Source organism: Loigolactobacillus jiayinensis, assembly GCF_003946445.1.
Taxonomy (GTDB): Bacteria; Bacillota; Bacilli; order Lactobacillales; family Lactobacillaceae; genus Loigolactobacillus; species Loigolactobacillus jiayinensis.
This window is the reverse complement of record NZ_RHOF01000030.1, coordinates 1-50,075: the sequence shown is the minus strand read 5'-3', so window position 1 is coordinate 50,075 and position 50,075 is coordinate 1. Positions and strand designations below refer to the sequence as shown.

Below are 50,075 nucleotides of genomic sequence, written 5' to 3'. Positions count from 1 at the left end.
TTAAAGAAAAAGACGAGAGGCTTTTCTATTTACACATAAAATTTGACACTCTCTTTTTTGGCTTATACCGCAATTTTGTGTAAGCAGCGGCCACGTTTAGATGCCGCAAACTAAACTTTAATTATTAAAGGAGGATCATCATGAAAGTTATTGTTGTTGGGTGTACACACGCTGGTACTGTAGCGGTTACGCAGATTTTACAGGAACACCCAGAAACTGAAGTGACTGTTTACGAGCGCCACGATAATGTGTCCTTTTTATCATGTGGCATCTCACTTTATCTTGGCGGTGAAGTGAAACGGCTAGAGGATATGTTCTATTCTAGCCCAGAGCAACTGCATGAATTAGGCGCAACGGTGCTGATGCAACATGATGTACTCAAAATCGATGCACAAGCTAAAACCGTTACTAGTACTGACTTAGTGACAACTGAGCTTACGACTGAACACTATGATAAGTTGATTATGGCAACAGGCTCTTACGTCGTGGTGCCACCGTTATTTGGCATTGATAATTCTAAAGTGTTGCTGTGTAAAGATTATGCGCAGGCCCAAGAAATCTATAAAACGGCGCAAAATCATCGGCACATCGCTATTGTCGGTGGCGGCTACGTTGGCGTTGAATTAGCTGAAAGCTATGCTGATACGAATCACGAAGTCACGCTGATCCAAAGCCGTGATCAATTATTGAATAATTATGTCGATAAAAATTTAGCCGATAAAATTAGTACCCTGCTAACTGAACATGGGGTCCATGTTTTCTTGAATGAGCGGGTGCAAGCTTTTAACGGTGACGAACAAGTCGTTGTTGAAACTGATCAAGGAACGCACGAAGCTGATTTGGCGATCGTTTGCACTGGTTTCGTTGCCAATACAGAATTATTGCGCGGCCAAGTTGAAATGGATCGCCGCGGCGCTATTATCATCGATGATTATATGCAAACGTCTGATCCAGATATTTATGCGGCAGGGGATGCTTGTGTTGTCCATTATAATCCAACTAATAAGGCGGCGTATATTCCACTGGCGTCCAATGCGGTGCGCCAAGGTATTTTAGCAGCAACCAATCTTTTCGGCCATAAACAAAAGTACATGGGGACACAGGCAACGTCAGCGATGGCACTTTTTGGCCATACCTTGGCATCAACAGGAATGACGTTACATGCCGCACATACAGCTGGATTTAACGCCGCTTCCGTTACCTTTCACGAAAATTATCGTCCTGAATATATGCCTTCCACAGCGATGTTAACCATTAACTTAGTTTATAATCGCGACAATCGGCGTATTTTAGGCGCACAGTTATTCAGTAAACACGAGGTTGCCCAGTCAGCTAATACGATCTCAGTTTGTATCCAAAATAAGAATACGATCGATGACCTCGCTTACGTTGACATGTTATTCCAACCCAATTATGATCAACCGTTCAATTATTTGAACTTAGTTGCACAAATGGCGGTGGCACAAGAACGGCGCGCTTAAGGACTTAGTAGCGGATTTTGGCGTTAAATAAGGGATGAGATGAATGACACAACAATTGTGGCTTGTTCGACCACTATTTACAGGGATATTTTTTACATTAGGGATCGTTATGTTTTTTCAGCTGATCGTGCGTTCAGCACTACGCTGTTTAAATCAACAACGGCAAAAAATTGATTGGATCGACTTCTCAGTGGGGTGGCTACGCTTTATTAGTGTGCTGTATTTTTCAGCTTTAGCTATTTTCTTCGAGTATAGCGGCGCGCATGTACACCATTATGTCGCATTTATTAATTTTCGCTTGTTACTTTTAGTTTTTGTTGTCGTATTTCTCGGGTTGCGTTCTAGCCTTATTATTATGCTGTGCGATGATCTGTCACACTTATTCTTTTACCATTTCACGATCGTTACGCTATATCACAGTATTTTCGTGTTCATTGTTTTATTGATCGTCTACTTAGGTGTTAGCTTGATTCAGCGAAATAATTCAGCAGCGGCGTGGATCATCCCGGCAACGACTGGCGTTGCAATTATTGTTTGGGTGACGATCCACCTAGTCGATATTCAAGGTATTGGTTTAGTGACCCGCTATGAAATGATGTACAACATCATCAGCTTTTTGATCATGGAAACGTTACTCTTTTATGGATTGACCTCATTGTTTCAGGAGAATCAGCAACTGCTGACGATTACACGGCAGGCCAGCATCGATGACTTAACTAAGGTGAAAAACTACAACGTATTTAATAAGGAATATGCACAAGTATTTGCGGATGCGCGGCAGAAAAATTTAACCCTAACAATGCTGGAAATGGACATTGATCGTTTTAAAAATATAAACGATCAGTACGGCCATTTAGCCGGCAATGAAGTTTTACGGCAAGTGGGGGCCACTCTGAAAAGAGTGACTAAGCAAGTTGCACAGGCTGAATGCTACCGAACTGGTGGTGAAGAATTTAACGTTTTACTACCTGATTTAGCGGTGACAACAGCCGCGCAATTTGCCAATAGGTTGCAGGCCGAATTAGCGCAACTTGACGTGATCTATAATCATGAGCACATCCAAGTAACGGTTTCAGTAGGTATCGCGACGCTACGGGCGCACGATCAAAGCGCTGATCATTTATTCGAGCGCGCTGACCGCATGCTTTATTTGTCGAAAGGCCGTGGCCGCAACCTTGTGACCACAGACGAAACAGCTTAAAATCAAGCGCGCTGAAAAAGCAAGCGGGTGGCATAAGACGTTCTGCTTAGCCAATTCTTACTAACCAGTGTTGGTCAGAACGGGCGACAGCAGCTTAGGGCACACGTTTTAATATTCGGCAATAAAAATGAGACTGTGACATAGTGAAATTAGTCACAGCCTCATCTTTTTAATCATTTTCGTTAAGAAATCCCTGCTGTTTTAAAACGGTCAATAGCTCACGCCGCGGGTGCGAGGAAAGCAAAGCACCGCGGATAACTTGAGTAAAGTCAGCTTGACGGGCGTTGCTACTGCGCGCTTGATAATATTGTTGTAACGTTTGCTGATAAGCAGTCAACGCTTCCGAATAGGCGGTGGGTTCTTGATAGCCATTAGTGAAGTGAACAGCCGCTTCTGGCAAGCGCGGTTTAATTTCATTTTGATCATTCGGGTAACCGACCAATAGGCCAAATAGTGGCATGGTTAAGTGTGGTAAGTGTAACAGTTCAATTACTTTGGCGGCATCGTTTAACACACTGCCCAGCACAACTGCACCTAAACCGAGGCTTTCGGCAGCCGTGATCAGATTTTGCGTGGCTAAGGTCGCATCTTCAACACTGGCTAAGAAGCGATCAGCGCCACTTAGTAGATCAGGTGCTAAGCCTTGTTGCTGCGCTAAGGTGGCGTTGCGATGTTGGTCTGCAACTACGATCAATAGGTGGCCACTTTGCTGTACAAACGGCATCGTTGTGATTGCTGCGATTTGTTGCCGCAACATGGGTTCAGTAACGCTGATAAAGCTATACGCCTGTAAGAAAATACTAGAAGAGGCGTGCTGAGCAGCTGTGATCAATTGGGTCATTAAAGCAGCGTCAACTGGTTTAGTACTGAAATTACGGTGCGACCGATGCTGATTGAGTAAGTCGATTGTTGTCATGTGCGACGACCTTTCCTTTTAATTCGATATTATTTCTAGATCATGTTTTATAATTACGATTAAGCAAGTTTTCAGTGCGACTAACGGCCAACTTGCTTGCTAATTCACGCCGTAAGGGTTAATTTGTGGTTGGTGAACAACCAACAGAAATGAGGAAAAAGCCATGTATCATTTTACCCGCCAAGACCTGTCAGCGCAGCAACAGTATAAATTTATCAGTGGGAGTATCATTCCGCGGCCAATCGCTTGGGTCACGACCCTAGCTGGCGACGTCGTTAATCTAGCGCCATTCAGCTTCTTTTCCAGTATTCCTGGTAGTGAGCCATTAATGACATTGGCAATTGGCCGTAAAGCGCCGCAACAGCCAAAGGACACGGCGGCTAACTTGCTAGCCAATGGTGAGGCGGTAGTCCATATTGTTTCGGCCGATTTAGTCGAGCAAATGAACGCCACCGCGGCCACGCTACCACCAACTGAAAGCGAGGTCCGTGCTGCCGATTTGAAGTTAGTCAATAGTCAGTCAGTGGCTGTTCCTGGCTTAGCTGCAGCCAAGATTCGTTTTGAAACCACTGTTTATCAACATTTGCTGGTGCCAGATCACAGCGGAACGCCGATGGCTGACCTGTTCGTATTGCGGGTCAGCGATTTTTACTTTGCTAGTGACGTATTCGATGCGACACATGGCTATATTTTACCCGCTGCTTTACAGCCAGTAGCGCGCTTAGCCGGCGCTGAATATGCTGAATTAGGGGCGACTTACCAATTAGCGCGACCACAATAGTGGGACGCTTTTTTATTTACGAGCGCGCTCGGCAATTAACTGGCGGCGACGCTTGATCCGCTTGACCCAAAAGCCGCCATTGAAGGTTGTGGGTTCCAGCGACAGCATAAATGCGCGCTCATTGAAGGCCAATACCATAGCGTAAATCGTTTTTTCATCTTTGCGTGGGACTAAGACTTCAAGCACCATCCGCGCACCATCACGGCCAGTACCATCAAATTCAGTAACGCCATAGCCGGCATCGCGCAATAAACTAACGAGCGTTTTCTTGTCACGGTTTTCCTCATCGCGGGGAATAATGATCTGCACGATCACGTAACCGATGGCTAGCCAACGATCGATCAGCATGCCTAACGCGATCCCGGTGCCAAAGCCTAGCGCATAAGCTACCAAATAAAGGGGATTGGCTAAGCTATTCAACACATAATTTAACCCTAGGGTGTATAGCGTGATTTCAACCATACCAAAGAACGGTGCCACCCAGATCAAGCCTTTATTTTGAAAAATCAATCTTAATGTATTGATCGTCAAGTAGAGTACATTGATACCAAACACTAAGCCAATAAAACCAAAATCAACGTGCATATTTACACCCCCGTACAAAAATAATTCAAGTGCTAAGTTAGTTAGTCACCTGATTACAGTTCATTCTAAACTGCTACTATTGTAAAAGGCAAGTTTCCTATAGCCCGCGCAATCTTATGATTCAGTTGGGACTGGTTTAGATTCAACGTGCAAGGTCTGTTGGGTAATAATTTGATATAAAATCGTACGGATAGCCGCTTTTTGCGTACGTTCATACGCTGTGTCATTTGCGCTAAATAGCGGTGTGGCAGTTGCTTGATCCAAACTAGCCAATTCAGCGTTGATCCGTGTAACGAATTGATCATAAGCTTGTTGTGCCGTTGTATCGGCGGTAATGGCTTGCTGGATACCAGAATGAATGGCCTCCAACGGAAATGCAGCCTTGAATAAGCTGACGATCATAATTTCGGCTAAATGAGTGCGCGTATAATGTTTTTTTTCAGGGCGATGAATAATTTTACGTTTAACGTAGCTATTAACCATACTTTTAGTCAGCGGTTCAATGCCCAGTGGCCGTAAGTAACGATCCGTTTCGGTGATCACTTGATCCATATATAAGTCAAATTCGGGTAAGGCTTGCCAAGTTGGTAAGCGTACCGTTGCGAGCTGTTGCAACCAATGATTAAAATCAGTTTCTGCCATTAAAATTTCCCCTTACACTAAAATAAGTTACTCTTATTATGCCACATAAAAAAAGTAATTGCATTATCTAGACTTTGTATCTAGATGTGGTAAACTATAACTAGAGATGTATAAGGAGGCTATTTTATGGCAACGAATATGAAGCACGAAATATTAGTATTAGAAATCTGGAATGCAATCACCCATGGTATCGGGTTTATCGGCAGTGTTGTTATGTTTGTTTTACTGGTTCGCCGAGGTTTAACGGCGCCGGAACCAGCGCTATTAGCCTTAACGATTTATGGTATCACACTGATGTTACTTTACTTAGCGTCAACCTTATATCATTGCTTGTCGTTAACACGGGCCAAACGGCTATTTCAAATCTTTGATCACTGCAATATTTACTTACTGATTGCCGGCACATACACACCATATTGTTTACTAGCGATTCGCGGCGGCTTTGGGTTAGGCATGTGCTTAGCTATTTGGGGCCTAGCCGTAGCGGGCATCGCGTTGCATATTTTCAGTGGCGCACGCCAACAAAAGCTAGAAACCACGATTTATGTTGTAATGGGCTGGCTGTGTCTACTGGCAATGCGGCCGTTATACCTGCATCTAGGCACAACTGGCTTCATTTTACTAGTCGCTGGTGGGGTGACCTTTACACTTGGTGCAGTCATTTACAGTTTTCCCAAAGTACCATACCTTCATCTAATTTGGCATTTTCTGGTTATGCTAGGCACGACGCTGATGTTCTGCTCGATTTATTGGTTTATTTAAGCCAATGTAAGCGCGATTACTTGCTATTTCCCCGACAATATATTTAGATATAGGTGTGATTAATAAAAACATGTAGATTAATTTGCGTATATTAAGATTAAGCACCTAAATCTTTAGTATTGTGGAGGGATCTGAAATGACTCAGAAAAATGTAAATCGCCTACGTCAGGCGACAACGGTGGCTTTAACCGGCATTCTTTTTAGCTCGACACTTATGGCAACGGTACCACCGCTAGTTCAGGCCGCGACGACAACTAGCACCGAGCAAGCAACAACTAAAAACCCAGCGCAATTAGCGGCGCAACAAGACGTGCTGGCTGATAAGGCTAGCGGCACCAGCAGTGATCCTGCCGGTGATGCCACTTACCAAGCCGATTACACGGCGGAATTTAATTTGGGCCAGCAAGAATTAAAACAAGGCCAAGCCGCGGCGGATGCTGATGTTACTGGTCAAAAGCTGGAAAACACCAGTAACCCAGCCAGCAGCAGCGCTTATTTTGCCCATGGTTATGCGGCTGAATTTACTGCAGCCACAACGGCATTCAAAACAGGGATGACAGCAGGGCAGGCAGCTGGCTATGCACAAAAGCCAGCCCAAAGTGATGCCACATTGGGCGCAGTCTATCAAGCCGGCTACACGGCAGGCTACGCGCAAGGTAAAGCCAAACAAGCCGCTGAAGCCAGTACCGCAGCCAGTCAAGCGGCAGCCGCTAGCCAGGCCGCCAGTGACGCTGCGAGTCAGACTGCTAAACCTGCGACTAGCCAGGCAACAAAGCCTAATACGAGCCAAGCAGCGACTAGCAAACCCGCTAATAATCAAAGTCAGGCAGCTACGCCAACTGCAAGTCAAGCAACACCAGCTAAGTCAGCAGCGACTGCAGTTGCGCCAACTAATAGCGGTGCAACTAGTGCGGCTAGTAGCACGACAACACCAATTTTGGCAACGCCGACAGCGCCAAACGAGAATAATGGGTTCGGTAATAACCTTGCTAGTGCCGATAATAGTTGGTTGTATACAACCGGCACGCCGGTTGCTTCGCATACGGAGTTCATTAAGCTATTCGCGCAAGATGCCCAAAAAATTGCCCAAAAACAAGGCTTATATGCTTCAGTCATGATTGCGCAAGCAGCGTTGGAGAGTAATTGGGGGACCAGCACTTTGTCACTAGCACCAAACTATAATTTATTTGGTGTCAAAGGTAGCTATCAAGGCCAAAGTGCGCTGATGGCCACACAGGAAGATAACGGGTTTGGTCAACTCTATACAATTAAATCGAATTTTAAGCGCTATTATGGTTATAAAGATTCATTGACGGATTACGCCACCTTACTTCATGATGGGCCTGGCTTAGCGTCTAATTATTACGCTGGTGCTTGGAAGCAAAACGCCAAAGATTATCAAGCAGCTACCAAGGCACTTACTGGTCGGTACGCCACTGATACGAGTTACAATTTGAAGTTAAATCAGATTATTGCTACTTATCATTTGACGACTTATGATCAAGCACCAACTACTAGTGATACTACAGCAGCTAAACAAGTGAATTTCACGGCTACGCTCAAGCAACGGCCACAATTAAAGCATATATTACGTGGTTATTTTCAGAGTGAGCAAACGGCCCATTACTTGATCAGCAAGACGCAATTATTGAAGACACCAATTATTTGGCAACTTTAATAAGAGTGGGTTTTAAGCCGCTTGAGTAACGGTCAGCGCGACGGGGTAAATACTGAGCATTTTAAAATACCAAAAAAGCGCACCGACAAAAGTCAGTCCGCTTCGTGAACCGGTTATAAAACAGTTTACGGGGGACGTAATCTGAGCTTACCGGTATCACATTAATGGTACCATTAATGGTCTCTAAATCAAGCTGTAACTGTATATTTATACTGAATATTTTTGCAAAAAGGATTCCTGCCTCAGTGAATCCTTTTTGGCGTTCCGTGAAAATCAGGTGTTACGTTTCACATGAAACATAGCTGGTTGCACCACGTTTTTAACGATTAGGTACAAAAAGTAAGGCTAATTATGGTATATTAAAGGCAACTTAGTAACGCTAGAGCTTATGGCGTGGTTTTTCACCATAAGAATGAATACTCAAACGTAACCTTATGAATTATTAGAAAGCAGACTTTGGCATGACCGAATTTTATATTGTGCGCCATGGACAGACACAAGCGAATACACAAGATATTAAGCAAGGCACGATCAATACGCCAGCAACTTATTTAAATGATACTGGTAAGGCGCAAGCGCAAAAACTGCATGATCATTTTGATTTAAAATTTGCTGATCGAATGATTGCTAGTCCATTAGAACGGACCAAACAAACCGCTGCCATTTTAAATGTTGGCTATGACCTACCTTTAAGCTACGATCAGCGCTTGTTAGAAATTTCTTATGGCCGCTGGGATGGTCAAACTAACGCCAGTTTACGCAAAACCTATCCTGAATTATTTAATCCAATCACCGGTGAAGTGTACCCAGACTACGCCATTCCGGCCAAAGGGGAAGAATTTACCGCAGTTGAAGCGCGCGTGCGTGAATTCACCGAGGACATGACGCAACGTTACCCAGAAGAAAAAATCGTTATCGTTTCTCATGGCTTTACTGTGCGCAGCTTTGCAATTAACGCGGTACAACCAAAAGATCCAATGAGTATGCCGGAACCAGAAAATACCAGTGTAACCAAGATAATTTGTGCACCAGATACACTGCAACAATATTTGATTTACTACAATCGACGTTACTAGGACTAATTTGTGCTATAGTCGACTTAAAGGGATGATTATATGGCAGAAGATCGGGTAGCAGATTTAGAAAAGATTAAGGCGCGCTTAGTTAAGTTAGCGGCAGATATGCGAAAGTTAGGCGCTAAAACTAGTGGTATGAGTCAGCACTGGACGCAAAATCAAGCGATTCGTGAAGTTAATGCAATCGTCAGTGAGACGAAAAAGGTAACGGCAGTAGACCAGCCACTAACTGCAGCTGAGCGGCGTGGACTGGAATATATTGAAGTTGAATTTGTCGATCTTGACGATGCGCTGGTTAATTTACCTGATTCTGCGGATAAGTTAAAGCAAGTTATGTTACAGCAACAAGCGCTTAAAGCAGTTCGGCAGCGATTAACACTAAAATAGCGTTAGGCAATTTGCCTAGCGCTATTTTAATAACTGAGCTGTTTGCGGCGACAATGCGCGGCGTTTTAACTTACCGTTACCAGTACGGGGATAGTCGGTGACCAAATAGAAGTCACGGGGCACCTTGTAATGCGCCAAATGTTGCCGGCCGTAAGCACGTAATTCAGTAACACTTATCGCTGAGTTTAGTTGAAGATAGGCTAGTGGCACATGGCCCCAAGTCTTATCGGTAGCACTGGCGACCACAATACTTTTAACGGCAGGATGTTGCTGATAAACAGCTTCGATTTCTCCGGGGAAAATATTCTCGCCACCGGAATTGATCATATCACCACTGCGGCCTTGGACAAACAGGAAGCCTTCATCATCGAGATAGCCGATATCGTCTGTATCGAACCAGCCAGCATGGAGCTGCTTGGCCCAGATTTCTGGCTGATCAAGGTAGCCGGCAGCCAAGGTTGGTGTTTTAACTAAAATATGCTGGGCAGCATCGATTTTAATTTGAACCGGAAATAACGGCTGGCCAGCGGAACCTAATTTACGTGCTGCGTTGGCAAAATCTAAAGCAACGATCTGCGAGGCCGTTTCGGTCATACCATACGACTGGATCACAGGGATTTGGCGTTGCTGACACTCAGCCAAGGTTGCGCGATCGATCGGCCCACCGCCCAGTAGCATGCAACGAAAAGCCGCCTGATAATGTTGTGTTTGTGGCAGCGTCTGTAGTAATTTCTGTAACATATAGGGCACTACTGAAATCGTTGTAATCGGCTGTGTACACAACAGATGGTTGATTTCTTCAGCGTCAAAATGATCAACCAGCACAACTGTCATACCGTAGATCAGGCCACGCAACATGATCGATAAGCCGCTAATATGAAATAACGGCACGCAACAAAGCCAAGCATCCTCTGTCGTTAAGCCTAAATTTAGGACAGACCCAATGGCGGAGTAGAAATGATTGCCATATGTTTGCAAGACACCTTTAGCGTGACCAGAAGTCCCAGAGGTGAACATGATGCTGGCAACGGTTGTCGCGGTGAACTCAGTCGGTGGTGTGACTACTAGCGGCTTTTGTTGGGCTAATTGACTGAAACTAACAACTTTGATTGGCAGCGGCCGTACCAATTTATCAGCGGTTAAACAGAGTGTGACGGCGGCATCAGCTAGTTGCTGGGTCAATTCGTCGACGCTCAACCGCTGATTCAATAGCACTGGCGCGACATCTAGCTGTTGGACAGCCAAAATCGTGACGTAGCCAGTCAGTGAATTATCGGTCAGCACAGCAATGCGGCCGCTAGGTGCTAATTGCTGAATGCGGCCAGCTTGCTGTAAAACTTGTTGCTGTAACTCAGCAAAGGTCAGACTTTGTTCGCCAGCACGCACGGCAATTTTTTCCGGTGATAGGCGTGCGCGTTTGCTTAACCAATTCTCCATTGTTTATGGAAACTTCGGGAACTGATCAAAATCAGGTTTACGTTTTTCGTTGAAAGCGTCCCGGCCTTCCTTGCCTTCATCGGTGGTGTAAAAGAGCATCGTTGCGTCGCCAGCTAATTGCTGCAGCCCAGCTAAACCATCGGTGTCAGCGTTCATTGCTGCCTTAATGAAACGTAGGGCAGTTGGTGATTTAGTCAAAATTTCATTACACCAATCCAGCGTTACCGATTCAACTTCGGCTAATGGTGCAACTTTGTTGATCCAATTCATTTGATAAGCTTCCTCGGCGCTGTAGAAATGATTGAGGAACCAAACTTCCTTGGCGCGCTTATGGCCGATAACACGGGCTAAATAGCCGGAACCATAGCCAGCGTCAAAGCTGCCAACTTTCGGACCAGTTTGGCCAAATTGAGCGTTGTCAGCGGCGATGGTTAGATCACAGATCAATTGTAAAATATTACCGCCGCCAACGGACCAACCCTTGACCATGGCAATGACTGGCTTAGGGATGATGCGAATCAAATGTTGCAGATCTAGCACGTTGAGGCGGGCAATTTTGTCGGGGCCAACGTAGCCACCATTACCGCGAATTCCTTGATCGCCACCGGAGGAGAAGGCTTTGTCGCCGGCGCCAGTTAAGATGATCACACCGATACTGGCATCATCACGACAGATCGTAAAAGCCTCGATCATTTCTTGAATTGTCACTGGGGTAAAGGCATTGAGTTTTGCCGGCCGATTCATCGTAATTTTTGCGATTTTGTCCGCACGTTCGAAGATAATTTCTGAGTAATCTTTGACGCTTTGCCAAGTTACACTAGTCATCATTACAACTTCTTTCTATATGGAGGTAAATTATGAATTTACTTGAATTGTTGGGCATTAAAACACTGCGCGCCACCACCACTGAAGCCGTTATTGAAGTACCAGTTACGGCAAAATTAAAGCAACCATTTGGCATTGTCCATGGCGGCATTAACACGATTTTAGCGGAAACTGCCGCTAGTCTAGGCGCTAATGCGGGCTTGGATACGACCCAGCAAGTGGCGGTGGGCGTCAACGTGGAAACGCACCACCTTTATACTGTAGCACAAGGAACGTTGCGCGCCAATGCTAAACCATTGCATGCGGGCAAACGATTGCAGACCTGGCAAGTTGAGGTTCACGAGCAAGCTAGTCAACGGCTGACCAGTGTTAGTACCGTAACGTTGATGATCACGAAGCGCGCTAACTAAAAAACGTGCGTCAGTGAAGGCGCACGTTTTTTAAATTATTCTAAAAAGCCAGGTTGTGCGTAAACAGGGTTAGGGTAGGTGTAGAAACCTTCGCCAGAACTGACCCCTAATTTACCTTTATCAATAAAATTCGTTTTGAGCAGGCTCGCCAATTCATCATATTTATGATTACCGGTAGTCGCAGCGTAGTTTTGAATAATATTGTAGGCGGTGACGATACCGACAACGTCGAGGATGCCAAATGGACCTTGCGGTGCGCCGGTAGCCAGCATCCAAGTTTTATCAATAATTTCTGGGTCGCCGATACCATCAAGGTACAACATTTCTGCTGCATCGAGGAACGGCACTAAAATTGAATTAAGAATGTAGCCAGGTTGTTCCTTTTGCACGGGAATCGGAATCATGCCAATTGCTTTGGCGAAAGCGATAATTTGAGCGAATACTTGTGGGTCAGTTGTTTTGTGACCCATAATTTCAGCGGTATTATTTTTCCAAATTTCGTTGGCAAAATGGAGTGCTAAAAAGCGTTCTGGTCGACCAGTTTCAGCCGCAAACTGACTAGGAACTAGGGTTGACGAGTTAGTAGCGAAAATCGTTTTTTTCGGAGCCAGTGGGGCAAGTTGCTGATAAAATGATTGCTTGATCGTCACGACTTCAGGAATCGCCTCAATCACTAAATCAGCGTCACTGACAGCTTTTTTCAAATCAGAAGTATAAGTGATCCGCGCTAAAGTCGAATCCACCGCATGTTCTGATTGTTGAATCGCGGCAGTAACGGTATTGTTCAGCCCGGGTAATAGGTTGGTGTTGTAATTCAAATTAGCAGTTGACTGTGTGAACTGGGCTTTTGCATTATGAATCTCAGCTTGATAAGTCGTTTCCAGCCCAGCCATTTTAACTTTAGCCTGACCTAAAACGGCATCATTAATATCATAAACGGTTACATTAAAACGTTTAAAAGCGACCTGAAAAGCAATTTGTGCACCCAAAACGCCACTGCCGGCGACGACTACATTTTTAATTTCCATGATCTACACCCTTTCTAAGTTGAGTTGCTATACCAAATATCGCTAGTTTATAACTATATTAGTATAAAATCAACAATAAAAAGCGCTTACTTATCTAATATAAACATATACCAATTGTGATGATTGTGGCAAATTAACGTTGGATAAGTGATCGATCAGGTTAACTGGCTATCTTTAATTGTGGCGAAATACACATAATCGGCCGAAAAAGGTCTGCAAAGGCTAAAAAAATATTTAAATGCTACGCGTAAAAAAGCACAAAAAAAGACTTCAAGTCTCCTCAGTCTTGAAGTCTAACGGTTCGTGGAAAATGCCTGACCTAATTTACTTTGGTCGTACAGAAATTTTTGAATATCTAGACACCTTCATATTAAGTTTTACGCGTGCGGCTACTTCTAGCTAACCTGTTCATATAATATATCATCTGTATGGTCGTACCTATCAGTGGATAGGATTCATGACCCGAAAACTAGGTTTTAGCGAAGTGCCAGAAGCGTTGGAGCTGTGGTTATGCCTGCTATGCGACATACACCTCCATAAAGAATTTGTTACCTATTTGTTGATTCGACGTTTCACAACATAGATCTTGTTTAGAAACCTTGGAACAATCAAGTGTTGCCAACGACCGCCATCGCTTGTCTTGGTGGTCTGCCGAAGACTTTGGTGATACTTAAATTGTTACCAACGACTGCTATCTCGTGTCTTAGCAGTCTGCCGAAGACTTTTGGTAATACTTGGATATTGTTGCCAACGACCGCCATTTCGTGTCTTGGTGGTCTGCCGAAGACTCTTGGTAATACTTTTAAAATCATGTGTTACCACCGACTGCTATTTCACGTCTTAGCAGTCTGCCGAAGACTGAGGAGCCTTATACTGCTTGGTCAGGTCTTATTCCTTTCCACACTCATAATATAGCATCATCTGTAAGCGATTGCAAGTGATAACTTCCTTTTTTTGAACGATTTTTTTGCGTTGTTTAAGCGGCAAAAAAAGCCGCGCGTTTATTGCCGTTAGCGTCGCTGCTAGTCGGCCTTTTATGGGTTGGCGATGACGTTTTGCGTGGCAGATTAATTTAAGTGGGCAGCTAAATTAGTTTACTGAATAATTGAATTCATAAAAAAACGCACAGCCCGAATAAATCGAGTTGTGCGACTTTAACATACTATTGAATGGCTTCCTTATTAACACGTAATTTTTTCTGGCAGTCAGGGCATAAGCCGTAAACTTCCATATGATTACCGGAAATCAAGTAGCCGGTTAATTCAGCGGTTTTTGCTTCTAACTGGCGTTCAACCTGATTGAAATTAGGATAACTAACGTCAGTAATGCGGCCGCAATTGGTACAAATTGCGTGGTAGTGGGGCGTGCCGAAATAATCATAGTGCGTGCTGCCATCACCATTTTGCAATTCAACGACGATACCGAGATCGACAAAAGTATTTAATGTGTTATAAATTGTTGCTGCACCAAGGTTTGGTAATTTTTTGCTAAGCGCCACCCGGATCATTTCGACTGATGGATGGTTATGGTGGCTGGCAAGGTATGAGAGGATAATATGGCGTTGTGGTGTGACCCGCAAACCATGATCCTTCAATACCTGCAGTGTTTGATCCGTAACATCAGTAGCCACAAGCGGTCATCCTTCCTAAATATAATTGCGTACTTCATTATTTTTCACAACTTTAATTTTTCACACCCTTAGTAAACCACTTTTTTAGAATGATTCCAAGCTAAAACACTATCCCAACTGAAAAAAGTTTTCAATTAGCGTTATACCAGTCTTTTTGAGAAAAAGGTAAAAATCACTTTACTTTTAAAAGAATTAAAATTATAATTTAATTGATAATAAATAAGAATGATTCTAAATTAAAAAAGACTAAGCGGAAGAAGGCTGCAGTATGGAACGGGCTAAGAAACAACGCTCATTAGCAGAAAAAATCAACGTCATGCGGGCCAGTGTCATGGGTGCTAACGATGGTATTTTGTCCATCGCTGGTATCGTAATCGGTGTTGCCGGAGCGACGAGCAACAGCAACGCAATTTTTCTGGCTGGTATCGCTGGTATGTTGGCTGGGACAGTGTCAATGGCGATGGGTGAGTATGTATCGGTCAATACACAACGTGATTCAGAACGTCGTGCTATCGAAAAAGAATCAGCAGCATTGGATGATCATTATCAAGATGAATTTGATTTTATCCAACATAAGTACATGCAAACTGGGATCCCCGCTGAACTAGCTAAAAAGGCGACCCACGAAATGTTACAAAAAGATGGCTTGTATACAGCTGTTCGTGAGCGCTATGGCTTCAACCCGCGGGAACAAACCAGTGCTTACGCCGCTGCGTTTGCTTCAATGATTGCTTTTCCAACTGGTTCAATTTTGCCACTGGTATCGATCACGTTCTTCCCGCCGGCCATCAAAATCGTCGCCACCGTGGCGGCAGTGATCGTAGCGTTGACCGTCACTGGCTACACTGCAGCAGCATTAGGCAATGCCAACCGCGGCCGCGCCGTTTTGCGGAATATAGTTTCTGGATTGTTGACGATGGTCGTTACTTATGTGATCGGTAGTTTGTTTGCGCATTAAGGAGGCGCTGAATAATGATGAAAGCTATTAAACCAACAGCGGCGCCAAAACGTAAAATGACCATGGCCGAACGCTCCAATACTTTGCGTGCTGGTGTGCTCGGTGCTAATGACGGTATTTTGACGGTGGTTGGTGTGCTGTTTAGTGTCGCTGCCGCTACCACCAATGAGTTTACAATTTTTATCGCTGGTTTAGCTGATTTACTGGCCTGTGCTTTTTCCATGGCTTCTGGCGAATATGCCTCAGTCAGTTCGCAAAAAGATACGGAAAAGGCGGTGGTCGCCAAGGAAGCTGAGCTATTAAAGACAAATTTTGCCAGCGAATTGGCTGCAGTGACCGCGCATTATCAGGCTCGTGGCGTTACAGCGGCGACTGCCAGTGAGATTGCCGCGGCATTAATGGATAAAGATCCGTTGGGAACCGTGATCCGTATTAAATACGATCTAGAATTAGGCCATTATATGAGTCCTTGGCAGGCGGCGTTTTCGTCACTTGTTGCCGCAGCTTCCGGCGGGCTGTTCCCGTTAGTGGCAATGACACTAGCACCAAGTGCGTGGGCCTGGCCAAGCACGATCGCCGCTGTTACCTTATCGGTAGCGCTGACCGGATTTCTCAGTGCTAAATTAGGCGATGGTCTTGTCAAAACGGCAATTGTGCGTAACATATTAGTTGGGATCATTACAATGTTTATTCATTATTACATCGGTCAGTGGATGTAAAAATCTGACAACGAGCGGCTGCGTCCACGCGCAACTGCTTTTTATATGGTGAAATTATACTTGGAGGCTTTTTTCGTGCAAACAAAGCAAACGCAACGTTTCTGGTTTATCGCAATTTTACTGGCGGGCACCTTTACGATGTCGATCAGCCAATCGTCACTTTCAACGGCGTATCCCACGCTGATGCAGTATTTCAACTTACCGGCGGCAACGATCCAGTGGCTGACCACCGGCTTTATGCTGGTGATGTGCGTCATGATGCCGGTTAGCCCTTGGTTATTAAAGAACATCCCCTTTAAGCACTTATTCTTAGGCGTATTGGTGATTTTTGATCTCGGCACTTTGATTATCCTGTTAGCTCCTAACTTTGGTTTGATGCTGACTGGACGTGTATTAGAAGCCATGGCCGTTGGGGTGCTCTTTCCGGCCTATCAGGCGGTTATGCTGACGATCACGCCAGAAACTAAGCGCGGCAGCACCATGGGCTTGGCTGGCTTAGTTATGGGTTCTGCGTTGGCAGTAGGACCAATTATTTCTGGGATCGTTTTGCGCTTCACCACTTGGCAAGGGCTGTTCATCGTTTTTTTGGTTATTATTACCTTGGTGCTAATTGCCAGCTTATTTACGATTAAGAGTGTGATGACCTTAGCGCCATCTAGCGTTGATTTCATTTCAATTGTCTGTTCTGTCGGCATTATTGGCGTGTTATACGTCGTCAACCAAATTGGTCAAAGCGGCAACTGGGCCTTTAATTGGGTGTTACTACTCGTCAGTCTTGCAGCACTGTACATTTTTGTCCGGCGCCAATTTAAACTGAGTCAACCGTTATTGGAGCTACGGGTGCTGAAAACATTTAATTACGATTTAGCGGTTCTATTAACGGCGATTTCCTATATTGCCTTGATCGTTGTTACCATTATTTTTCCCTTGTATTATCAAAAAGTCCTAGGCGTTTCGCCATTTATTTCCGGTATGGCGCTAGTTCCTGGGGCAGTGGTGCTCAGTATTTTGAACCCACTGACCGGTAAATTAGCAGATCGTTTTGGCTTTAAGAAAGTGATGCTGGCGGGGATGCTGCTGATTTGTTTAGGCTGGTTGATTTTGACGCTATTTGCGGCGCACATGAATTTAGTCTTGATGATGATACTAGCAGCGCTGATCGAAGGCGGCAATGCATTTGTTATGATGCCGGCTGTGACCCTAGGTGCCAACGCGTTGCCCGATAGCCTGATTGCTCACGGGACCGCAGTGATCACCACCGTGCGCCAAGTCTTAGGTTCCACCGGGGTGGCTGTGGCGACGTTGATTTTAGCTAACGCCACCCAAGCACTGCAACGGCGCGGCGTAACGCTGAATCAAGCGCAGTTAGGTGGGTATCGTGCTGTGTTTTTGACTTTCTTGATCGTTGAATTATGTGGCTTGGTTTTGGCGTTTATGTTAAAGGATACGAAAAAAGCATAAAAAAGTCCGCTAGTAGTCGTTTTTGTTTACGGCCGCTAGCGGATTTTTGAATGACCTGAACCTGATTCGGAGTCAGATTGCATTTTATTCACCACACTTATTTAATTTACGCGTTCAACGCGGTAATCTGTTGTAATTGAGTAGAAGTCATGCCCATTTGATTTAACGTTAATAATGTTTGCTTTAAATTTTGAAATTCGGTTTCAGTGTACAGTCGATCGTCAATGGCAATATCAAATTTTCCAGCAACGGTGAAGAGTTCACGATTCAGACGTTTCTGAACTTCCGTCTTATTCATTTTAACACCTCCAAACATAAGCTTAGTCACATCATACCACAGAATGTGAGAAAATATTAGTTTGTCTTACCTTAAATTATGATTTTATACCTGATAGGAAGTGGGTTTTAGATAAAATTTTATTAAATAGATATTTATTTATCATTTAATTACAACTATTCTAATCTAAGCGGGGATATAGCTCATTTTTATAATTATTTATCTAAATAATTTTTTATTATATATCGTTTAAGTGCTGTTTTAATAGCTTTTACATGAATTTTTTATAAATGAGATAATGATGTGAAAAAATTCTATATTCTGTAAAGTTATGCTATAATGCGGATAACAGAATATAGGAGGTGGATAGAATGGCAGTTAATGATTATATACCGGTAATCGCGTTACTTTTAGTGGTTGGATTAGTCGTGTTCTTGCAATATCAATTAGGGGTGCGACGTAGTTCAGTCAGAATGGCTTGTGTTTTACCGATTGCTTACAGCATTCTATTCACTACCTTGACGATTATCGTAGCTGGTTGGCAGGCAGAGGCGCTTCTCTTTATCGGTTCACAATGGGCAGTTGGTTACTGGCTCTATTTTATCTATGAATTTGGTCAGCACAGCACACAACCAGCAACTCCAGAAGCTGAACATAAATACACATTACAAACAGAAAAGAATAGCAAATAAGGCCAATCGTTAATGATTGGCCTTATTTTTGTGGAATTAAAAACAAGCTTCATTTTAAAAAGTGAAAATATTATCAAATTAGTCTAGAAAGCGCTATTATTAAGATGTATATTTGTTATCATGTAGTAAAATTATCAATTATGAAATAGAGGGTGTTAAATTTATGGTAGAACAACAACTAATTCATGAGTACATTCAACAGTTTGTTCCAATGATTGATTTCCTGGCAGAAATACTTGGTGAAAACAGTGAAGTACTATTAAACGATCTTACTGATCTAGATCATTCCGTCGTTGCGATTCGAAATGCAGATATTTCACACCGTAAAGTTGGCGATCCGGCAACTGATTTAGCGCTACGCACGGTACAAGCAGGTAAAATTGAACAGCGTGATTTCTTGGCTAATTATGAAGGTGTTATTCATAACCATCATAAGCTCTGCTCTTCCACTTATTTCATTCGTTATGAGGGCGAAATTGTAGCAATGATCTGTATCAATACTGATAATGGTCAACTAGATGAGTTACAAAAGGCGGTTACTAAAGTGATTGATGGCTATAACCATCTCAAACCTAATGCACCTAAAAAGGCTGTAGTTAATGACGTAATTGAACCAGAACATTTAACGAGTTCAATCCATGATTTAGCGACTTCAGAAGCTGAAAAAGTTTGTAAGGAACGTGGTGTTTCAGTTGATTACTTAAAGCGGGATGATAAATTAGAAATTATTCGACGACTTCAAAAACAAGGTTATTTTTTACTGAAAGATGCTGTGAGTAGCATCGCTAAGGTAATTAAGGTATCAGAACCCAGTATTTACCGGTATCTACAAATGGTAAAAGATGAAGCCGTTTAAATCAGCTAATCTTAGTTCTAAAATGGCGGTCTTATCTGTTTATTAAGATAAGATCGTCATTTTACTATAGGTCAGTAGAAACCTGTAAATCATTCACCGACTTTAACAGTGTTGCCAAAAATACGCATTTTCATTTGAATACCAGTTGGTGTTGCTGCTAAACCACCTAAACCAGTTTCACGTAATGCTTTTGGTAACCCTTTACCAACTTTATCCATTGCTTCAATGACTTCGTCAGCTGGAATTTTATTGGTTAAGCCAGCGAGTGCCATATCAGCAGATATTAGCGCGTTACCAGCACCAATTGCGTTACGCTTAACACAGGGTAATTCAACTAATCCAGCGACTGGATCACAGACTAAGCCAAGTAAGTTACTAATGGCCATGGCTAAAGCTTCAGAACTCTGCTCAGCGGTTCCACCAGCAGCTTCTACAGCTGCTGCGGCACCCATGGCAGAGGCACTGCCAACTTCAGCTTGGCAACCACCAGTAGCACCAGCAATACCAGCGTTATTGGCAATAACCATACCATAGGCACCAGCTGTGAAGAGGAAGCGGACCATTTGTTCATGATCGAGGTTTAGACGATCCTTGATAACGAACAATACACCAGGCAAGGTTCCAGTAGAGCCAGCAGTTGGTGTTGCACAGACAACGCCCATCGAAGCATTAACTTCATTTGTTGAAATTGCGTTTTGAACAGCTTCCATCATGATATCGCCAGATAACGTATGACCTTGTTCACGGTATTTTTTAAGTAAAACGGCTTCGCCACCAGTTAAACCAGTGGTTGAAAATACGCCATCACCCTCAACACCACGTTTAACTGCTGCTTCCATAACATCTAAATTACGTTCCATTGCTGACCAGACTTCTTCACGACTGGAGCTAGTCTTAGACATTTCTTGCTGAATCATAAGTTCAGAAACTGGTGTGTCAGTAGTTGTTGATGCTGCTACAAGTTCTTTAATACTCATATACATGAGATGACCTCCCTATAGGTAAACAAGTTGTGAATGTTTCTTAGCTAAATCGTCTAAATCATGATTCTTCAAGCGATTCTCTAGATCATATTCATAGAGTGTGCGATCGGCTGTGTGGTAGGTTGCTTCGTCGTTGACGCTAGTAACCGTGGCTAACTTAGCACTGACAGAGCGATGGTCATCATCATGACCTTGCATCAATAAAATAGGTAATGGACCTTTTGGCTTAATGTCAAAACCATCCATTTTGATTTCACGAATTTCAATGGTACCACCACCAATAGAACATCCAGAAACAATCACTTTACGTTGTTCGTTACTCAATTCAATAATTGCAGTGTTGGGATGACCGATTGGACTGTCTTCGCTTTCTTCAATAAAGGTAACCTTGATGCCTTGCTTTTCTGCAATTGGGATAGCGTTGGGAACTCGGCTATCATCGGGTTCAAAGCCGAGAATACCACTGATAATCGCATAATCAGTGCCGTGACCCTTGTGCGTTTCGGCAAAAGATTCATAGTAATGGATAATGACATTAGTTGGTTTATCGTGGAAGATCCGATTTGCTGCTCGACCAATTGCCACTGCTCCAGCTGTATGTGAACTTGAAGGACCAATCATAACTGGACCGATGATATCAAAAACACTTTTGTAATTAACTGCCATTTTAATCCGCTCCATTTCTATAAATTAAGCATTTGCGTGTGCCGGAACTTCTTCAATATTGTCATCAGCCCGAATTTCAGAGACTGTATGAATTTTGAAGTTTTTGAAGACATAAGCGCCGACGTAAGCCCAAATTGTACTATTAACTAAAATCAAACCAACTGCAATCAGAGTCTTAACAATAGAATTCATACCTAGCGCAACAATTAAACCTGCCCAAGGTGTTGCCATCCCAGTGACGTTGATCACTAAGCCAAAGGAGGTGACGATGATACCATTAATGGCGCCAGCAACTGCGTTAGTGGCAAATATCGGTACTGGATTAGCAGCAATGATATCAATCTGCGTTAGTGGTTCAATAGCAACAGCTAAAGTGGTAGAATCATTACCAAATTTCATTTTTCTGAATAAACTGAAGTTAAGGAATGAATTACCAGTACAACCAAGCGCGCCGATTGCCATTGGAACACCAACTAAACCAATCAAACTGGTCAAAACCATTGAAGAAAGTGGCGTCATACCGACCAAAGGAATAATCGCACCTAGTACTGCACCCATTACATATGGATTACCCTGGGTAGCGGTAGTGATTGTGTCACCAATTAGGTGAAGAATCATCAGAACAACTGGAGAAATCATTGTCGCAATTAAATTAACGAGAATCGGACCAGCCAGAACAACAACAATTAAATCAAGGCCATCAGTTACACGTTTTTGTATTTCTTTAATTAAGAAGGAGATAACGTAGGCGGCAATGAAGGCTGGTAATAATTTAACCTTGAGTAGGGAGACACCCAATAAAATTGCAAATACTGGACTGATGCCAAAAGATAAAGGTACTAGCGCTCCAGCAGCCAAACCACCAAGCGAGCCCATAGTGTCACCGATTTGTTTGATAAATTCAATGTGAAAAACACCACCAATTGCATAACTTAGAAATGCTTGTGGTAAAAAAGTCGCGCAGGCAGCGCCAGACAAAGCGCCAACAGCTTTCTTACCATTAGGGGCTTTAAAAGTAAATAAGGTCATAATTGCGATAACGGCTAGTAGCACCAGCACGCCTAGAATGATTTCCATGAGAAGTCCTCCAATTTATAAATGAGTGAGTAAAATTAGAATGATGACTGAAATCAGTAGGGCCGGCCAATGTGAAATCAGTCACGAAAAGACTTTTGGTAGCCCTTTCATGCTTACGAGAAAAGATTATCACACAGATAGAAATGATTCATGATAATAGAATGATATTATTATGAAAAAAAACAGTTAAAATTAAAAAAAGATGATAGCCATTTCCTGAATATTCAGAAAACAGCTATCATCTCATATATATATTGCTAAAAGTAGGGATTCAAAAAAGTATCATCAGTGATTAAAAAATATCTAAATAATAAATTTTACTCATGATAAATTTATTTTATTATCTTTTGACCATGTAGATAAGGCTGCAAAGCTTCAGGCACTTTTACACTTCCATCGGCTTGTTGATAATTTTCCAAAATCGCAGCAACTGTACGACCAACGGCTAAGCCAGAACCATTTAATGTGTGAACATATTCTACGCTACCGTCTTCTTTGCGATAACGAATCATTGCACGCCGAGCTTGGAAATCAAGACAATTAGAGCATGAACTGATTTCACGATAGATTTTTTGCTCGGGCATCCAAACTTCAACGTCATAAGTTTTAGCAGAAGAGAAGCCAGTATCACCAGTTGAGAGGGTGATCACGTGGTAAGCTAAGCCAAGTTTTTCTAGAACCTCAGCGGCGTTTTGGGTTAAGGTTTCTAGCTCAGCATAAGAATCTTCTGGTTTACTGAATTTGACCATTTCAACTTTATGAAATTGATGCATACGAATTAATCCACGGGTATCACGACCGGCACTACCAGCTTCAGAACGAAAACATGGTGTAAGGGCAGTGAAGTGAATTGGCAGATCTGCTTCATTTAAGATTTCGTTAGCATAGTAGTTGGTTAAGGGAACTTCAGCAGTTGGAATCAAGGTCATACCTGTAGATTCGACTGTATAAACGTCTTCCTTAAACTTAGGAAATTGACCAGTACCAAACATTGTTTTGCCGGTGACTAGATAAGGTGGGATGATTTCTTGGTAACCCTGTTCACGGGTATGTAGATCAAGCATGAAGTTATAGACAGCTCGTTCTAGTTGCGCACCAGCATTTTTGTAGTAAACAAAACGTGCACCAGAAACCTTAGCAGCCCGGTCAAAATCTAAAATATCTAAATTTTCGCCGATTTCCCAATGGGCTTTAGGTTCGAAATCGAATTCGGGAAGTTTTCCCCATTTACGAACTTCAACGTCACTGGCTTCATCGGGGCCAATTGGAATATCATCAGCAGGTAAATTAGGCAAACGTACTGCAATGTAGTGTAAGCGCTCAGCGACTTCTTTTTGACTTTCTTCAATGCTACGAATGTCGTCGTTAAACTGTTTAACTTTCGCAATTAGTGCCTGACCAGCATCAGATTTTGGATCGGCAGCTTTGATTTCTTCTGTGACTTTATTTTTTTCTTTTTTTATATTTTCTGCTTTAGTAATGGCATCACGATTTTGTTGATCAAGTGTGATATATTCATCGATTTCGCTAGGGTCGACGCCGCGAGTTTCTAATTTAGCTTTAACTTCAGCGGGATGAGTGCGAACTAATTTTGGATTTAACATAATAAAGACCTCTTTCTAAAAAATAAATTTATAAAAAAATCCCATAATCCTCAAAAAGAAGATTATGGGACGTTGATCACGTGGTACCACCCGTATTTATGCTGTTAAACAGCAATACTCTGAGTTTATCGTCTCACCGTGACCTTTTCAAAGGTCAAGCTAAGCAATGGATTCGCTATCAATAATGTATTAGCTTGCACCAACTGCTAATTCTCTGAATTATTAGTGATAGTTACTAGTTGCTATGATTGCGTTTTCTTTTGTTTACAGTCCTACTATAACAACCTTATATTCGTCTGTCAATAAAAAATTATCTAAATAATAGTTAAATCTTAGCTAGATAATTATTTTATCAAAAAAAATCACCGGTTAGGCGATTTTTGTAATCCTATTGCAAAACATCAATATGGTTGCCAGAAACGGCGCCGCCACGATCATGAACGACAGCTTCACCATAAGGCGTTTGGATATGTGTACCGAAGGCGATGTTGCTACCTGCAGCAGCAATCAAATAACCATCAGCGTCACGGCCAGTTGCAGTGCTGGTGCCGTCAGCAGTAGTGCTAGCGTCGCCCCAGCCTTGCTCTGGTGTTGCGTTGTAGTAAGTAAAGGTATAGTTACTATCAGCGCTGGTCGTTGAGCTACTAGTTGTACTGCTGCTAGTCGTTGTTGCTTGTGTTGTTGCAGCAGCAGTTGATGCTGTTGCTTGATTAGCAGCTTGATTCGAAGCAATCGCCGCGGATTGTGCCGCTTGGCTAGCTGCTTGTGTTGAGGCAATTAAAGCTGCCTGGCTAGCAGCAGTTGCGGATTCAGCCGCTGCTTGGTTGGCCGAGGCCGTGGCAGCGGATTGCGCTGCGGCACTAACTGCTGCTGCGGACTGTGCGGCTGCTTCGTTAGCTGCCTGTGTTGCTGCTTGACTAGCTGCGTTAGCTGAAGCGGTAGCGGCAGATTGTGCGGTTGCACTAGCAACTTGTGCTGAAGCCGTATTGGCAGATTCAGTAGCTGCCTGTAAAGCTGCGTTAGCTGAAGCAGTAGCAGCAGATTGTGCGGTTGCACTAGCCGCTTGTGCTGCGGCCGCGTTGGCAGATTCAGTGGCTGCCTGCAAAGCTGCATTGGCTGAAGCGGTAGCAGCCGATTGTGCGGCTGCGCTAGTGGCCTGTGTTAAGGCTGCATTAGCAGCGTCAGTTGCGGCTTGAGCAGCTGCTTGGCTAGCTGCGTTAGCTGAGGCCGTAGCAGCAGACTGCGCAGTTAATTGGCTATTCCAATCAGGTTGTACTGATTGCGCCGCTGCGCTGTAAGTAGTATTGTTTGTATTTTCTGTCGGAATATCTAATTTTTGGCCAATCAAAATAATTGGATTATCGCCGCTTAACTTATTAGCGGTTTTAATTTGATCAACGGTGACCCCGTATTGTTGGGAAAAGTCCCAAACGGTATCGTTGGCTTTAACGGTGACTGTTGCGGCGTCGGCTTTAGTAGCCACAGCGGTGACACCGATAACGCTAAGTAAAGTTGTAGCACTAATTAATAGTGCGTTCTTTTTTTGCATGCGGAAATCCTCCCAAAATTAAGTGAACGTTTTCGTTATATTAATAGTCTAACTTTAGCACGAAAATGTGTAGCTAACGTAACAGGAATATTACAATATGCTAGTTGTATGACATTAACATTACGTAAAGATAACAAAACGCCTGTTATGGGATTAACAGACGTTAAATCGTGGTATCAGGAACTTGCATGCTGCTAGTTTGGCTAGTGCCGTCACTATAATTAAAAGTGAACCCTGGCTGAACATTATAAATATAGACATTAAAATTTAAGCTACCATCAGTACTGATGGCTTGCAATTGGACACCGCGAGGCATTAATTCGTTACCACGAAAAATTGCGTGGGGTTGGTAAATGATTTTTTTGCCATCGCGCAAAGCGGTGCGAATTTTAGTTTCGTAAACGGTTTGTAGTCGTTGATTGCTAAACGCTGTTTGCGTGAATAAATTTTTCAAATTATTTTGATCGCCACTTTGCAAACTGGGATCGTAATTGCCGCTAGCGCTGATACCCTTAGAAATAGAATAGGCGACTAGATGACCACGATTGAGGATCGCAGTTCGGTTGGAAAACTTTTGGTGCCAGCCGGTGGGTTGTACGGTTTGACTGACTCGCAGTGAATCGTCGGCCACATTACGCTGCTCCAAATAGGCGGTATTAGCCGTGCTAGTGCGATTTAATTTATCTAAATTGGCGTAAACAGCATGATTGGTTTTCCAACTGCTGGGTGTCAGCGTTGACTTGTTATGATTGACGGCCACTACTGCTGTGGCACCAGATTGATAGTTGAGATTTGCCAATTCGGTCGTGCTGGCGCTAGGTTGGTCGCTACTAGTGGTGCTTGAGGAACTTTGCGTGGTTGTTGGCAACAAGTTCTGCGCCGTTTGCCACAAATTTTGCGATTGACTAGGTTTTAAGCCTAACCAACCGCCAATCAAAATCACTGCTAAAACTAACAGTGATCTGGTGCGTCTTCTCTTTCGTCTCTTCATGCCAAAATTCTCCCTGCATCATTATCCCAGTAGGACTAAATTTTTTTCAACGCGAAAGCCAAATAAAGCGTGCTTCTGGCCCTGATATTCGACATACATATAGCGGCGTAATTGATGCTGGCGCAATAAGGCGGATAGTTCCCACAAACGCAAAGTTTGGCGCTGGGCCGCAGTTTCTAGCATCAGCTGTTTCTGGGGTGCGTCTACCGTGTGTAAGCCGCTTAATTTGATGTACTGAACGTGGTCGACTTCTTCAGTTCGCTTACCATGACGATTAGCACCGAATTCATACAAAACTAATGCGTTACGATTTAGGTCGGCAATCATGGCTAAAAAATCTGTGATCCGCATAGACATCCCTCGCTGTTAAAAAAATAGTCGAACGGTTGTTCCTATTTTAGCATGAACTAAACGAAAAAAAAAGCCGCCAATTTGGCGACTAAATTCGCTGACGCTAAAAGTCATAGCGCAAGCGTGTTTGCGTTTTGTTCTGTAAATCAGTGACACAATTTCAAATGCAAACATTAGTTCTCTTTCTAGTGCAACTATGTTATGGTGAGCTTGTGCCTAACTTAATTGGCGCAACGCTAATGCTTGATAGATTTTTTGCGCGCTGACGATTTTGGCGACACTAACAGATTCGTTGGCTTGATGGGCAGCCGACCAATCGCCAGGGCCGAAAATGATCACGGGAAATTTGTGCGCAGATTTGGTGAATTCAGAGGCATCAGTCGCACCGTGGATCACAGTTTCTGGTAAGTTTTTATCGGTTACTTGTTTAGCACTAGCTTGTAAGGCGGCGACAAAAGGATCATCTGTGGCGGTTAAAACAGGTACAAAGCTGAAATCAACTTTTAATTGTAAATTAACGTCAGGTTGCTGATTTAATTTGTCGATGATCGCCTGCAAACGGCCGATAGCTTGTTCATTATTGAAGCTGGGAATTGGGCGCATGTTACCGGCCAATTGAGCGTAGCCGGGGATGTTGTTGACCTGCGTGCCACCTTTGATCACGGTGACGCTATGGACAAAGTCACCTAGTGCCGGATGCGGTGCGACGTCATCGAAGGCGTGCGCTTCGGCGGTAATGAACTTGACCAAGTTAGTGATCGCATTGATACCAGTTTCCGGTAATGAACTATGCGCTGCCTTACCGATTGAAGTAACTGTATAATCGATCGAGCCACTATGAGCAAAAATAAGCTGTTCACCAGTGGGTTCACCGATGACTAAGCCGCCAAAATCGTCAGCATAGCCTTGTTCTGTCAGTTCACGCGCACCGTGAGCACCAAATTCTTCACCAACCGTGGCCACAAAGCGTAGGCGACCTTTTAGTGGCGCATCCTTCAAAGCAATCAGCGTTGCGGCCATCGCGGCGAGGCCACTTTTCATATCAGCGGCACCACGACCATAAATGCGGCCAGCATGCAGTTCGCCAGAGAAGGGACCGGCATACGGCCAATCAGCAGTATCACCGGTGGCTACGGTGTCTTGATGACCGGAGAAAACCAAGACGTTTTTACTAGTAGGATCGCCAATTTCGGCAATTAAGCTAGTCCGTCCAGGCGTATAGGTCAGTTTTTTTGCGGTGATGCCATTGGCGCTGAATAAGTTGGCTAAATAATCACTAACAGTTTCTTCGTGATCATTAACAGTATCAAGCCGGATCAAATCTTGGGTTAATTTAACTAATGTTGCTTCATTCACGAACTTTCGCCTCTTCTTGATTCTTTTGTTGCCAATACTTTGCCGTAAATTCTTCGCGACCAGCAATTTCTTCCGCAAAGCGCTCTGGGTGGCGCTTGTAAAAGTCTTGGTGTTCTGGTTCCGCTGGGTAGAAAGGCTGTACATCCTCAATCTTAGTCACGATTGGTGCGTCAAAACGGTTGCTAGCGGCTAATTGTTGGCGTGAGGCTTCAGCTAATTTACGTTCCGTTTCATTTTGGACGAAGATAACTGGCCGATAATTATCACCGCGATCTTGGAATTGACCCATGGCGTCAGTTGGATCGGTTTGTTGCCAGTAAATATCAAGTAGCTGTTGATAGGTGATCACTGCTGGATCATAGGTGATAGCCACAGACTCTGTGTGGCCAGTTGTGTGGGACTTAACTTGCTGATAGGTTGGATTAGCGACATGGCCGCCGGTATAACCAGAAACAACATTAACAATACCCGGTGTTTCATCAAATGGACGTACCATGCACCAGAAACAACCACCAGCAAAAATTGCAGTTTTAGTTTGACTCATATTTTCAACAGCTCCTATTATTAGTTTAGATTTCACTTCAGTGTTTTGTTCCAAACTGGAATTGAAGCACCTTTAGATGACTTAGAGATAACTTTAGCGATGTCTTCAGATTGGAAGGCTTTAATCACTTTTTTGTAGATCGCTTTGTTTTGGTTCTTTTTTTGTGCAGCGATAACGTTGATATAAGGTTCAGCTTTTTTATTGACCTTTTCCAAATAAACAGCGTCTTTCTTAGGATTCAGCCCGGCATCAACCGCCATACCGGAATTAATGATTGAAGCATCAACGTCCTTTAAGGCCCGTGCAGTTTGGTTGGCATCGAGTTCTTTGATTTTCAAGTTCTTCTTGTTGGCGGTGATATCTTTGGTCGTTGGATATTGACCTTTTTTAGCATCAACTTTGATTAAGCCGGCAGCTTGTAAAAGAAGTAATGCGCGGCCGTCATTGGAAGGATCATTTGGAATCGCAATGGTAGCGCCATTTTTGATCTGGGAAAGCTTGGTGATTTTATTCGAGTACAGGCCGAGTGGGGCGATGACTGTCTTAGCGATCGGAACTAAGTTAGTGTGATGCTCCTTATTATAGGCCTTCAAATAAATATTCGTTTGAAAAGCGTTTAAGTCTAAGGAGCCTTCAGCTAAGGCGTTGTTCGGTTGAACGTAGTCGGTAAAAGTGATGATCTTGATGTTGATGCCTTTTTTCGCTAACTTCTTTTTGACGGCGTCCCATTCTTCGTGTTTGGCGCTGGTGACGCCGACCTTAACCGTTGTTGCGGCGTGGGTGGTGGTGCTGATCCCACTGAAAAATAGTAACGCTGCTAGTGCGAGTAACCAATATTTTAATTTTTTCATAGTTGAATTCCCCCAAGTTGTGTGTTTGTGCAAGCTCCTTTTTGAACAGTTAATCTTGGCCCGGTTTGTGAACAACAAAAAAGCGTCCTTCTTCGTTGTTCACGAAAAAAGGACGCTTGAGCGCGGTACCACCTTAATTGCAATTCTAGAAATTGCCACTTAGCCATTTCTGCATCACTGCAAAAATGCGCTGCGCTAACAGGCAGCTAACCGTTGTCACGCTCAGTTTGCGCGACCCGCTCTGAGGCCATTTTCCTTGATTTTGTCGCGGCATCTTTACAGCTAACCGATGCTCTCTGAACACGCGCCATCTTGTACTTTCCTCTTCAATGCGTTTTTAAGATTACCTTATATTCTAGCGTGTGATAAAAATAAGTCAAGCCTGATTGTCGCCACACCTGTTTCGTGCTATGGTTAAAACAATAATAAAACTGGTTATGGTGGGGATATGCGGTGAAAAAAATTGCGAAGAAAATGCGGGCGTTAGACTTTGGTAGTCTCGGTGTTGGTGAGTTTATTTGTCCTAGTTGTGGTCTGCCAGTTACCTTACAGGAAGGGACTTGTCCTAATTGCGGCTATGATCTTGTGGCTTACCGCAAAGCAAATGGGATCACGCAACCGCCACTTAGTTCGGCTGCACCTAGCGCAGCCGCCAGTGCCAATTTTGGTACGATCGATTTTGGTAGTCAGCCGGTTCCTGTGGCCAAGTCAGCGCGTCAATTGTTGGCCAGTGACGTCATTGAATTTGATGTCGCCTCGGTAGCTGCACCGCAATCATCAGCGCCAGCAGTTGCGGTACGTCAAGCTGCTGCAGCCACACAACCAGTGGTCCACTCAAGTGCTGAAGTGGTGGTAGAAAGTGAAGCAACGCCACCATTTAATCAGGCACAAGTTGATCAGCGTGCTAGTAGCGCCGCTGCGGCTAACACTGCCAGTTTAGCGGTTTTGGTTGCTCAAGTACAAAGTAACCAAGCAGTGGTCAATCAGATGTTAGCGCAGTTACAAAGTGATCAAGCGGCGTTGCGGCAATTGGCTGATAGTGTCGCCACTAGTGCGGCTTCTGCGGCGGCCAGTGCGGCAATCGCGCCCCGGCCTCGGCAGCGTAGTTGGCTAACCAGACTATTGCGGCGTGTTTTTACGCCGCGCCAACGCCAATTACCACCACCTAAATAAAAAACGTCAGCCCCCTAGGGGACTGACGTTTTTTTATGTTTATACAATAGCTAATTAAAGGATATGTCACAATTGAATAATACCGTTTACTTAGGTCATAGTTGACCACTCAAAGCTGGCTTCGTTGCCAATTTCATAGTAACATATCCGAATTTGAAAGACTAGCTATTTTGGAAAATGTCATCTTTGTGTAACATTGAGCGCTTGAACAACTTGGCGAACAATGGCTAATTCTTCATTAGTCGGTACTAACAATGCTGTGATAGCTGCATTTTCTGGGCTGATTGGTCCTTCGTTGTTAGCTTGATTACGTTTTGCGTCTAGATTGATTCCTAGTGCTTGAACGCCATGCGCAATTCGTGCACGAATGTCAGTGTCGTTTTCACCAATACCACCTGAAAATACTAAGGCATCGAGGCCGCCAAGTTCGACGTAATAACTGCCAATATATTTAACGATGCGATTAATAAATATATCAATGGCTAACTTAGCGCGTGGATTCTCTTGCTCGGCGGCCATAAGGTCACGCATATCCATGGAAAGGCCGGAGATACCGAGTAAGCCTGATTGGCGATTTAATATATCAGTTACGACTTCGTCAGCAGGTAAGTTTAGTTTTTTGGCTAGGAAAGGAACCAAGGCAGGATCGACATCGCCGGCACGGGTACTCATCGTGACGCCCGTCAATGGTGTGAAGCCCATTGAGGTATCATACGGCCGACCGTTTTTAATGGCGGTGATCGATGCACCACTGCCCAGATGGAGTGTGATTAGTTTAAGTTGCGTAAGTGGCTTGCGCAACAAGTCAGCACTACGTTTAGCGAGATAATCATGGCTAATGCCGTGTTCACCATAACGCCGAATATTATATTGCTTCGTGTAGTCGTAAGGAATGCTGTAAATGGCGTTGATTTCAGGCAGTTGCGTGAAAAATTGACTGTCGAAAACCGCCATTTGTTGAGCATGCGGTAAAGCAGCCATAAATAATTTGATGTAGTGCGCTTCGGCTGGATTGTGTAACGGGGCGTAGTCGCTTAGGTCAATAATTTGTGCTAGCACGGCTGGTGTGACTAAGGTTGGGTGTTTAAAAGCGGTACCCCCAGCGACAATGCGGTGGCCGACAACGCTAATTTCGGTGCGCGCGTGGATAATTGCCAATTCTTCCAATTTATCCAGCACCAAATCAACGGCGGTGGTGGCGGTTAGCGTGTTGACTGGTTGGCTGTATTTTTGGCCGCTGGTGACTAGTTTAAAGGTGGCCACTGGCTCATTTAAGCGTTCAACTAAGCCGTGGGCGAGGCTCGTTTCCATTGGTAGGGCAAATAAGTTCCATTTTAGGGATGAACTACCGGCGTTGATGGTTAGAATTTTTTGCATAGTAACCTCCTGGGTGAGTAGTGAACTATTATCGTAATATTTACTTATAGTTATCATAAACTATATTAATGAGAAAATGAACTGAAAGCTATTATAATTTGCCCTAATTTGCGGGCTTTTTTTGTAGCTTGAATTTACACGATCACTAATCGTTAAGCTGGCTCATTTTCGCTGTTAATTGTGAGCTTTAACTTGATCAATTAGTGTTGTGATCATTTTTCACTAAGACACATACTACTAAGGCGTCAATAATCAGTTATCCAAATTAGGGACGCAGCAGAATTATTTTTAAGGGCTTAGCCGCTTACGTCGCCATTAACCGTTTCATTTATCATAGTGAAAAAGTATTGCTGATCTGTTATCAAACTCAGGGTCAGTTGGGAGCTTGCTACGGGGTGAAACGGTATTCGGTTAGCCGCACAGTCAATCAGTTACACGAGATTTGGGCGATCAGCATGTGTAAGGTACTATGGAATCATAATGGCAAATTGATCGAGCGTAATATTATTGCTAGTGCGCAGGATGATCAAGCTTTTCATGATTATCTAGTCGCTAATTTAAACGGGACGTACGTTCGTATACTGCAATGATTAACTTAGTTTGCTAAGTTTTGCATAGCTTAATCAGAATTAATTTGCTTATTAAAAGTCAGTAAATTGCTTTTTAACTAAAAATGAGTAGAATAATAGACAGTTAGTCAACCTGACCACAAAGGAGTAATCGATCATGGAAACATTACCTAAAGTAACGAAAGCTGAACTACTTGAAAAAATTAAGAATGGTAAGTATATGTTGTTCTTTACGGCTGGCTGGTGCCCAGATTGTACCTTTATCAAGCCAGCAATGCCAGCAATTGAATCTGAATATAAGGACTTCACTTTCTTAAGTGTTGATCGTGATGAAAATATAGATTTAGCTGCTGAATTAAACATATTCGGTATTCCTAGCTTCATCGCTTATCAAGACGGTGAAGAAATTGGCCGTTATGTTAATAAAGATCGTAAAACGAAACAACAAGTTGAGCAATTTATCGACGAATTGCCAGTTGTTGCTGGATAATTACAATTTTAAGTGACCCAATATGAAATAGATCAAAAGTGATAAACTCATTTTTGGTCTATTTTCATTTGCACTTATGAACCAACCATAATAACTGTTTTAATAATATTGGTATATCTTATCATTTAAGCAAAATTAATTGCGTTTCTAGTTAGTTGATGCTATTCTATCGATACTGTAATGAAAGCGCTTTAAAAAATGGGAGGTGTTCAGTATGAGCTTTTTGAAACCGCATATTGCATCGGAAAAAGTACCAGCCAAAAAAGTCGATGCAGAGTACAAGAAGTTACGATTACAGGTATTTATTGGGATATTTGTGGGTTATGCAGGCTATTATTTGTTACGTAATAATTTTTCATTGGCTATTCCGCAATTGATGGATGAGGGTTTTACTAAAACACAACTGGGGTTTGTCTTCTCGGCCGTTTCGATTGCTTATGGTATCAGTAAATTTGTAATGGGCATTGTATCTGATCAGAGTAACGCACGTATTTTTTTACCATTAGGCTTATTGCTGACGGCGTTAGTTAACTTGGCTTTTGGGTTTATTCCCGTGTTGACGTCATCAGTAACGGCAATGTTTATTTTGCTATTCTTAGTTGGTTGGTTTGAAGGGATGGGTTGGCCACCATCTGGGCGGATCTTGGTTCATTGGTATTCGGTAAGTGAGCGGGGCGGCCGGACTGCACTATGGAATATTGCGCATAATGTTGGGGGTGCTTTAATGGCGCCGCTAGCTTCTGGGGGGATCGCTTTTGCGGCAGTTTATATGAGCGGCATGGCTTCTTACCACGGCGCGTTCATTATTCCAGCAATTGCCGGTATAATCGTTGCAATTGTGGCCTTTTTGCTCATTCGTGATACACCAGAATCGGTTGGGTTACCACCAATCGAGGAGTACCGTAATGATTATCCTAACGAGAATCACGAACTTTACGAAAAGGAATTAACGACTAAACAAATTCTGTTTAAGTACGTGTTGAATAACAAATGGGTTTGGGTGATCGCAGTAGCAAATATCTTTGTTTATTTTGTTCGCTATGGCGTGGAAAATTGGGCACCAGCTTATCTGACTGAAGCGCGTCATATCAGTTTAGGTGCTTCCAGTTGGTCTTATTTCTTATATGAAATTGCTGGTATTCCGGGAACACTTTTTGCTGGTTGGGTGTCAGATAAAGTGTTTAAAGGTCGGCGCGGACCTGCTGGCTTCGTGTTCATGCTAGGGGTTACCGCATTTACAATTGTTTACTGGCAAGCAACGTCGATATTCTGGATCAACATTGCTTTAGTCATGATTGGGTTCTTGATTTATGGTCCTGTCATGTTGATTGGCTTGCAAGCACTAGATTTAGTCCCTAAAAAGGCGGCTGGTACGGCGGCAGGCTTGACTGGGTTATTCGGCTACCTGTTCGGATCAGTGATGGCTAATGCGTTCATGGGTGTGATCGTCGACAATTTTGGCTGGGCAACAGGCTTTTTGACCATTGTCTTTGCCTCAGTTTTTGCGGCAATATTGTTCGCGACCACCTGGAAAGTTCGTGGTCAGCAGGTGACTAAATAGTGGTTGTATTCTATAATGGTGAAGTAAATATTTTCCAAAAAGGAGCGTAATCAATGACGGAACTTTATTTCATTCGCCATGGCCAAACAATTATTAATCAAGAGCACAAAATTAACGGGGCACACGTTGATACCGCGTTAACGGCAACTGGTGTGGCGGGTGCGCAAGCTGCTGGCCGTGAATTACAGCAGGTTCAGTTTGATCAAGTCTTTGTTAGTCCGCAAAAGCGGGCGCAGGCAACGGCCAAATTAGTGCTAGCACCCAATCTAGCGGCACCAGCGTTACAAATTGCGGCGCCGCTACACGAAATGGATTTCGGTGATTGGGAAGGTCGTTCAATTGACGAAGGTAATCAGGATCCAGCATTGCGCCGTTTTTTCGTTGATCCAGCACATTACGATCCAAGCAGTTTCCATGGTGAAACGTTCGCGTCGGTGGTTGCGCGGGGCCAGTTATTGTTACAACAATTGGTCAGTGATTTTCCACAACAGCGGTTATTGATCGTTGGCCACGGCACAATGTTGACGTTAATGGTGCGCTCGGCACTAGGTGCGACGGTGGGTGAAATTATGACTCAGCCACAATTAGCCAACACCAGTATTAGTGTTTTACAAGGGAAATCAGCCGATAGCCTTGAATTGGCGCGTTGGAATGATATTCATTTTCTGACCAATATTGCCTAGGTGACCTTGACAGGTGTGCTGAGCTAAGCTATATTGAAACTAATTTAATAAAGACACGTTAAGAGTCAGTAATTGTTTAGTGCAACTTATAGAGAGTCAGGCAAGCTGGAAACTGATAGCCGCTAAGCGATGAATTACACCTTATAAAAGCCGTGTTAGCGCGCATGTCGTTTACATGTATGAGTGATGGCACTAGTCATAACTTGGGTGGTAACGCGGAAATTTTCGTCCCTGATCAATGGATCGGGGACTTTTTTTGTGACTTTTAACAGACAAAGGAGAAAAACATGACAGATATTATGGCAGAACTTACTTGGCGCGACGCAATTAACCAAGTAATCGACGAAGATGGTTTGAAGAAGTTAACACAAGAAAAAGCAATCAGCCTGTACTGTGGGGTTGATCCAACTGGATCCAGCTTGCACATTGGTCATTTAATCCCATTTATGGTCTTGAAACGATTCCAACTTGCTGGTCATCATCCAGTCATCGTTATTGGTGGCGGTACTGGCGCAATTGGTGATCCTTCTGGTAAGAATTCCGAACGTAAATTACAAACAATGGACCAAGTTCAGGCTAACAAAGACCATTTGACCGCTCAAATGGTTAAGTTATTTGGCACCGATAATTTCACTATTGTTGACAATTATGACTGGTTATCTAAGCTTTCATTGCTTGATTTCTTACGCGATTACGGGAAATTATTTAACGTTAACACAATGTTAAATAAGGAAATTGTTGCTAGTCGTTTGGAAGTCGGCATTTCGTACACTGAATTTACTTACCAAATTCTACAGTCGATCGATTTCTTGCATTTGTACAAGTATAATGATGTGCAATTACAAGTTGGTGGTGCTGATCAATGGGGCAATATCACGGCTGGTACTGACTTGATTCATCGGCAAGAAGGCGCTGATGCGAAGGTCTTCGGCTTAACCATTCCATTGATGCTTAAAGCTGACGGCACTAAATTTGGTAAAACTGCTGGTGGCGCTGTTTGGTTGGATCCAGAGCGGACAACACCATATGAGTTCTACCAATTCTGGCTAAATCAAGATGACCGCGATGTCGTGCGTTATTTGAAGTATTTCACATTCTTAAGTCATGCAGAAATCGAAGACTTGGCTAAAGAAGTCGCCGCAGCACCAGAAAAACGAGAAGCACAACGGCGTTTGGCGCAAGAAGTCACTAAATTTGTCCATGGCGAACAAGCTGTCGTTGAGGCTGAACATATCTCCAAAGCACTATTTTCTGGTGACGTCACTGATTTGACTGCCGAAGAAATCGAGCAAGGTTTCCGTGATGTGCCATCAGTTGACGTGACTGCCGACAAGGCTAACATCGTCCAATGGTTGGTTGATACTAAGATCGAACCATCTAAGCGCCAAGCACGCGAAGATGTTACCAACGGCGCTATCACGGTCAACGGCCAGCGGATTCGTGAAGTGGACTTCGAGTTAGATCCAAAGGCTGCCTTTGATGGCCGCTTCGTCATTGTGCGTCGCGGTAAAAAACGCTATTTCTTAGCTCGAGTAAAATAACAGCGCGTATTCAAACGTTTATAAAAGCGACTCAGCCTTATTGCTGGGTCGCTTTTTGACGTCTGGAATAAATGTAGCTACAAAAAAACCACCGACTTAATTAAGCCGATGGAAAGGAGTAGGGTTGTCAGCCGATTTGGGAGAATCGACTAACTGTTTTTCATTACTTGGAGGAGTATCAACTACTCGGCTATAAATAACCGAATTTGTAGTTCAAGATCATAAGATCAGTAGTGCAAACACATCAGAGATGCTCCTACCAAATTGACTACCATAGGCTAGTTGACATTAGCCCTATTTAGATACTTTTAAGCATCCAAATTAGTGTTAAATACAAATTTTGGTTTCACCGTTCCAGAAACAAATTGAGTACCAAGTTGTTGAATATTCATCGCACCAAGTCGATCGTCATTACTACGATAACCACAATTTTGGCAACGGTATTCGTGACTATTATGATTGCGATTTGATTTTCGAATCAAACCACATTTAGGACAGCGTTGACTGGTATAAGCTGCGCTAACTTTCAAAACATTACTTTGGTTAGCATGAGCTTTATACGTCAAATAATGTTCCAATTGGTAAAATGCCCACGAACGATTACTATTACGTAACGATTTTGGCAAATTATCAGTATCAAACGTCACATTTGTTAAATCCTCAATCACAAATAGACTGTTAACACCATACCTTGTAATAAGTGTCTTAGATAACTGATGATTCACATCAGATAGCCAACGGTTCTCTTTACCACTCAAGCGTTTCAGTTTATGTTTTGAAGATTTTGTTCCAATAGCTTGCAAAGCTGCTCGTCGTTTCTGATAATAAGCGTGTTTTCGTAAAATCTGTCGACCGCTAAAAAATCGGGTTTTGCCTTGAGTATCATACGTAGTTGCTAAGAAACGCAATCCGCGATCAATGCCAATAACATTAGTACTTTGAGTTTGTGCATCAACATCTGGGACTGTTTTACTAACAGCAATGTGTAAATACCACTTATGGTCTGCACGTAATAATTTAGCTGTGCCTAATTTCCAAGTACCGTCTAAATACTGCTTAAAACCGCTGGCTGTAAAAGTTGTTTTAATTCGTTTGCCAAGCGTTTGTAACGACAATTGTTGCTTATCAGCAACAAACGAATAATCACGATTACGCACCAAATCAGCTTGTGGCCTTTTAAACTGAACTGGCTGCCATAACCACGGTAAATCTTTGGGAATTGAAAGCCATTTTTCACCATCATTAACGCGGTATGGTTTTTGGCGTAATTGAGATTGTACAGTTTTGTATCGGGCGGTAACAGTTTTGAATACCGAGCTTGCTAGTTGCGCTTTTAAAGCAAATCGCTGACGAATATCGTGATACAAAACATGACTTAATTTGTTAGAATTTAGTTCGAAATCGTGATTAAATACGTAATCAGAAACAAATTGACACGCTTGCATATATTGTGTTTGAACTTGTATTAATGCTGTAGTAACAGGTGGTGCTACGTTAGTCAAACGTAATTTAATGACTTGATTTAATAATATTATTATCACCTCTTCACTACCTCGTATTATTGCATATATTGTAGTGAAGAACAACGAATTATGGAAAGAGGGTGTCCACATAATCGTAAGTTCCTCTCGATATTAAGAAACCGAGTTTCCTTTACTGCGGACAACTATGAAAAAGTTTGGATTGCTAAGTTAGGCAGTATTCGCTATATTGCTTGGCCCAAACAGTAAGTCGCCTGCAAGTGATAATCAGCAGATAAAATGTTTAAGTCAGCGTCTTTACCAGCTGCTAAACTGCCTTTTTGACTTAATCCAAACTCAGTTGCTTGATTGACACTAGCCATTTTGACTGCGTCGAGCAAAGTAGCACTGGTGAAACGCATACTGTTGCGGAAGGCGTCGTCAAAGCGTAAAACGGAGCCAGCAATTGTACCATCTGCAAGGCGGGCTTCGTTGTCGCTGACGGTAACTGCTTGGCCACCGAGTTCACTTTTGCCGTCACCTAGGCCCTTGGCGCGCATACTGTCAGTGATCAGTTCAATTCGCGTGGCACCTTTTAAACGATAAGCGAGATCAACCATATCCGGTGCGTTGTGGAAACCGTCCATGATTAATTCAACCGTTAAATTAGGTTCCAGTAACGCGTGACCCATCACGCCAGGCTCGCGATGAACAGCTAAGCTTTGAGCGTTATACAAATGAGTCACATGAGTCGCGGCACTATTTTTCAACTGGGCACGAGTTGCGGCACTGTGACCGATAGATAGTGTGATACCCTGCTGTAGGCAAAAGGTTTCTAGAGCAGTTGCGCCGGTGATCTCTGGTGCATAAGTGATCAATTTAATGAGGCCGTTAGCTTGTTTCTGCCAGTTAGCAACTAATGCGGGGTCAGGCGCAATGATCGCAGCCGCTGGTTGGGCACCTTTAAATTTTGGCGCGATAAAAGGCCCCTCTAAGTGAATGCCCTGAATCAACGGTGTGTGCTGCGCTGCGGTAGCAATAGTCTGCATGGCGTGGCTAATTTGATCGACTGATTGGGTCATGGTCGTACAGAAATAGCTGGTGATACCTTCATTTTTAGCCATTAATTGTACCATTTTTATTAATTCATTTGGCGTTGCGTTCATGGCGTCAATGCCATAGCCACCGTGGCTGTGGACATCAATAAAGCCGGGGACAATAATTTTACCTTGCCCCCAAATTACTTTTTCGTTAGCTAGTGGCTGAAAGTCAGTCATTGGGCCAACAGCGAGTATTGTTTTGGCGAAACGGATATAGCCATCGGCGATAATTGTTTCGCCGGTGCAGATGCATGCGTGTTTAATTACTGTGACGATTGTGGTCACCTCCAGCTAGTGGGTATTCGGCGATAGCTGTGGGGACAGCCAGTTCGATATCATTATGTTGCTGAAGCAAGGTAACCGGAAACGCACTAGTGGGCTGATCGCAAATTGCGCGGCTGACAACACCACGGTGCCAGTCGCGAAAGCAGCCTAAGCGAATTTTCTTTGCTTGGCGTAGTTCCTGCATGCCAATGGTGATGGCGCGCTGAGGCATTAGTTCCACAGCACCATGCAGGTCGTTGATTGCGTTAGTGGCGCGTGTTTGTTCGGTGATGGTGACTGGGCGGGTGGGTAATGCCATGAATGCCTGCTCACTTAGCGTTGGCTCGGGTTCATTGAAAGCAATGTGACCAGTAATACCAATACCGCCGATCACTAAATCTAACTTACCGAGGTTAGCGATAGTGTCTGCTAACAAAGTTGGTTGTTCAGGATCAGGAAATAAACGTTGTGCTGGTGGCATGAGCAATGCAGGATCGATTTTAGCGTAAACAGCGCGTTGCATGAAGCCACGAAAGCTTAATGGATCGGTGCTGGGCAGCCATTGATCTGAACTGGTTAAATATTCATCCATGTTGAGGAACCACACGTTCGCCAAATTGATTCTTTTTTTATTGACCATATTCACAAAGTCAGGGTATTGTCCAGTTGGGCCTACAGGGACGACCATTACTGTTGGGGCGTTATTAGTATTGTTGGCGCTGATCACGTCAACCATTGTTGTGGCTAAATGGTGAAATACAGCCGTGGCGTCAGGCAGCACATTTAGCGGTATTTTTGCCTGTGCTTGGAGTGCTGTCGTTGTGTACGTATAATAATCTTTCAATTTATTCACTGTCCTTAATTAAGAGTGTGCGCGAAAAAGCGTTCGAATGACTGACCGGTTGTTAAATTCCGTCACACGCTGTTATGACTGCAGTATAGGTAGCACACCTTAAAGTCAGCTTAAGTTGGTTTTAAGGTTGCCTCGCTATGGTAGTAAGGAATTAAGTGATGGAAAGGGACTATTAAAAATGAAAAAACGTCTTCTGAAAGTATTAATGCTTCTGCTAATGATTCCGTTATTAGTTGGTTCATTGGCAGCTTGCAGTAACAGCGCATCCAGTAATAGTAGCAAAACAACGGTTAAAATCGGCTATATGGCCAACGCTAGCAGTGTTGCTTTAGCAGCTATCGCGGATCAGGCTGGCTATTATGAGCAGCAGGGAATCACAGTTAAAATGATCGCTTTTACCGATGGCCCAGCGATTATTTCGGCGTTAAATTCTGGTAGTATTGATATTGGGAATATTGGTGCTGGTGCCCACACCGCGGTAGCACAAGGTAAGGCAAAAGTGTTCCTCTTTGACGGTTTAAGCACGTCTGATGAGATTATCGGGAGTAAAAAAGCTGGTACCACTAGTATTAAATCGTTGAAAGGTAAAAAAGTTGCCGTCATTAGTGGGACTACGAGTCAACAAATCCTTGATACAGCACTGAAGTCAGCTGGGATGACTGAAGATGATGTTACGCTGGTCAACGTTAGTGCAAATAATTTAGCTAACGCCATGATCTCCGGTAAAGTTGATGCCGTAGCAGGATGGGCACCAGGGACGACGAAAATTAAAAGCAAGTTAGGTAGCGATGCCGTTACTATTGCGTCAGATAGTGATTATGCAGCGTCAATGCCATTTCCAAGTTCATGGGTCACTAGCGCTAAATTTGCCAAAAATCATAAGGCTTTGTTGAAGAAAATCACCACAGCTATGTACAAGGCAATGGATGATCGTAAAGCTGGAAAAGCCAGTGTTTACACAGCAGTGGCTAAACAGCTCGCTATCAGTAAAGCAGATGCTAAGAGTCAATTAACTGGTACTCAAACCCAATACACCGCAGCACAAGTGCGTAAAATGGTTAAAAATGGTAAATTGGCTAAAATTTACCAAAAACAAGAAGATAACTTCGTTGAATTAGGAACGTTAAAGGACAACGGCCAATTAGTGAAGGCCAAAGACTTCATGCTGACCAATATTATGACAGCAAAATAAGTAGTTGCTACTAAGTTGAAATAAACCTACCGTTTAATGCCGATAGGTTTATTTTTTTGTCTATACTTAAGTAGATTGCGGTCAGCGTCTTTCTAATTAGTTCAATTTAAGCCAACACAAAAAAAATCTACCGCTAGATACTGAATTAACAGCACTAGCGGTAGACTTGATACTACTTGATGGATCCGAACGGACTTGAACCGTCGACCTCCTACATGCGAAGCAGGCGCTCTCCCAACTGAGCTACGGACCCAAATAACTTACCTAAATAGTATAGCATATTTATGCAGTTATGGCGTAAGAAATTAAAAAAGCAGCCAGCGATTTTGTTCGCCGGCTGCTTTTGAATTCAGATTAGAAGCTTAATGTTTGGCCAATGTGGATCAAGTTAGCATTACTGATCCCATTTTTACTTGCTAGTGCAGCAACAGTAGTGCCGTGAGCAGCGGCAATCGTGTAAAGGGTGTCGCCACTTTTAACGGTGTAGTTACTGCTGTTACTTAATTTAGTGACGGTAGCGCTAGTTGCGGTGCTACCGGTGACCACTAATTTTTGACCAACGTAGATCAAGTTAGCGTTACTTAAACTATTTTTGCTAGATAAGCTTGCTGCAGTTGTGTTGTAAGTTCTAGCGATGCTGGATAAGGTGTCACCGCTTTTAACTGTATAGTACGCGCTGCTGCTAGTTGTGTTACTAACGTTACTTGTTGTGGTGCTTGCGCTTGTGCCGCCAACGACTAATTGTTGACCAACATAGATCAAGTTAGCGTTGCTTAAGCTATTTTTGCTAGCCAAGGCTGATGAAGTAGTGCCGTAAGTGCGGGCGATGCTAGATAGCGTGTCGCCGCTTTTAACGGTGTATGTGCTGCTGCTAGTTGTGCTGCTCGTATTAGTCGTAGCGCTTGAACTAGTGCCGCTGACAACTAGTTTTTGGCCAACATAGATCAAATTGGCGTTGCTCAAGCTATTTTTACTTGCCAACGTTGCGGCAGTCGTATTATAAGTGCGTGCAATGGCTGACAATGTATCACCGCTTTTAACGGTGTAATAACCAGTATTGCTAGTTGTGCTAGAAGTTGAACCAGTATTTGTCGCGCTGGCCGCCTTAGCAACATTCAATACTTGGCCGACATAGATCAGGTTAGGGTTGCTAATATTGTTCTTGCTAGCCAAAGTTGCAGCTGTGGTTGAGAACTTGTTCGCGATGCCCGTTAATGTATCGCCACTTTGAACGGTATAACTTGAACTGGTTGAGTTAGTACTAGTATTTGAACTAGTTGCGCCACTTGAACTGCCAGTCGATGAGGAAGCGGAGCCACCGTTAAAGGCGATCTGATCCCATGAAGTTAAACCATAAGTATTAATAATATTCAATAATTGACTACTATATGATGGTGCAGTAGCGTAACCATCTTGGCGAATCAAAGTTGTTGCTGTAGTAGCGTTAGTCACGCCGATCAAGTTGCTATAGCGTGAATTTTGCGTTAAGAATAAGCCATGATCTTCGACACTGGCTGAATTATTTGGATAAACGCGGAAGCTGTCGTAAATGGTCGTCCAGTAGCCATAATATTCAGAAGTTGGCAAGGAAACAGAATTACCATTGTATGACCCCTTGATCCCAAATAAGTTATGGTAGTTAGCGGCCAAACTTGATTTACCCCAGCCGCTTTCCAAAATTGCTTGGGCAGCAGTTAGTGATGGCAAAATACCATATTTATTCCAGCCAGTAATCGCGCCAGCTTTGATACTGTCAAGGAAGGCTTGGTTTGCCGCGGATAACGTATAATTAGCAGCAACACGCGTGATCGTCTGTGCTTCGCCGGTTGCTTGGTAAGCAGCCAAGGCAGCAGCTTTAGCGGCCTCAACGGCGGAATCGTCAGCGTCACCCAATGCATAAATAGCAGCTTGACTGGTTGCTTGACTTGCAGCGGTGCTGGCAGCATTGCTAGTTGCAGCTTGGCTAGCAGTAACTTCCGTAGCGGCAGTGCTAGTGGTTGCCTGACTGGCAGCATTGCTGGTCGTTGCAGTTGCGTCAGCTTGTTCTGTTGTCGTGTCAGGTGTTGTTTCAGCTACTGAGTTATCGGTCGTTGCTGTAGCGGCGTCATCAGTTGTTGCTTCTGCGTCAGTAGCGTCGCTAACAGCAGTGTCGTCAGCTGCAGTAGAAGTTGCAGTGCTAGCTGCAGAAGTTGCTGCTGTACTAGTTGCTGTAGTTTCTGTTGTTGCGTTACTGGTTGCATCAGAAGTTGCGGTTGATGCAGCCGCTGTTGTACTGTTAGCGTCAGTTGCAGTGCTGGCAGCCTTAGTTTCAGTCTGTGCCGCGCTGGTTGTCGCAGAAGTTACCGTGGATACAGCCGTTGCACTAGTTTGACTAGCAGTTGCTGTACTAGTAGTGGCACTCGCAGTGCTTGCCGTTGTGCTACTGTCGTTTTGCAATGCAGTGGCCAAAGTAGTTTGACCGCTTAGCGTAGCGCTTTTAGCGGCAACGCTGTTTGCTGTTGATTTGGCTGCAGCACTAGCCGCCGTTGACTTAGCTGTGCTAGCGGCCGCGGATTTAGCGGTTGCGCTGGCTGCAGCGACACTATTAGCAGTTGATTGTGCAGCTTCACTGGCAGCTGTTGAAGCGGCTGCGGCACTGGCAGCGGCTGACTTAGCTGTGCTCGCTGCGGCAGCAGATGCTTCACTGGTAGCTGTTGATTCAGCGGCAGTGCTATCAGCGGTAGCAGCAGCGCTAGTTTTAAGCGTTGCAGTGTTGCTGTCTAAATCAGCGGTATCGTCAGTTGTCGTCTGGTCAGCAGCGGTTTTACTAGTTGCGGCATGGGCAGCATTTTGTGCGCCAAACAAGCCGAGGCCTAACGTTAAAACTGAGATCCCAGTGAAGACCCAGCTTTTTCCAGCCTTATACATTTTATAATGTACTTTCTGTTCATTGGATGCTTTTTGCATGATAATAAAATCCTCCCAAATATTGATGCAATCTGTGTCAAAAAACGCGCATACCTTGTAGACGTTTACAGCATACCAGCTGAACGTCGGTAGAATAACTTCAGGATACAATTAGTGTTGTTTCATATTTTTTAAAATTAATTAAGTTATTCTTAAATATCTACTGTTACATATGTTTAAATTAGCATCTCAACAAACTACTGTCAACGCTGATTAGATTACAGTTTGGTGACATTTGCCCTAAGCAAACAGGTGTGCGTCTATTTCGTCGGTTTAGCGGCTTGCAATAATCAAGCGGTACAACTAAGTCATAATTTTATTTAGTCGGCCCTGTTCTGGGTTGCACTTAATGTTATAATGAAATTTATGCTTGTAAACGTAAAGTAACCGCGTTTTTTGCGGCTATTTTTATTTGAAAATGGTACTGTGCGTTCAGGCATGGGCTGTTATGCTGTCGTGTGTTGTAGCAAGCGCTTTTTATTAAGCTGCTCATTGTGGCTTTGCTGCAGCAATTCTTATTTAATTATGAAAGAGGAGTTTTTATGTGCGGAATTATCGGCTTTGCTGGCGGTGACTTATCGGTTGCTGACAAAAATTTGGTTTTAGATGAACAAGTTGAAGTGATTAAACATCGTGGGCCTAATGACAAAGGCAAATACGTTGACAACGATGTGGCGCTTGGTTTTCGGCGGCTTTCAATCATCGATCTAACCAATGGTAAGCAACCAATCTATAATGCTGACAATACGAAACTGATCGTTTTTAACGGCGAAATTTATAATTACCAGAGTGTGCGCGATGATCTCGAGAAAAACCTTGGTTATGTGTTCAAGACACATACGGATACTGAAGTCTTATTGCACGGCTACGAAGCTTGGGGTAAAGACGTACTCAAACGGATTCGCGGTATGTTTACCTTTTTCATCTGGGATACGGTTAAAGAAGAACTGTTTGGTGCCCGCGACTTTTTCGGCATCAAGCCGTTGTATTACACATATTTGGACGATGGAACGTTTATGTTCTCCAGCGAGTTGAAAACGTTCATGAAGCATCCTGGATTCAAGCAGCAACTGAATAAGGATGCACTGAAGCCTTATTTAATGAACCAATATAATGATTTAGATGAGACGTTTTTCAAAGGTGTTTTCAAGTTTCCGGCTGGTCATTATTTCATGTGGCGTGATGGCCATGTCGATATTGAGCAATATTGGGATGCTGATTACACGGAAAATAATATGAGCTTTGATGAAACCGTCGAAGCCATCAACAAATCAGTCGAAGAGTCAGTTAAGTTGCACCATATCGCTGATGTGCCGGTTGGTAGCTTCCTATCTGAAGGTGTCGATAGTAGCTATGTGACCAGCATCCTGAAACCGGAAAAGGTGTTCAGTGTTGGCTTTGATGAGACTTACAACGAAGCTGGCCGTGCTAAGGTATTAGCCGATGATCTTGGCTTAGAATTCCACACGGCGACGGTGCACGGTGATGAAGCCTTCGCCAAATTCCCGTTAATGCAGTATCACATGGACGAACCAGACGGTAATCCTAGCTTGATTCCATTGTGGTTCTTATCGGAAATGGCCGCCAAAGAAGTCACCGTTGTCTTGTCGGGTGAAGGGGCCGATGAAATGTTCGCCGGCTACGTTAACTACGGCATGCACTCGCACAATGAAGTGATCAAGGTTTTCGCGGAAGGATTGCGCAAGTTACCACGGGGCACGCGTTATCATTTAGCCAAACGTATTAAAAACGGCCGTAACTTCCACGGCAAGGTGCATTTGTATACGCGCTTGGCTAAACCCAGCGAATTCTACGTTGGCGAATCGGTGATCTATACTTTTGAGCACCCAACCATTTTCAGCGCAACTGAAGCCAACAACTTAGTTACTGCTGATTACAAAAATAACTTGAACGTGAGCGATAATTATCAGCGCGACTTCAAGAAAGTCAAAAATGCCGATGAAGTTAAGCAGATGCAATATATTGATTTGCACCATTTCATGGCTAACGACATTTTACAAAAAGCTGATAAAATTTCGATGGCGCACAGCTTGGAACTACGAGTACCATTTTTAGATCGTGATGTCGCTGAACTAGCCAACAGTATTCCAAGCAAATATTTATTGAACACTAAGGATACTAAATATGCCTTCCGTCGTGCTTCCGAACGGCATTTAGGCAAGGAATTTGCTAGTCGACCAAAACTTGGTTTCCCAGTGCCGATCCATCAATGGTTGCTGGAAGATAAGTTTTATCAACAGGTTCGTGACGTTTTCAGTCAAGACTTCGTCAAGGAATTCTTTGATCAGCAACAGATTCTTGACTTGCTGGATGCCACGCACGCTGATAAGCATGATGGCCGCCGCCAAGTTTGGGTCATTTACACGTTCTTGGTTTGGTATCAAGATTACTTCATCAATTTGGACCAATTTCAATAGAAATAACAACCGACTACCGGTGGCGACTTTGCTGCTGGTGGTCGGTTTTTTAGTGCCTCATTTCAGCTGGAAAAGTTCCTGCCCGAAGCGCAACTTTTTGCGGTAAAATTGAACTAGTAATTGGATTTAGGAGGGTGCGCTTATGACTACGAATGAACAACTATTAAATCGCTTAAAACGTGCAGAAGGGCAGCTGCGTGGCATTCAGCATATGTTGACCGAACAGCGGCCGGCGCCTGATGTATTGATCCAACTAACGGCGGTACGTTCGACCATCGACAAAACGATCGGCTTGATTTTGGCAGCGAATTTGGCGGCGAATTTACCAGCAACAGAAATTACCCCAGAAATGCAAAACGCGCTCGATTTAGTGGCGAAAACGCGCTAAATTGGATTTAAAAAAATAAACTAACCTATTTTTAACGTATCTTAAAGTTAGGGACTCAAAAAGTGACTTATAAGGTGCAGCTGACAAGCCGTGAACAGACCAGTTGACCGGCAATTGTTGCTACAGCGATCGTTGCCGCTGGTTAATTAAGTGAGCAATTTAGTTAGAGTTAGCGCTATCAATGTGCTAAACTCAGGGCACTTACAAAGAATGGGATGAAAGCAATGAAAGTGATTATTATTGGCTGTACCCACGCCGGTACTAGCGTAGCCCAGCAAATTCTGCAAACACATCCGCAAACACAGGTCACGATCTATGAGCGTCACGATAATATATCCTTTCTTTCCTGTGGTATTTCGTTGTATCTTGGTGGAACGGTTAAGTCGCTGGAGGATATGTTTTATGCGACGCCGGCTGATCTGACGAAATTAGGAGCGCAGGTGCACACGCAACATGACGTCTACAAGATTGATATGGCGCATAAGCAGGTTTTAGTGGAAGATTTAAATACTGGCCGTAAATTCATGGATCACTATGATAAGTTAGTTCTTGCTACTGGTTCAGTGCCGGTGATTCCTCCGATTCAAGGGGTCAGTCTGCCGAATATTTTGATTTGTAAGGATTATGCTGACGCGACGCAGATTGCGGCGACGGCCAAAAATAAACGACACATTGCGATTATTGGTGGTGGCTATATTGGCGTTGAACTAGCTGAAAGCTACAGTAATACCGCCCATCAGGTGACGCTGATCAATGGTGTACACTCACTGCTAAGCCATTATGTCGACACGGATTTAGCAGCTGAGGTTGCTGCTGATTTGACTGCCCATGGCGTTAAATTAAAGCTTAGTGAAACCGCATTGAAATTCGATAGCGATGCTGAGCATGTGTATATTCAAACTGATAAAGCTGAACATCAAGCTGATTTGGCGGTGATCTGTGTTGGGTTCCGGCCGCAAACTGACTTAGTGGTTGGACAAATTGATTTGAATAAGGATGGCTCAATTCGCGTTAACCGCTACATGCGCACCTCTGATCCGGCGGTTTACGCAGCCGGCGATGCAGTGGCGGTGCATTATAATCCAACGCAAACCGATGCCTACGCACCATTAGCCACCAATGCGGTGCGCCAAGGGATGTTAGTGGGGATGAATATTTTCAAGGAAACATTAGCCGATATTGGCACTCAGGCAACCTCAGCGTTGCACCTTTATGGTAAAACGCTGGCTTCAACAGGCTTAACGCTGGCCCGCGCGCAGCAACATGGTTTTGACGCTGCGGTAGCGAAATTAACCGATAATTATCGGCCGGAGTTCATGCCAACGACCACGCCAATCGCCATGCGGCTAGTTTATGACCGTAAAACGCATCAAATTCTCGGCGGTCAATTGTATAGCGACTATGACATTGCTCAATCAGCCAACTTATTGTCAGTGTGCATTCAAAATAAAAATACGATCGAGCAATTAGCGTTTGTTGATATGCTTTTTTCACCTTATTATGATCGACCGTTTAATTATTTAAATCAGCTCGGTTTAGCGGCAATGGCCCAGGAAACTACGGCGAAACCCTAATTGACTTTCCATAAGCAAACGCTTTTAATAGTAGTTAACCTATGATCAAAGGAGTGTTTAATCGTGGAATTTCTAACTGGAGCTACAGGTGCTGGTGTGCATGAGCATCTTTTTAATATACCGTCACAAATTGTTGGTCACCGTACACTTGCTAAGGGTGAAATCACCGGTAAGGGCAAGTTACATCCAGCGCCAGCGCATGGTGTTGTGATCCCCGTTAAAGGACGCATTAAGTTCAACCACGCTGATGGTAGTGAAGAAATCTATCCCGGCCGTGCTGTTGTCATGGAACGTGGCGAATTGCATAGCATGGAAGCTTTAGAAGATAGTGAATTAATGATGGTTTTAAGCCGTTTCGATTAATAACAGATTTGCTGTACTTTGGCAATAAAAAAAGAGATTGCAACATAACTTTTGCTTATGTTGTAGCCTCTTTTTTTATGCGAATTTTTTTAAATTATTGATGTCAATATTTTCTGTAAAATGCCTAACCAAACACTTAGAGTCGCAATGCTGTAGCACTTAGGCACTACAAACGCTTAATCTGCTGGAGTATCTGGATTTATACCGTATTGCTTCCAACGCTAATTCATGATAAATTTGATTGATTAATTTAGCGAATAGCCCTATAATTTTCTTACGCGCGTTTTATAATCAAGTTAGCCAAATACTTTTAGCTAATTGATAAAATA

At 43.5% G+C, this 50,075-nt stretch carries 47 protein-coding genes, 1 tRNA gene and 1 other annotated feature; of the genes, 24 read left to right on the top strand and 24 right to left on the bottom strand.

Going from position 1 to position 50,075, the window contains the following annotated elements:
* Positions 1-140 precede the first annotated feature (140 nt).
* On the top strand, positions 141-1,481 hold the full coding sequence (locus EKM80_RS08900; RefSeq protein ID WP_125552768.1) for an FAD-dependent oxidoreductase: 1,341 nt from the start codon (positions 141-143) through the stop codon (positions 1,479-1,481).
* A 43-nt stretch (positions 1,482-1,524) separates the two neighbouring features.
* Positions 1,525-2,682, top strand: coding sequence for a GGDEF domain-containing protein (locus EKM80_RS08895; RefSeq protein ID WP_125552767.1), 1,158 nt, complete (start codon positions 1,525-1,527; stop codon positions 2,680-2,682).
* A 169-nt stretch (positions 2,683-2,851) separates the two neighbouring features.
* Here the strand turns inward: EKM80_RS08895 and EKM80_RS08890 are convergent, their stop codons facing one another.
* A complete protein-coding gene (locus EKM80_RS08890; RefSeq protein WP_125552766.1) occupies positions 2,852-3,598 on the bottom strand; it encodes a nitroreductase family protein in 747 nt (248 codons plus the stop codon).
* A 163-nt stretch (positions 3,599-3,761) separates the two neighbouring features.
* On the opposite strand from EKM80_RS08890, the gene EKM80_RS08885 reads away from it, so the two are divergent.
* The gene (locus EKM80_RS08885) at positions 3,762-4,379 is read left to right on the top strand and encodes a flavin reductase family protein (RefSeq protein ID WP_125552765.1); all 618 of its coding nucleotides are present in this window, start codon (positions 3,762-3,764) and stop codon (positions 4,377-4,379) included.
* Between the two features lie 12 nt (positions 4,380-4,391).
* On the opposite strand, the gene EKM80_RS08880 is transcribed toward EKM80_RS08885, so the two are convergent.
* Both EKM80_RS08880 and EKM80_RS08875 read right to left on the bottom strand, forming a co-directional pair.
* Complete coding sequence (locus EKM80_RS08880; protein ID WP_125552764.1) at positions 4,392-4,964, bottom strand: DUF2179 domain-containing protein; 573 nt, start codon at positions 4,962-4,964, stop codon at positions 4,392-4,394.
* A gap of 114 nt (positions 4,965-5,078) precedes the next feature.
* The gene (locus EKM80_RS08875; RefSeq protein WP_125552763.1) at positions 5,079-5,606 is read right to left on the bottom strand and encodes a DUF1836 domain-containing protein; all 528 of its coding nucleotides are present in this window, start codon (positions 5,604-5,606) and stop codon (positions 5,079-5,081) included.
* Positions 5,607-5,732: 126 nt separating this feature from the next.
* Between EKM80_RS08875 and trhA the strand changes: the two genes are divergently transcribed.
* The 4 genes from trhA (at position 5,733) to EKM80_RS08855 (ending at position 9,509) form a co-directional block, all read left to right on the top strand.
* The gene (gene trhA, locus EKM80_RS08870) at positions 5,733-6,368 is read left to right on the top strand and encodes a PAQR family membrane homeostasis protein TrhA (protein ID WP_125552762.1); all 636 of its coding nucleotides are present in this window, start codon (positions 5,733-5,735) and stop codon (positions 6,366-6,368) included.
* A 136-nt stretch (positions 6,369-6,504) separates the two neighbouring features.
* Positions 6,505-8,046 carry a glucosaminidase domain-containing protein gene (locus EKM80_RS08865; protein WP_125552761.1) on the top strand — a complete coding sequence of 514 codons (1,542 nt, stop codon included), beginning with the start codon at positions 6,505-6,507 and terminating at the stop codon, positions 8,044-8,046.
* A 461-nt stretch (positions 8,047-8,507) separates the two neighbouring features.
* Positions 8,508-9,122, top strand: a complete 615-nt coding sequence (locus EKM80_RS08860) for a histidine phosphatase family protein (RefSeq protein ID WP_125552760.1) — start codon at positions 8,508-8,510, stop codon at positions 9,120-9,122.
* Between the two features lie 39 nt (positions 9,123-9,161).
* Entirely contained in the window at positions 9,162-9,509 is a 348-nt protein-coding gene (locus tag EKM80_RS08855) for a hypothetical protein (protein WP_125552759.1), read from the top strand.
* 21 nt (positions 9,510-9,530) lie between these two features.
* On the opposite strand, the gene EKM80_RS08850 is transcribed toward EKM80_RS08855, so the two are convergent.
* Together EKM80_RS08850 and menB are read right to left on the bottom strand one after the other, a co-directional pair.
* Positions 9,531-10,946 carry an o-succinylbenzoate--CoA ligase gene (locus tag EKM80_RS08850; protein WP_125552758.1) on the bottom strand — a complete coding sequence of 472 codons (1,416 nt, stop codon included), beginning with the start codon at positions 10,944-10,946 and terminating at the stop codon, positions 9,531-9,533.
* A 3-nt stretch (positions 10,947-10,949) separates the two neighbouring features.
* Positions 10,950-11,771, bottom strand: coding sequence for a 1,4-dihydroxy-2-naphthoyl-CoA synthase (gene menB, locus EKM80_RS08845; RefSeq protein WP_125552771.1), 822 nt, complete (start codon positions 11,769-11,771; stop codon positions 10,950-10,952).
* 32 nt (positions 11,772-11,803) lie between these two features.
* Between menB and EKM80_RS08840 the strand changes: the two genes are divergently transcribed.
* Positions 11,804-12,181, top strand: a complete 378-nt coding sequence (locus tag EKM80_RS08840) for a PaaI family thioesterase (RefSeq protein WP_125552757.1) — start codon at positions 11,804-11,806, stop codon at positions 12,179-12,181.
* 35 nt (positions 12,182-12,216) lie between these two features.
* Here EKM80_RS08840 and EKM80_RS08835 read toward each other — a convergent pair whose 3' ends face one another.
* The gene (locus EKM80_RS08835; protein WP_125552756.1) at positions 12,217-13,209 is read right to left on the bottom strand and encodes a 3-hydroxyacyl-CoA dehydrogenase; all 993 of its coding nucleotides are present in this window, start codon (positions 13,207-13,209) and stop codon (positions 12,217-12,219) included.
* A gap of 1,162 nt (positions 13,210-14,371) precedes the next feature.
* Positions 14,372-14,839: a Fur family transcriptional regulator gene (locus EKM80_RS08830; protein ID WP_125552755.1), complete on the bottom strand. Its 468-nt coding sequence runs from the start codon at positions 14,837-14,839 to the stop codon at positions 14,372-14,374.
* Between the two features lie 268 nt (positions 14,840-15,107).
* Here EKM80_RS08830 and EKM80_RS08825 point away from each other — a divergent pair, with 268 nt between their 5' ends.
* The 3 genes from EKM80_RS08825 to EKM80_RS08815 are packed head-to-tail and all read left to right on the top strand — an operon-like array spanning position 15,108 to position 17,977.
* Complete coding sequence (locus EKM80_RS08825; RefSeq protein ID WP_125552754.1) at positions 15,108-15,797, top strand: VIT1/CCC1 transporter family protein; 690 nt, start codon at positions 15,108-15,110, stop codon at positions 15,795-15,797.
* Between the two features lie 14 nt (positions 15,798-15,811).
* Positions 15,812-16,516 (top strand): VIT1/CCC1 transporter family protein, encoded by a 705-nt coding sequence (locus EKM80_RS08820; protein ID WP_125552753.1) that lies wholly within the window; start codon positions 15,812-15,814, stop codon positions 16,514-16,516.
* A gap of 45 nt (positions 16,517-16,561) precedes the next feature.
* Positions 16,562-17,977 carry an MFS transporter gene (locus EKM80_RS08815; RefSeq protein WP_386699695.1) on the top strand — a complete coding sequence of 472 codons (1,416 nt, stop codon included), beginning with the start codon at positions 16,562-16,564 and terminating at the stop codon, positions 17,975-17,977.
* 106 nt (positions 17,978-18,083) lie between these two features.
* Here EKM80_RS08815 and EKM80_RS08810 read toward each other — a convergent pair whose 3' ends face one another.
* Positions 18,084-18,275, bottom strand: a complete 192-nt coding sequence (locus EKM80_RS08810; protein ID WP_125552751.1) for a hypothetical protein — start codon at positions 18,273-18,275, stop codon at positions 18,084-18,086.
* A 350-nt stretch (positions 18,276-18,625) separates the two neighbouring features.
* Between EKM80_RS08810 and EKM80_RS08805 the strand changes: the two genes are divergently transcribed.
* Positions 18,626-18,946 carry a hypothetical protein gene (locus EKM80_RS08805; protein WP_125552750.1) on the top strand — a complete coding sequence of 107 codons (321 nt, stop codon included), beginning with the start codon at positions 18,626-18,628 and terminating at the stop codon, positions 18,944-18,946.
* Between the two features lie 163 nt (positions 18,947-19,109).
* Positions 19,110-19,802: a helix-turn-helix transcriptional regulator gene (locus EKM80_RS08800; protein WP_125552749.1), complete on the top strand. Its 693-nt coding sequence runs from the start codon at positions 19,110-19,112 to the stop codon at positions 19,800-19,802.
* A gap of 89 nt (positions 19,803-19,891) precedes the next feature.
* Here EKM80_RS08800 and sdaAA read toward each other — a convergent pair whose 3' ends face one another.
* The 10 genes from sdaAA to EKM80_RS08750 all read right to left on the bottom strand — a co-directional run bounded on the left by sdaAA (position 19,892) and on the right by EKM80_RS08750 (position 29,774).
* On the bottom strand, positions 19,892-20,785 hold the full coding sequence (gene sdaAA, locus EKM80_RS08795; protein ID WP_125552748.1) for an L-serine ammonia-lyase, iron-sulfur-dependent, subunit alpha: 894 nt from the start codon (positions 20,783-20,785) through the stop codon (positions 19,892-19,894).
* Positions 20,786-20,797: 12 nt separating this feature from the next.
* Positions 20,798-21,451 carry an L-serine ammonia-lyase, iron-sulfur-dependent subunit beta gene (sdaAB, locus tag EKM80_RS08790; protein ID WP_125552747.1) on the bottom strand — a complete coding sequence of 218 codons (654 nt, stop codon included), beginning with the start codon at positions 21,449-21,451 and terminating at the stop codon, positions 20,798-20,800.
* A 24-nt stretch (positions 21,452-21,475) separates the two neighbouring features.
* Positions 21,476-22,528 (bottom strand): PTS sugar transporter subunit IIC, encoded by a 1,053-nt coding sequence (locus EKM80_RS08785; RefSeq protein ID WP_125552746.1) that lies wholly within the window; start codon positions 22,526-22,528, stop codon positions 21,476-21,478.
* A gap of 332 nt (positions 22,529-22,860) precedes the next feature.
* Positions 22,861-24,132 (bottom strand): serine--tRNA ligase, encoded by a 1,272-nt coding sequence (serS, locus tag EKM80_RS08780; RefSeq protein ID WP_125552745.1) that lies wholly within the window; start codon positions 24,130-24,132, stop codon positions 22,861-22,863.
* A 388-nt stretch (positions 24,133-24,520) separates the two neighbouring features.
* Positions 24,521-25,681: a LysM peptidoglycan-binding domain-containing protein gene (locus EKM80_RS08775; RefSeq protein ID WP_125552744.1), complete on the bottom strand. Its 1,161-nt coding sequence runs from the start codon at positions 25,679-25,681 to the stop codon at positions 24,521-24,523.
* Between the two features lie 163 nt (positions 25,682-25,844).
* Entirely contained in the window at positions 25,845-26,672 is an 828-nt protein-coding gene (locus tag EKM80_RS08770; protein ID WP_125552743.1) for a DNA/RNA non-specific endonuclease, read from the bottom strand.
* A gap of 21 nt (positions 26,673-26,693) precedes the next feature.
* Entirely contained in the window at positions 26,694-27,023 is a 330-nt protein-coding gene (locus tag EKM80_RS08765) for a hypothetical protein (RefSeq protein ID WP_225418849.1), read from the bottom strand.
* A gap of 216 nt (positions 27,024-27,239) precedes the next feature.
* The gene (locus EKM80_RS08760) at positions 27,240-28,379 is read right to left on the bottom strand and encodes an ArgE/DapE family deacylase (protein WP_125552742.1); all 1,140 of its coding nucleotides are present in this window, start codon (positions 28,377-28,379) and stop codon (positions 27,240-27,242) included.
* Positions 28,372-28,923 (bottom strand): peptide-methionine (S)-S-oxide reductase MsrA, encoded by a 552-nt coding sequence (gene msrA / locus EKM80_RS08755; protein ID WP_125552741.1) that lies wholly within the window; start codon positions 28,921-28,923, stop codon positions 28,372-28,374. The genes EKM80_RS08760 and msrA overlap by 8 nt, the downstream gene beginning before the upstream one ends.
* 32 nt (positions 28,924-28,955) lie before the next feature.
* On the bottom strand, positions 28,956-29,774 hold the full coding sequence (locus EKM80_RS08750; protein WP_125552740.1) for a MetQ/NlpA family ABC transporter substrate-binding protein: 819 nt from the start codon (positions 29,772-29,774) through the stop codon (positions 28,956-28,958).
* 105 nt (positions 29,775-29,879) lie between these two features.
* Positions 29,880-30,113, bottom strand: a binding site (T-box leader).
* 114 nt (positions 30,114-30,227) lie between these two features.
* Between EKM80_RS08750 and EKM80_RS08745 the strand changes: the two genes are divergently transcribed.
* Positions 30,228-30,947, top strand: coding sequence for a zinc ribbon domain-containing protein (locus tag EKM80_RS08745; protein WP_125552739.1), 720 nt, complete (start codon positions 30,228-30,230; stop codon positions 30,945-30,947).
* Positions 30,948-31,127: 180 nt separating this feature from the next.
* Here the strand turns inward: EKM80_RS08745 and EKM80_RS08740 are convergent, their stop codons facing one another.
* Positions 31,128-32,324 (bottom strand): acetate/propionate family kinase, encoded by a 1,197-nt coding sequence (locus EKM80_RS08740; protein WP_125552738.1) that lies wholly within the window; start codon positions 32,322-32,324, stop codon positions 31,128-31,130.
* A 395-nt stretch (positions 32,325-32,719) separates the two neighbouring features.
* Between EKM80_RS08740 and EKM80_RS08735 the strand changes: the two genes are divergently transcribed.
* The 5 genes from EKM80_RS08735 (at position 32,720) to tyrS (ending at position 37,168) form a co-directional block, all read left to right on the top strand.
* Positions 32,720-32,914 (top strand): hypothetical protein, encoded by a 195-nt coding sequence (locus EKM80_RS08735; RefSeq protein WP_125552737.1) that lies wholly within the window; start codon positions 32,720-32,722, stop codon positions 32,912-32,914.
* 136 nt (positions 32,915-33,050) lie between these two features.
* On the top strand, positions 33,051-33,383 hold the full coding sequence (locus EKM80_RS08730; RefSeq protein WP_125552736.1) for a thioredoxin family protein: 333 nt from the start codon (positions 33,051-33,053) through the stop codon (positions 33,381-33,383).
* Between the two features lie 214 nt (positions 33,384-33,597).
* The gene (gene pgtP, locus EKM80_RS08725; RefSeq protein ID WP_125552735.1) at positions 33,598-34,944 is read left to right on the top strand and encodes a phosphoglycerate transporter protein PgtP; all 1,347 of its coding nucleotides are present in this window, start codon (positions 33,598-33,600) and stop codon (positions 34,942-34,944) included.
* Positions 34,945-34,997: 53 nt separating this feature from the next.
* Positions 34,998-35,627: a histidine phosphatase family protein gene (locus EKM80_RS08720; RefSeq protein WP_125552734.1), complete on the top strand. Its 630-nt coding sequence runs from the start codon at positions 34,998-35,000 to the stop codon at positions 35,625-35,627.
* 287 nt (positions 35,628-35,914) lie between these two features.
* Positions 35,915-37,168 (top strand): tyrosine--tRNA ligase, encoded by a 1,254-nt coding sequence (tyrS, locus tag EKM80_RS08715; RefSeq protein ID WP_125552733.1) that lies wholly within the window; start codon positions 35,915-35,917, stop codon positions 37,166-37,168.
* Between the two features lie 308 nt (positions 37,169-37,476).
* Here tyrS and EKM80_RS08710 read toward each other — a convergent pair whose 3' ends face one another.
* The 3 genes from EKM80_RS08710 to EKM80_RS08700 form a co-directional block, all read right to left on the bottom strand.
* On the bottom strand, positions 37,477-38,709 hold the full coding sequence (locus EKM80_RS08710) for an RNA-guided endonuclease TnpB family protein (RefSeq protein ID WP_225418848.1): 1,233 nt from the start codon (positions 38,707-38,709) through the stop codon (positions 37,477-37,479).
* 164 nt (positions 38,710-38,873) lie between these two features.
* A complete protein-coding gene (gene nagA, locus EKM80_RS08705; RefSeq protein WP_125552769.1) occupies positions 38,874-40,004 on the bottom strand; it encodes an N-acetylglucosamine-6-phosphate deacetylase in 1,131 nt (376 codons plus the stop codon).
* Positions 39,988-40,836: a 6-phosphogluconolactonase gene (locus EKM80_RS08700; protein ID WP_125552732.1), complete on the bottom strand. Its 849-nt coding sequence runs from the start codon at positions 40,834-40,836 to the stop codon at positions 39,988-39,990. The genes nagA and EKM80_RS08700 overlap by 17 nt, the downstream gene beginning before the upstream one ends.
* Before the next feature lie 187 nt (positions 40,837-41,023).
* Here EKM80_RS08700 and EKM80_RS08695 point away from each other — a divergent pair, with 187 nt between their 5' ends.
* Positions 41,024-42,037 carry an ABC transporter substrate-binding protein gene (locus EKM80_RS08695; protein ID WP_125552731.1) on the top strand — a complete coding sequence of 338 codons (1,014 nt, stop codon included), beginning with the start codon at positions 41,024-41,026 and terminating at the stop codon, positions 42,035-42,037.
* A 180-nt stretch (positions 42,038-42,217) separates the two neighbouring features.
* Here EKM80_RS08695 and EKM80_RS08690 read toward each other — a convergent pair.
* Both EKM80_RS08690 and EKM80_RS08685 read right to left on the bottom strand, forming a co-directional pair.
* Positions 42,218-42,290 (bottom strand) — tRNA-Ala (locus tag EKM80_RS08690).
* Positions 42,291-42,391: 101 nt separating this feature from the next.
* Positions 42,392-44,983 carry a LysM peptidoglycan-binding domain-containing protein gene (locus EKM80_RS08685; protein ID WP_125552730.1) on the bottom strand — a complete coding sequence of 864 codons (2,592 nt, stop codon included), beginning with the start codon at positions 44,981-44,983 and terminating at the stop codon, positions 42,392-42,394.
* 542 nt (positions 44,984-45,525) lie between these two features.
* On the opposite strand from EKM80_RS08685, the gene asnB reads away from it, so the two are divergent.
* From asnB to EKM80_RS08665, 4 genes are all read left to right on the top strand, one after another.
* Positions 45,526-47,421, top strand: a complete 1,896-nt coding sequence (asnB, locus tag EKM80_RS08680) for an asparagine synthase (glutamine-hydrolyzing) (RefSeq protein ID WP_125552729.1) — start codon at positions 45,526-45,528, stop codon at positions 47,419-47,421.
* Between the two features lie 142 nt (positions 47,422-47,563).
* On the top strand, positions 47,564-47,809 hold the full coding sequence (locus EKM80_RS08675) for a metal-sensing transcriptional repressor (protein ID WP_125552728.1): 246 nt from the start codon (positions 47,564-47,566) through the stop codon (positions 47,807-47,809).
* A gap of 224 nt (positions 47,810-48,033) precedes the next feature.
* Complete coding sequence (locus EKM80_RS08670; protein WP_125552727.1) at positions 48,034-49,383, top strand: FAD-dependent oxidoreductase; 1,350 nt, start codon at positions 48,034-48,036, stop codon at positions 49,381-49,383.
* Between the two features lie 63 nt (positions 49,384-49,446).
* A complete protein-coding gene (locus EKM80_RS08665) occupies positions 49,447-49,746 on the top strand; it encodes a cupin domain-containing protein (protein ID WP_125552726.1) in 300 nt (99 codons plus the stop codon).
* Positions 49,747-50,075: the final 329 nt, after the last annotated feature.

What these genes read in the sequence shown, in the direction of transcription:
- EKM80_RS08670 (WP_125552727.1), top strand. Translation starts at nt 48,034, where the DNA reads ATGAAAGTGATTATTATTGGCTGTACCCACGCCGGTACTAGCGTAGCC.
- EKM80_RS08885 (WP_125552765.1), top strand. Translation starts at nt 3,762, where the DNA reads ATGTATCATTTTACCCGCCAAGACCTGTCAGCGCAGCAACAGTATAAA.
- EKM80_RS08895 (WP_125552767.1), top strand. Translation starts at nt 1,525, where the DNA reads ATGACACAACAATTGTGGCTTGTTCGACCACTATTTACAGGGATATTT.
- EKM80_RS08880 (WP_125552764.1), bottom strand. Translation starts at nt 4,964, where the DNA reads ATGCACGTTGATTTTGGTTTTATTGGCTTAGTGTTTGGTATCAATGTA.
- EKM80_RS08675 (WP_125552728.1), top strand. Translation starts at nt 47,564, where the DNA reads ATGACTACGAATGAACAACTATTAAATCGCTTAAAACGTGCAGAAGGG.
- EKM80_RS08865 (WP_125552761.1), top strand. Translation starts at nt 6,505, where the DNA reads ATGACTCAGAAAAATGTAAATCGCCTACGTCAGGCGACAACGGTGGCT.
- EKM80_RS08875 (WP_125552763.1), bottom strand. Translation starts at nt 5,606, where the DNA reads ATGGCAGAAACTGATTTTAATCATTGGTTGCAACAGCTCGCAACGGTA.
- menB (WP_125552771.1), bottom strand. Translation starts at nt 11,771, where the DNA reads ATGACTAGTGTAACTTGGCAAAGCGTCAAAGATTACTCAGAAATTATC.
- asnB (WP_125552729.1), top strand. Translation starts at nt 45,526, where the DNA reads ATGTGCGGAATTATCGGCTTTGCTGGCGGTGACTTATCGGTTGCTGAC.
- EKM80_RS08730 (WP_125552736.1), top strand. Translation starts at nt 33,051, where the DNA reads ATGGAAACATTACCTAAAGTAACGAAAGCTGAACTACTTGAAAAAATT.
- EKM80_RS08860 (WP_125552760.1), top strand. Translation starts at nt 8,508, where the DNA reads ATGACCGAATTTTATATTGTGCGCCATGGACAGACACAAGCGAATACA.
- EKM80_RS08855 (WP_125552759.1), top strand. Translation starts at nt 9,162, where the DNA reads ATGGCAGAAGATCGGGTAGCAGATTTAGAAAAGATTAAGGCGCGCTTA.
- pgtP (WP_125552735.1), top strand. Translation starts at nt 33,598, where the DNA reads ATGAGCTTTTTGAAACCGCATATTGCATCGGAAAAAGTACCAGCCAAA.
- EKM80_RS08825 (WP_125552754.1), top strand. Translation starts at nt 15,108, where the DNA reads ATGGAACGGGCTAAGAAACAACGCTCATTAGCAGAAAAAATCAACGTC.
- EKM80_RS08740 (WP_125552738.1), bottom strand. Translation starts at nt 32,324, where the DNA reads ATGCAAAAAATTCTAACCATCAACGCCGGTAGTTCATCCCTAAAATGG.
- EKM80_RS08775 (WP_125552744.1), bottom strand. Translation starts at nt 25,681, where the DNA reads ATGCAAAAAAAGAACGCACTATTAATTAGTGCTACAACTTTACTTAGC.
- EKM80_RS08820 (WP_125552753.1), top strand. Translation starts at nt 15,812, where the DNA reads ATGATGAAAGCTATTAAACCAACAGCGGCGCCAAAACGTAAAATGACC.
- EKM80_RS08835 (WP_125552756.1), bottom strand. Translation starts at nt 13,209, where the DNA reads ATGGAAATTAAAAATGTAGTCGTCGCCGGCAGTGGCGTTTTGGGTGCA.
- EKM80_RS08695 (WP_125552731.1), top strand. Translation starts at nt 41,024, where the DNA reads ATGAAAAAACGTCTTCTGAAAGTATTAATGCTTCTGCTAATGATTCCG.
- EKM80_RS08685 (WP_125552730.1), bottom strand. Translation starts at nt 44,983, where the DNA reads ATGCAAAAAGCATCCAATGAACAGAAAGTACATTATAAAATGTATAAG.
- EKM80_RS08785 (WP_125552746.1), bottom strand. Translation starts at nt 22,528, where the DNA reads ATGGAAATCATTCTAGGCGTGCTGGTGCTACTAGCCGTTATCGCAATT.
- EKM80_RS08720 (WP_125552734.1), top strand. Translation starts at nt 34,998, where the DNA reads ATGACGGAACTTTATTTCATTCGCCATGGCCAAACAATTATTAATCAA.
- EKM80_RS08770 (WP_125552743.1), bottom strand. Translation starts at nt 26,672, where the DNA reads ATGAAGAGACGAAAGAGAAGACGCACCAGATCACTGTTAGTTTTAGCA.
- EKM80_RS08900 (WP_125552768.1), top strand. Translation starts at nt 141, where the DNA reads ATGAAAGTTATTGTTGTTGGGTGTACACACGCTGGTACTGTAGCGGTT.
- EKM80_RS08750 (WP_125552740.1), bottom strand. Translation starts at nt 29,774, where the DNA reads ATGAAAAAATTAAAATATTGGTTACTCGCACTAGCAGCGTTACTATTT.
- EKM80_RS08850 (WP_125552758.1), bottom strand. Translation starts at nt 10,946, where the DNA reads ATGGAGAATTGGTTAAGCAAACGCGCACGCCTATCACCGGAAAAAATT.
- trhA (WP_125552762.1), top strand. Translation starts at nt 5,733, where the DNA reads ATGGCAACGAATATGAAGCACGAAATATTAGTATTAGAAATCTGGAAT.
- EKM80_RS08840 (WP_125552757.1), top strand. Translation starts at nt 11,804, where the DNA reads ATGAATTTACTTGAATTGTTGGGCATTAAAACACTGCGCGCCACCACC.
- msrA (WP_125552741.1), bottom strand. Translation starts at nt 28,923, where the DNA reads ATGAGTCAAACTAAAACTGCAATTTTTGCTGGTGGTTGTTTCTGGTGC.
- EKM80_RS08815 (WP_386699695.1), top strand. Translation starts at nt 16,562, where the DNA reads ATGGTGAAATTATACTTGGAGGCTTTTTTCGTGCAAACAAAGCAAACG.
- EKM80_RS08800 (WP_125552749.1), top strand. Translation starts at nt 19,110, where the DNA reads ATGGTAGAACAACAACTAATTCATGAGTACATTCAACAGTTTGTTCCA.
- tyrS (WP_125552733.1), top strand. Translation starts at nt 35,915, where the DNA reads ATGACAGATATTATGGCAGAACTTACTTGGCGCGACGCAATTAACCAA.
- sdaAA (WP_125552748.1), bottom strand. Translation starts at nt 20,785, where the DNA reads ATGTATATGAGTATTAAAGAACTTGTAGCAGCATCAACAACTACTGAC.
- EKM80_RS08810 (WP_125552751.1), bottom strand. Translation starts at nt 18,275, where the DNA reads ATGAATAAGACGGAAGTTCAGAAACGTCTGAATCGTGAACTCTTCACC.
- serS (WP_125552745.1), bottom strand. Translation starts at nt 24,132, where the DNA reads ATGTTAAATCCAAAATTAGTTCGCACTCATCCCGCTGAAGTTAAAGCT.
- EKM80_RS08765 (WP_225418849.1), bottom strand. Translation starts at nt 27,023, where the DNA reads ATGCGGATCACAGATTTTTTAGCCATGATTGCCGACCTAAATCGTAAC.
- sdaAB (WP_125552747.1), bottom strand. Translation starts at nt 21,451, where the DNA reads ATGGCAGTTAATTACAAAAGTGTTTTTGATATCATCGGTCCAGTTATG.
- EKM80_RS08805 (WP_125552750.1), top strand. Translation starts at nt 18,626, where the DNA reads ATGGCAGTTAATGATTATATACCGGTAATCGCGTTACTTTTAGTGGTT.
- EKM80_RS08890 (WP_125552766.1), bottom strand. Translation starts at nt 3,598, where the DNA reads ATGACAACAATCGACTTACTCAATCAGCATCGGTCGCACCGTAATTTC.